Origin of the sequence: Bradyrhizobium sp. Rc3b (assembly GCF_900114915.1) — a bacterium.
GTDB lineage: Bacteria > Pseudomonadota > Alphaproteobacteria > Rhizobiales > Xanthobacteraceae > Bradyrhizobium.
In genome coordinates, this window is sequence record NZ_FOUS01000005.1 from 305,079 (window position 1) to 345,722 (window position 40,644).

The following is a 40,644-nucleotide window of genomic DNA, read 5'->3' on the forward strand; positions in this document are numbered from 1 at the left end:
GCGGAAAAATAGCCGAAGGCGTCATGGGTCGAGATCACCTTGCGCCGCTCTGGCGGGATTTTCGCCACGGCCTCGCGGACCTCGCGGTCGAGCGTTTCGAGCTTTTCCAGATAGGCTTTTGCCTGGACCCGGAAGAACTCCGCATCATCCGGGGCGGCCGCCGCCAGCGCATTGGCGATATCGGTCACGTAGACCTTGGCGTTGGGGACCGACTGCCAGGCGTGGGGGTCGGCGGCCGAACCGAGCTTCAGCGGCACGATGCCGGCGCTCGCGGTGACCACCACGGCCTTGCTCCCTGCGGACTGCACGAGACGCGGCAGCCAGCCCTCCAGCCCGAGCCCATTGACGATGACGAGCTTCGCCTCCGCGACCCGCTTCGCATCGGCTGGCGCCGGCGTGTAGACGTGGACGTCGCTGTCGGGGCCGACCAGCGTCGTAACGTTGGCCCGATCTCCCCCGACGTTACGGACGAAGTCGCCGAGGATCGAGAAGCTCGCAATGACGTTGAGCCGTTCCGCGGCCTGCAACGGCGAGGCGATGGTCAGCAAGGCAAGGAACAGAAGGAAGCGCATCGCCCGTCACGCTTCCAGATGCCGGCCGGGAAACATCTGCCGGACTATGCCGCCGACGCGGCCGAACAGCACGGAGACGATGTAGAGCACCGTCGCCACGAGAATGACCGCAGGGCCTGACGGCACACGGGTCTGGAACGACAGCACGAGGCCGGCATAGCCGGAAGCCGCGGCAGCGACCACCGCGATGCAGATCATGACGGTGAGATCGCGTGACCAGAACCGCGCGATACCCGCCGGCAGGATCATCAGGCCGACCGCAAGCAGCGTGCCAAGGGCCTGAAAGCCATTGACGAGGTTGATCACGACCAGCGCCAGGAAGGCGAGATGCGCGGGACCACCGGCGCGGCTGACTGTCCGCAAGAACAAGGGATCGACGCTCTCGATCACCAGCGGGCGGTAGATCACGGCGAGCACCAGCAGCGTCACGGTGGCGTTGAAGGCCACCACCAGCAGGGTCTGGTCGTCCATCGCGAGGATGTTGCCGAACAGCACGTGGAGCAGGTCGATATTGGTGCCCTTGATCGAGACGATGGTGACGCCGAGCGCCAGCGAGGCCAGATAGAAGGTCGCGAGCGAAGCGTCCTCCTTCAGCCCGGTCGAGCGCGCGACGACGCCGGCGAGGATCGCGACGGCAAAGCCTGCGATCAGCCCGCCGGCCGTCATCGCGAACAGATTGAGCCCGGAGAGCAGGAAGCCGACCGCCGCGCCGGGCAGGATCGCATGCGCCATGGCATCGCCGACGAGGCTCATCCGCCGCAGCATCAGGAAGACGCCGATCGGCGCACCGGCCAGCGACAATGCGATCACGGCGGCCAGCGCCCGCCGCATGAACTCGAATTCGATGAAGGGACCGACCAGCGTGTCGTAGAGCATCGGTGATCACGCCGCCCGCGAGCGGGTATCGTCGGCGGCGCAGGCCGCGGCGCTGTCGTCGAACGCCTCGCACATCCGCATCGCCACCAGCAGGTTTTCCGGCGTCAGCACCTCCACCGTCGGTCCCCACGCCACGGGGCCGCGCGCCAGCACCAGCGTCTCGGTGAAATGGTTGCGCACCATCTCCATGTCGTGCAGCGCGGCGAGCACGGTGCGGCCCTCACCGTGCCAGTGCTTGACCAGCGCGAGCAGGTCGGTCGTGGTCTTGCTGTCGATGGCGTTGAAGGGCTCGTCCAGCACTATGAGCGAAGCGTCCTGCAGCAGCACGCGCGCGAACAGCACGCGCTGCATCTGGCCACCCGAGAGCGTGCCGATCGGGCGGTTCTCGAAACCATTGAGGCCGACGGAGGCGATCGCGCGCAAGATCTTCCCGCGCGCGGCCTTGCCGATGCCGCCGAACAGGCCAGTCCCGCGCCACAGCCCGGTGCCGACGAAGTCGAACACCGAGATCGGGAAGCTGCGGTCGATCTCCGCGCTCTGCGGCAGATAGGCGATATCGCGAGAGTCGAGCCCGCCGAGATGGATGCTGCCGTCGAGCGGCCGGAGGATGCCGACGATGCCGCGCAGCAGGGTCGACTTGCCGGCGCCATTCGGGCCGATCACGGCGACCAGCGCGCCCCGCGCAACCTCACCGTTGAGATGGTGCACGGCCGGATGCCGGTCATAGCCGAGCGTCACATTGTGAAAGTGGAGCGCCGCCATCGTCACCTCATCGCCAGGAAGACCACGCCCCAGAGCACGGCACAGACGGCGAGCGCGGCCCCAAGGCGCGCCGCCATGGTCATGCGCAGGATCGACCAGGGCGCCGCCTGGGCCGGATGCGGCGAGGCCGCGTCGTGGACATGGGCGTGGGTGTGGTCGTGCCCATGCGAATGCGCGTGGTCATGAGAATGGCCATGGGCATGGTCGTGATGGTGGGCGTGGGACGCGGCGGGAACCATTTCGGAACGTTATATTATAACATAACCCCTGTCCACGCCGGGCTCACGGCTTGCCGATCACCATCGCGATGGCAGCTGCCACGAAAGGAAACGGCACCGACACGGCGCAGCGGAACCAGACGAAACGGGCCGGCATGAACGGGATTTCCCACAAGATCACCCGCTGGAAGGCGAACAGGGCCCAGGCAACGACATAGGCCACCACCTGCGGCACCCCGCCGCCCGACTTCAGCGCCACTGTGCCGATGGAGAAGCCGATCACGGGCCCGCCCGGCGTTGCGGCGCCGGCGACCACGGCGGTCGCAACCCCGAGCCAGCCGCTGTCCGGCCCGAGCCAGCCGGTGATCACCTCCTGCGGGATGATCGCGGCGATGTAGCCGGAGCCGATCACACCCAGCGCGATGCGCGGCACGATGTTGATGAAATCCATCGCGCCTTCGCGCAGCGAGGCCTTGAACACAGGCGGGCCGCGGCGAAAGGCGATCAGGCCGACGCCGAACACCGAGCCCCACAACAGGATGTCGATGAAAAGCGCGGCGCTCATGCCGCGTCCTCGTCGCTTTCGCGCTTCGGATAGAGCCGGACATAGACGAAGCGGCCGAGCGCACCGGCGAGTACCGGCAGCGGCAGCGAAATCAGAATCCGCCACAGCGTGAAGTCGGTGCCCATGATCGGGATTTCCCAGGCCACCGCCCGGCCATAGCCGATCAGGGTCCAGCTCACGACCATGGCGATGGTGGCGCCGAAATCGGCGCCGACTGCGAGCAGCGCACTCGCCACGGGATAGGCAGTGAAGGGACCGCCCGGCAGGATCGCGCCGAAGGCGGTGCCGATCAGCAGCCCCATCAGGCCGGATTTCGGTCCGAGCGAGCGCGAGACCTTTTCGTGCGGCAGGATCTCCGAGATGAAGGCCCCGAGCAGGCAGCCGGCGAGCACGCGCGGCAGGATGCCTGAGAATAGCGACAGATCGTGGGTCAGAATGTCGAGAACACCGTCGGTGCCGTCACGCCGCCAGACCAAGGTCGCACTCACCGCGACCAGCGCGGCGATGATGATCGTCGACCAGCCGATCGGCTTGCGGACCCGCCCCGGCCGCGGTTCGGACTCCGCGTCCTCGGCAGGCGCCGGGTTCTTCGGGGAAGGTTCTGACAACGGGCTCGGTCGCTCGAGGGTGATGCCGTTCCTGATTAAGGGCGGCGTCCATTCGATGCAAACAGTACGATGACAGACCGGTGCGCGCGCCACGCAGGGCAATTCCGCACAGCAAAAAGGCGGCCGCGCGAGCGACCGCCTTTTGTTTTCTGTCATTCCGGGGCGCACGAAGTGCGAGCCCGGAATCTCGCGCCACAACTTCTGGATTCCGGGTTCGCCCTGCGGGCGCCCCGGAATGACAACGAGGCCTTACGCCTTCTCGAGCAGGGACTCGACGTATTCCCAGTTCACGAGGTTCTCGACGAACGCCTTGAGATAATCGGGGCGGCGGTTGCGGTAGTCGATGTAATAGGAGTGCTCCCAGACGTCGCAGCCGAGGATCGGGGTGGCGCCATGCACCAGCGGATTCTCGCCGTTCGGGGTCTTGGAGATCTCGAGCTTGCCGTTCTTGACCTGGAGCCAGCACCAGCCGGAGCCGAACTGGCCGACGCCGGCCGCCTGGAAGTCGGTCTTGAACTTCTCGAAGCCGCCGAGGTCCTCGTTGATCTTCTTCTCGATCTTGCCCGGCAGCTTGGTGCCGCCGCCATTGGGCTTCATCCAGCTCCAGAAGTGGATGTGGTTGTAGTGCTGGCCGGCATTGTTGAACACCGCGGGGTTCTTGCCGAACGAGCCCTTGACGATCTCTTCAAGGGACTTGCCTTCCCATTCGGTCCCCTTGAGCGCGTTGTTGCCGTTGGTGACGTAGGCCTGATGATGCTTGTCGTGGTGGAATTCCAGCGTCTCCTTCGACATGAACTGGCCGAGGGCGTCATAGGCGTAAGGGAGGGGGGGCAGCGTAAAGGTCATGGGATGTTGTCCGCGACTGATGGGGAACTGGCTTAACGGGGACTCTTATAGAAGGTTCCACCGCCGTTAAATACCTCAGAATTTGCGAAAAGACGTGATGCCACGGCTTGGCCGGATTGCATAACTTCGCAGCACCGAGGGACATTCAACCCGGGCCGATCGCCGGCCGAAGAATATCGTTGCCTTTGAACCGGTTATGACAGAACGAATGAACCGCGCAGCCGCGTTGCGAGAGACAAATCCATGAGCATCGAGATCGACATTTTGAACGGCGACGCCTCGTGGCCGATCGCGGAGCCGTTGCTCAGCGCGGTCTGGGCTCAAGACGCAGCGGAGAAGCCGGCCTGGGCTCACGTCAAATGGGCCAATGCCGACCTGCGCGTGCTGATCGAGACGCCCGAGGACGGTCTCGTCTGCCATGTCGGCATCTACTTCCGCACCGTTATCTGGAACGGGCAGAAGGTCCATATCGGCGGCATCGGCGGGGTCTGCACCCGCGAGGACCGGCGCGGTCGCGGCTATGCGACCGTAGCGATCGACGCGGCGGTTCACACCATTCGCGCCAATGAGGCCGTTCGCTTCGCGCTGCTGTTCTGCGAACCACACAATTTTTCGTTCTACGAGACCCGGAGCTGGCTGCCCTTCAAGGGCGAGGTCTATTGCGAGCAGCCGGAGGGGCGGATCCGCTTCACCGCCATGGCGCCCTACGTCTTCAACATCGTCCGCGCGCCGACGCTGGGCACCATCGACCTATGCGGCCTGCCGTGGTGACCCCTGCGTGGAGTGAGGGCTGCCGCAGGGGCTCGGCCGACCTATAATATGTCGAGCATCATCTAAAATTCCGCCCGGTGAACATGACGATCGACGCCCCTGCAGACGCCGTCCCGCCGATTGCGCCGGTCGCCTCCCCGATCGCCAGCCTGCTGACGGCCCCGATCCTGCCCACGCTGCTGCGGCTCGCGATCCCCAACATGATCGCGATGGTCGGCAGCACTTTAGTTGCGATCGCCGAGACCTCCTATATCGGCCGGCTCGGCACCATTCCGCTCGCCGCGATCGCGCTGGTGTTTCCGTTCGCGATGCTGACGCAGATGATGAGCGCGGGCGCGATGGGCGGCGGCGTTTCGTCCGCGATCAGCCGCGCGCTCGGCGCAGGGGATCGTGACCGCGCCGCGACGCTGGCGCTGCATGCCGCCATCATCGGCCTCTGCGGCGGGCTGTTCTTCACGGTGATGATGCTCGTCTTCGGCCGCTCCTTCTTCACCCTGCTCGGCGGGCGCGATCGCGTGCTCGAGGAGGCCAGCGGCTATTCGCAGGTGCTGTTCTCCGGCGCGGTCGCGATCTGGCTCGTCAACACGCTCGCCTCGGTGATCCGCGGCACCGGCGACATGCGCCTGCCCTCGATGACGCTGATCGGCGCCAGCGTGCTCCAGATCGCGCTCGGCGGCACGTTGGGGCTCGGCCTGTTCGGCGTGAAGCCCTTCGGCATGCCGGGGGTCGCCAGCGGCCAGTTGATCGCGTTCACCTGCGCCGCGATCTTTTTCCTCTGGTATCTCGCGTCCGGCCGCAGCCGGCTGCCGCTGAATATTCGCGCGTTTCATTTCGAGCGCGCGATGTTCCTGGACATCCTCAAGGTTGGTGCGGTGGCCTGCCTGTCGCCGCTCCAGACCGTGCTCACCATTTTGATCTTCACCAAGATCCTGGCCACGTTCGGCACCGAGATGCTGGCCGGCTACGGCATCGGCTCGCGGCTGGAATTCTTGCTGATCCCAATCACCTTCGCCTTCGGCATCGCATCGGTACCGATGGTCGGCATGGCGATGGGCGCCGGACAGGTGAAGCGCGCGCGGCGTGTGGCCTGGACCGCCGCTGCAGCTTCCGGATTGACGGTCGGCCTGATTGGCCTCGCCGTCGCGCTCGCTCCATCGCTATGGGTCGCACTCTTCACGCGCGATCCCGGCGTCACCGCCGCCGCGCACAGCTATTTCCACTGGGCCGGCCCGACCTTCGTGTTCTTCGGCATCGGCGTGTCGCTCTACTTCTCCTCGCAAGGCGCGGCGCGCGTCGGCGGCCCCGTGCTCGCTTCCACCGCGCGGCTTCTGATCGTCGCGATCGGCGGCGTCGTCCTCATGATGACGCAGGCGCCGGCCTGGACCTTGTTCGCGCTGGTCGGCGGCGCCATGGCGGTGTTCGGCCTGTCGACTGCGGCCTCGGTCGCCTTCGCGCGCTGGGACAAATGATCGCAGGTCCCAACGCAGGCAAATGAACGCAGGAATGTGATTCCAGCCAGCGTTGCACTATCCCGCCGGGCTGCTATGGAGGCTCTCCATTTTCGGGGCCTCTTCCATGACTTCCAGATTCGCTGCTCTCATCGTCCTTCTCGCTGCGCTGCTCGGCGCGCCGGCCGCGCATGCGCAGAGCGCCGATGGGACATGGCTGACCCAGGCGGGTGATGCGCGCGTCAAGATCAGCAAGTGCGGCGGCGGCATCTGCGGCGTCGTCGCCTGGCTGCGCGAGCCCTATGACACCGCGACCGGCCAGCCCGCCACCGACAGCAAGAACCCCAATCGCGAGCTCGCCAGGCGCCCGATGATCGGCCTGCCATTGTTCAGCGGCATGCAGCCGTCAGGTCCGAACAAATGGTCCGGCCAGATCTACAATGCCGACGACGGCAGTACCTATGCCAGCAGCATCTCCGTGACGGGAGCGGATTCGCTGCGGGTCGAAGGCTGCGTCGGCGCGCTCTGCGGCGGCGAGACCTGGACGCGGGCGGGACGCTGACGCTTCACGCCACCATCGCCTTCAGCGCCGTCGCCGCCGAGGCGTAGCCGCCCCGTGCGCCATCGATGAAATGGACGTGATCACTGCGCAACGCCGACGGCGTGAAGCAGGTCATCATGGCGGCGTCCTGCTGGTAGAGACCGTAGCGCACGATACCCTCGCGCGCAGCCGCCGCCAGACGGTCGCTCAGCGCGCGCTCGAGCTGCGGCGTGCAGTCGAGGATCATGCGCAGGCCGTCGTCAAATTTCCTGAAGTCCGAGTTCTCGACCACCTGACGCCTGTAGACGTTGGGCACGAAGCCGCCGACGTTGAGGTCGAAGCGCATGATCAGATAGACGAACAGCGTATAGGCCAGCACGCTGGCGCGGCGCGCGAGCAGCGGACCACCGCGCCTGGTGCGGGCTTCGTATTCCAGCCCCTGCGGCGGCCATTTCAGCGGCGGTCCCTGCGGCGGCACCGGGCGGGCGCCGTCCGGGCTGCGCTCGACGAGATGGATAATGTCCTCGATCACCTTGCGGAAGGCATGCGGGTCGGCGCCGCGCGCCGGCATCACCAGAACCGAGAGGATCAGCCCACGTGAGGCCGGTATCACCTCGAAGCGGCAGGACAGGCCCGAGAGATCGGGCTGCGTGCCCGCCGGCGCTGCCGGCACGGCAAATTCCCCGCGCTTCATTGCGGCATCGGCGAAGGCGAGCCCGCCGCCCGAGAACATCGCATAGGACAGGTTAGCCGACGGCCCGAAGCGCGCGACGCGCACGTCGAGGCCCTGCGCGCGGATGGCGCTGACCGGCACCAGCGCGACCCGCATCGTCAGATCGAGATCTTCCCGCACCCAGGTCGCGGTTGCCGCCAGCGCCTCTCGGGCAGGTTCGAGGTCGCCTGGCGCAACCGCAAAGCTCGCGCCGTCGCCGCCGAACACGAAGGGGAATTCGCGTCCCTCCAATGCGTTCGTCACCGCCGCGATCACGGCGGCGCCGGCCATGTTCACCGCCTTGTAGCGCTGCGCCGCGATCGCCTTGGTGGAATCGACGATATCGGCAACGCCGATGCTCCAATCGTCCGGCAGCGGCACATAGAGCGCAGGGTCCATCAGGCTGGTGAAGCCGCGGAAGACGGGAATGCCGCCATAGAAGGATTCGCCTGAGGTCATCGGGGATGCCGGATGGTTGGAATGCAAAACAAATACGTGGCAGGATCGATCCGGGTTCGCCGGCCGGCGGCCCTTTCAATCATTGGCCGAAACGGGCCAGGACAACAAGATACGGCAACAACAAGGTGAGGCCGCGTTGCAATACCGCAGCGGGTCATTGATCGGAATCAAGCGGCCGGCCGGGGAGAACGGCTATCGTTGGCCAGCTCCAACGGTTGCATGGGATGATCCAGGTGTCAGACTTCGGCAGCAAGGATTCCACCTCTCCCGTCCGCCGGCGCACGGGCATCGACCCGATCAGCGCGGTGAAGATGCCCGAAAGACTGACGGCAGCCGTCGATGCTTGGGCTGAAGCCCATCAACTGACCCGCTCGGATGCGATCTGCAAGCTGATCGAGCTGGGCCTGAAGATCGCGCCCCCGGTCCACTCCTCGGCGCATCCGATCGCATCGGACGCCACCAGGATCGAAGAGATCGCGGTCCACGAGATCGAGACGCTGCTCGATCCGGCATTGCCCGTGGACGAACGCGACCGCCGCATCCGCCGCCTCACCGAAGGGCCGCCGGAATTTTCACATGAGCGGATTGACCTGCCGAAAGACCCGCCGAAGCACCGGACGTGAGCTGCTAATGCAGCTTCTCGTCCTGACGCTTGCGCAAGCTATCGAGAGACGCATCATGGCAGCCGACCAGGCGCACGAATTGCTGCGGGTACATTTCGTGACCATGACCGCCGGAATTCTGGTGCGTCATCGGCGGGCAACGGGCATCGTCCTGCTTCGCGCGGGATTGCTCGGTCCGGCCCTGATTTGAAGCGGTCATGCTGGGCATGGTCATGGACTGCTCCTTGTCGATTAGGGCAGATCGATTGACGTAACCCAATCGATTGCGGGGCATCTTACGACCAAATCCGGCTGGATGTCATTGTGCCGGATCAACGCAATCATGACGGCGGAGTTCCGCCTAGGCCGTATTCCCCGCGTCGACAGTAAACACCGTCCCGGTGACGTTGCGGCCGCCTTCGCCCAAGAGATATTCTACCATGCGCGCGACGTCGTCCGTCTCCGGCAGGCGGCGCAGCGCGCTGCGGCCGGCGATGCGCTTGCGCGCCTCGTCGGACAGATTGTGCGTGAGCTCGGTATCGATGAAGCCCGGCGCGATCGCGTTCACGGTGATGCCGAGCTTGCCGACCTCGCGCGCCAGCGAGCGGGTGAAGCCGGTGGCAGCCGCCTTGGTCGCGCCATAGACGGACAGGCCGTTATAGCCGGTGGTCGCGATGATCGAGGAGATGTTGACGATGCGGCCCGCGCCGTCGGCCATCATCTGCCGCGCGACATATTTGGTGAGGATGATCGGCGACAGCACGTTGAGCTGCACCAGTGCCTCGATCTCGGAATTATGCATGGTGGCGAGCAGGCCTTCGGTGCCGAGGCCGGCATTGTTGACGAGGCCGTAGGTCGGGCCGAACTCGTCGCGCACGAGTTTTGCAAAAGCCGGAATGGCGTCGATCACGGCAAGGTCGCAGGCGCGGAAATGCAGGCGCCCTTCGGACTCCGCAATCGCGGCCTTGAGCTCTTCGCTCTCGCGCCGGGCGGCCGCGACCACGTTGTATCCGGCGCCGGAGAGGCGCTTGCCGATCGCAAGGCCGATGCCGCGGCTGCCGCCGGTGACGAGGACATTATGCATCGGTGCGCGCCAGTTTTCCGGCCGGGGTGACGTCGAGCGCCTCGACGAAGCGGATCACCGCCGGCACCTTGTGGGACGCGAGCTGCGCGCGGCACCGCTCCAGGATCTGGTCGCGGATCTCTTTCGCGCGGGCGGGATCGGTGCCCTCGGTGAGGATCACATCGGCGACCACGATGCCGCCGGTGATCGGGCTCTTGCGCGATTTGGCCCGCGACATCCGCGCGTCGGGATGGCGGTTGATGACCGCCTCGATTTCTTCGGGGTGGACCTTCAGTCCGCCGATATTGATGATGCCGCCGCGGCGGCCGACGAAATAGTAGCGCTCGCCGCGCAGCTCGACGATGTCGCCGCTGTCGACAAATCCGTCGTCATCGGTGAGCGCGGCAGCATTGCGGCCGACATAGGCATGCGCGGTGCGCGTCGAACGGATACGCAGCGACCCCTCGACCACTTTCATCTCGACGCCGTTGCGATTGCCGAGATAGTCGGCCGGAAAGCCTTCCAACCCGTCATTGACGGCAAAGCCGACGCCGGCTTCGGTCGAGGCATAGGCGTGACCGACGGAGGAATTGGGGAATGCCGCCTTCAGCCCGTCGAGCACCGCCTGGTCGGCGATCTCACCGGAGAGGCGGACGTAAGCGGGGGCGAACTGCGCGGCCGAACCGCTCATCAGGAGCTTGCGCCAGTGCGAGGGCGTGCCGGAGATGTGCGAGACGCCGCGCGCCTTCAGCCGCGCGACGTGATCACCGAGCGTCTCATGGGGATCGGACAGCACCATCGAGCCGCCGGAAAGGACGGCGCGGAGGAAGATTTGCAGGCCGCCATAGCGGCGGATGTCATAGAAGGTCGCCCAGACCGGCGCCGGGCCGCGCGCGGTGCCTTCGGCAACGATCGCACCGGTCAGCGCCTCCAGCGTGTGGCCGGCGATCTTCGGCACGCCTGAAGTGCCCGAGGTGAGCATCAGCCATTCCGTCGCGCGTTCGGTCTTGGCCGGCGCGGTGGCTTCGAGCGGCAATTGCGCGGTGACGATGAGCGGGACGCCAGTCCCGGCCCAGCGATCGGATTCGTCGGTCACGACGGCGTCGATCTCGGCATCGGCGATCAATGCCTCGAGATGCGACGGATTGAGATCGGGCGGGCACAGCAGCATGCGACGGGCGATGCCGTCGAGCTCGATCATGGCAAGACCCGACCGGAGCTGGTCGGACAATTTGAGCAGCACGGAGCGGCCGGACAATTCGCGCAGGCGGCCGCCCAGGACCGACTGCGACAGGATATCGGTCAGCGACATGCAGGTTTGCGCGTCCGACAGCGTACGGCCGGTCAGCTCCGCGCCGAGATGGTCGCGAAGCGCAAAGATCTCACGCGGGGACATTTTCGTAGGCCCGCACGAAATCGCCCACCGTGGCGGGAAACGCTGCGTCCTCGGAGATGGTGAAGGGGTCGACGCCGGTCTCGTCCTCGAGGCGCGCGACCAGGATGGCGAAGGCGAGCGAGTCGAAACCCGTCTCGTGCAGCGACAGATCGTCCGAGAGCGCGGGAAGCGTGACGTGCTGCTCTTTGGCGATCTGCTGGATCGCGTCAATGACCTTAGACCTTACCGACATGGCTGGCTCGCTTTGTTATCGTTGGTGTTGCGGCGGCTCTTGCTGGCCGCCTCCCCATGGCCGTCTGTTTACCCGACAGAAGTAAATGGCTTCTTGGACAATTCAGATAAAATTGGACCTATCTGCGGATTTTGGCGGGATTTACAGCCTGATCGAGCCGTCCACGATTCGCGCATGGGCCTCGGTATCGAGCGCCACATAGGCCCCGGACTTCGGGTCTGTCATGAACAGTGGATCGGAGATCGCGGCGGGATCGAAGCCTTCCCGCGACAGATCGCCCTTCTTCTGCTTGAACGTCTCGGTCGCATCAATCTCGCTGGAGATGCGAATGAAGACGGGACGCGCATAGGCCGGTAGGCGTTGCGCCAGATGTGCGGGCAATGCCGCGATGTCGAAGCCTTCGTTGACGACGATCGCGCTCATGCCGGCGCGGCCGTCCGCGCCGGGGATGCTGACGCCGTAAGTTGTGGCATCGACCACGCCGGTGAAATCGCGCATCGCGTCATTCACCTCCGAGGTCGCGACATTCTCGCCCTTCCAGCGGAAAGTATCCCCGATCCGATCGACGAAATGGAAGAAGCCCTTGTCGTCGATCCGCATCAGGTCGCCGGTGCGGAACCAAGCGTCGCCCCTGGTAAAGACATCGCGAAGAATCTTCTTCTCGGTCTCGCCGGTGTCGGTGTAGCCCTCGAAGCGCCCGCCGCCTTCATCGGCGGTGCCGATGCGGCCGATGGCTTCGCCGGCCTCACCACGGGCGCAGGCGAGGCAAAACCCCTCTTCGTTGCGCAGCGGCACGCCGCTGTCGGGGTCGAGCTTGACGAGATTGGCAGGGAAGCGATGCGCCAGCAGCGGTGGGATGCGACCGATCGCGCCGGGCTGCCCCTCGACGTTGAACAGCGAGAAATTGCCTTCCGTCGCCGCATAGAATTCGAGGATGCGCGGAATGGCGAAACGCGCCTGAAAGTCTTCCCAGATGTCACCGCGCAGGCCGTTGCCGCAGACGAGGCGGAGACGATGCCGGTTCTCATATTCCGACGGCGCCGCCTTGAGCAGATAACGGCAGAGCTCGCCGATATATTGAAACAGCGTGCAGTCATGGCGCACGATGTCGGACCAGAAATGCGAGGCCGAGAATTTCTCCGCGATCACCACCGAGCCGCCCGCAGCGAGCATGCTACAGGGCGCGACGATGCCGCCGACCGAGTGGAACAGCGGCAGGCAATCGTAGAGCCGGTCTTGCGGGCTCGCGCCGGTGAGGCCGGCGAACCAAAAGCCCCAATTGAGAATGCGGCGGTGGCTGATGCTGGCAGCCTTCGGCAGGCCGGTGGTGCCCGAGGTGTAGATCAGCAGCGCACGGTCATCGATGGTGACCTCGCCGTGCTCCTCCGGCGACAAAGGAGCGTCGTCCAGCGCCGCGAGGGCGACGTCGATGGCGCGCTCGCTGCGGGCATCGCCATGCGTCCAGACCTTGGCCTGCGTCTTCAGGTGCGGCGTCGCGCTCTCCAGCATCTGCGTCAGCTCCTGCGCAACGATGATATGCGAGGGCTTTGCGACATCGAGGCAATGCGCGAGCGAGGGTCCCACCAGCCTGGTGTTGAGCAGCGCCGCCACACCGCCGATCCGGCTGATGCCGAGCCAGGCCGCGACATAATCGATGCCGTTCGGCATGATCAACGCGACCGTATCACCCTTGGCCACGCCGGCCGAGCGCGCCCAGCGCGCGTAGCGGTTGATGCGCTTCGACAAGCCTTCATAGTCGAGGCTTGCTTCGTCGGTGATCAGCGCGACGCGGTCGGGCTGGCGCTGCGCCCAATCGTCGATGACGTCGGCGAACAGACGCCCCGGCAGCGTCTCGATCCGCGCCGTGAGCTCGATGGCCTTCAGCCATATCTTTGAAGCCGAAGGCGCGCGCGCGACTTTTTGTCGTTCGATGACACCGGGGGTCATGCCGTTGATTCTTTCGGGCCGCCTGCTGACATCAGGCAATCTAGCCCCCGCGCCCTGCCCAGGTGTTAAGAGACAAGGTAAAACTCTGTTAGGGCGCGGTTAACTCTAGTGATCCTTACCGCCGCACGGCAACGCCGGTGAGTTCGGCGGCGTGGTGACGGTCGAGACCGATCGCGCTGGCGCAAGGTGGTCGAGCTGTGGGGGCAGGAAGGAGTAGCGCGCAGCACCTGCCGACGCTAGCCGCTACGCCTGTAGCGCAAGTACGGCGGCGGCGCGTGAACCGGATAATACGGATTGAGATCGCAGATCGCGGATCGGCCATAAGCCGTGGCGCGGCACTGCGGCAACGAGGTGAAGGAGCAGTCGTACCACTCCCCACCTCCCCCGTTTGCACCTGAATAAACGTGCATGCAGACGGGATAGCGCGGATCAAAAGTCTGCGCATGCGACGGCGCGGCTGCGAGCACCGCGCCGGCGGTCACGATCATTCCGAACGAGAAACGCATGAACTGTGTTCCGGTACGAGGCATCGCGGATTCGCTATTGCACCTTCTTGTGACGCCGGCGCGGCTGCGGCGGCTGGTCGAAGGCGTAGTACGGGTTGACGTCGCAGCTGGCCGCGCGGCCCGACGCGCTCGCGCGGCACTGCGGCAGCGAGGTGAAGGAGCAGTCGAAATAATCGCCGCCACCACCGGTAAAGCCGCCGGGCGTATAAACGTGCATGCACACCGGGTAGCGCGGATCGTAGGTCTGGGCGCTGGCATCTGCCGCGACGAACAGCGCGGCAATCGCGGTGAGGGTCAAAATCGACAGGCGCATGGACTTAATCCTCGAATCGACGGCCTCGGCGGATCTGATGCCGGCAGCCTCGTATGGCATAACACCAGGCCGGAGGCGACTGTTCCTAGGGACAGATGACGGCAAGGTGAGCGCTGCGGGCTGCGGCGCTAGGCGCCGAGCCCCTGCAGCACGAGCCGGTTCAGCCTTGCGGCAAACGCAGCCGGATCCTCCGGCAATTCGCCGTCCAGGATCTGCGCCTGCTCGAGCAGGAGCAGGCTGAGATCGTCGACCGCCTTCGAGCCGGCCTGCGCCTTGGTGATCGCGCCCACCATCGGATGGCGCAGATTGATCTCCAGGATCGGCTTGGTCTTCATGCCGCGGTTTTGCTGCGACAGGATGCGCTCGAGCTCGCGGCTCGGGCCCTGGCTGTCGGCGACGAGGCAGGAGGCCGAACTGGTGAGGCGCGTCGAGGCCTTGACGTCGCTGACCCGCTCGCCGAGCGCAGCCTTGATCACGGCAATGGTGGCCGCTTCATCCGCCTCGGGCTCGTCCTTCTTTGCCTCGTCCTTGTCGTCGACGCGCGGAATCAGGTCGAGATTGAGATCGCCCTGGCTCAGCGACTTCAGCGGCTTGCCGTCGAACTCCGACGGCATCGAGGTCCAGAACGCATCGACGGGATCGGACAGCAGCAGCACCTCGATGCCGCGCGCGGTCGCAGCCTCCAGCCGCGGATTGGATTTCAGCCGCTCGATACTGTCGCCGACGAGATAATAGACCTCGGTCTGGTTCGGCTTGAAATCGGCGATGACCTGCTTCAGCGACCGCTTCTCGCCCGATGTCGTGGTGAAGCGCGAAAGTGCCAGCAGCTTTTCGCGCCGCTCGAAATCCTCGTAAATGCCTTCCTTGAGCACCGCGCCGAACGCGTCCCAGATCCTGGCGAAGTTCTCCGGATCCTTCTCGGCCAGGCTTTCGAGCTCCGACACGACCCGGGTCGCCACGGCCTTGCGGATCTGCGCCAGCTGCGGATTGTTCTGCAGCATCTCGCGCGAGATGTTGAGCGGAAGATCCTCGCTGTCGACGACGCCGCGGATGAAGCGCAGATATCCCGGCAACAGATCGGCATCATCGGTGATGAAGACGCGGCGGACGTAAAGCTTCACCCGGCCCTTGCGGTTCGGCTCGAACAGGTCGAACGGCTTGGTCGAGGGCGCGAACAGCAGCACGGCGTAGGAATAGCGGCCCTCGGCGCGGTAATGCAGCGTCATCGCGGGATCGTCGAAGGCGGAGGCGATCTGCTGATAGGCCTTCTTGTAGTCCTCCGGCGTCAGCTCGGATTTCGAGCGTTGCCACAGCGCGCTGGCCGAATTGATCTGACGGGGATCGCCTTCTTCCGGCACCAGTTCGATCGGGAACAGGATGTTGTCGGAATAGGCACCGACGATGCGCTCAATCTCGAAGCTCTCGAGATATTTCTTGGCGTCCTCCTTCAGGTGCAGGACGATCTCGGTGCCGCGCGCCAGGCGCGCCGCCTCCTCGTCGCCGGCACGGGCGATTTCGAAGCCGGAGCCGCCGGAGGACGTCCAGGTCCAGACGTCGCTCTCGCCGGCACGGCGGCTGACCACGACGATCCTGTCGGCGACCATGAAGGCGGAATAGAAGCCGACGCCGAACTGGCCGATCAGGCCGAGGCCGTCCTTGGCCTCCTTCAGCTTCGACACGAATGCCTTGGTGCCGGAGCGGGCGATGGTGCCGAGATGGTCGATCAGCTCCTGCCGCTCCATGCCGATGCCGTTGTCGGCGATCGTGAGCGTCCCGGCCGCCTTGTTCGGGATGATGCGGATCTTGAGCGCGTCACCCTCGCCGAGCAGCGAAGGACTTGCGATTGCCTCATAGCGCAGCTTGTCGCAGGCGTCCGACGCGTTGGAGATGAGCTCGCGCAGAAAGATGTCGGTCTCGGAATAGACGGAGTGCACCATGAGGTGCAAAAGCTCGGAAACCTCGGCCTGGAAGGGCTGCGTATGCACAGCCGTGTCTGACGTCGTCATGCGTTTACCCGGTCAAAACGAAAGGGAAGAAACCCGGGATATAACGCGAGCGTAGAGGGGATCAAGTGGACGTGAAGAATCGTCCTCCAAACGGGAGAGCGATCTATCCGGCGCCCGGGCGGATCAGGTCACGCAGCGGCCGGGCTGGAGCAGCTTTGCGACCTCGGTCAGGGAGCTGACCATCGGCTCGCAGGCGATCGTCGGCCTGTTGCGCACCTTCTTCTGGTTCTGGAGCAGCCCCGGCGGCTTGGCATTACCGGTCTCGATCACCGCGGGGACCCGCAGCAGCACCGAGGTGTCGGCGAGGTCATTCAGCCGCATCGAGACGGTGCGGGTCGGAACAGCTGCCTGTTTGATCTCGGCGAGCCGGTCGGCCTTGCCGGTCCGATTGACATTGTGGCCGGGCTTGTCGGCCTTGTCGGCGACCGCCTGCCAGCGGTCTGCCAGATCATGACCCGAGGCCAGTTGCACGGCACCGAGCGTCGCAGCAGCGGCAACGACGCTCAAAAATACCTTATGAATCTGTGACATGGCTGTCGATCCCTCGCCCCATGGCGATCGCGGGAACAACGCCGGTGAAGGATCAGGGGTTCTTAGCGGTTACGATCACTTAACCGTGTGCGACAAATACGACAGCGTGCGCAAAATATTTCGCGAGGGGTGGAACGACTTTCGCAGACTGGAGTCGTCTCAACAGCCGGCTATTCCCCCCTGCCCCATAAGCCGGTGACGTAGGGCGCGACTGTGGTGATGCCAGTCGCGCCTTACTTTTGTCTGGGGTTCACTTCCCCGCCAGCCAGTCGCGCCCTTCGCCATAGAGCTTCTCGACCTCGGGTCCGATCAGGCCCGGCATGTCGCGCTTGACCTTGTAGCCGATCAGCTCCTGCATGTAGGCGAGGTGGCGATAGCCTTCGGGCAATGCGGCCAGCGCGGTCTGGTCGAGGCGGAGCTCTGCTGCGGGATCGACCGGGTCGATCCGGTCCTTCTCGTAGATCGGCTGGCGGCGGACGATGCCCCACTTCCCCTGCCGCTTCTCCAGGAAATCGTAGAAGCGCCCGGTGCAGACGACGTCGCAGACCACGTCATGCACCGGGGCACGCTGCGAGATCGTCATCTTTGTCTGCGCGATGGCCCGCTCGCCTGCGAGATCGATGCTGGTGCCGCCAAGGAAATGCAGGATGCGCACGCCCCTGGCAAAGCCCTCCTGGCTGACGCGCATGAAATCCCGCGCCGGCCCTTGAAACCAGGTGGCGGACATCCAGCCCTCTTCATGCCAGACCGTGGCAAAGCGCTCCCAGTCACCGGCATCCCGCCAGACCGCCCAGTTCTCGACGAGGTCGCGAATGGCGAGGCGATCGAGGAGTTGCTGGTCCATGGGCACATCTCCGGCTGGGATCAATGCAGCGGTATGAGGGGCGAAGCCGACCCACGTCAAGCACGGCAGGCGACACGAAAAATCCGGCGTGCCTTGCAGCACGCCGGATCGGATCGTTTGGCCAAATGGCCAGCTTTATCCAGCTCTATTAAGCCGCCGGCGCCTTCGGCGTGCGGTTGCGCGAGTTGCGCTGGAAGAACAGCGCCTGGCTCGCCACCGCCGACACCATCGCGGGCTGGAACGGTTTTGAGATCAGGAATGCCGGCTCGGGCCGCTCGCCGGTGAGGAAGCGCTCCGGGTATGCGGTGATGAACACCACGGGCACCTCGAAGGTGCGGAGCAGCTCGTTGACGGCGTCCAGACCCGACGAGCCGTCGGCGAGTTGGATGTCGGCGAGGATCAGGCCGGGCCGCCTGTTCTTGGCCAGCGCCACCGCATCGGCATGGGTGCGCGCGACGCCGACGACGTTGTGGCCGAGATTCTTCACCAGGCTCTCGAGGTCCATGGCGATGAAGGTCTCGTCCTCGATGATCAGCACGTCGGTGGCGATCTCGGCGGCCATCTCGCGTCCGGCGGCATCCGCAAGCCGCCGCGTCTCGGCGACGTCGGTGCCGAGGATGTAGCCGACTTCCTCTTCCGAGAATCCCTCCAGCGAAAGCAGCAGGAAGGCCTGGCGCGGCAGCGGCGTGATGTTCGACAGCCGCCGCTCGGGCGGCATCGGCAAGGTCGTCACCTCGGAATCATCGTTGACGGAGACCGAATTCCAGATCTGGGTGAACAGCCTGAACAGGCCGGCCCGCGGTCCATGGCTCTCGTCGAGCACCGACGGATCCCCCAGCATGGCTTCCAACATGGCTGCGACATAGGCGTCACCGGAGGCCTGGCTGCCCGTCAGGGCGCGTGCGTACCGGCGCAACAACGGCAAGTGTTCAGCAACAAGCTGTGAACGGGACATCCCCACTCCATTCATCTTCGGGGCCAACCTTGACGTCCAGGCAATCCGAGGGGGGCCCGGGTTCCCCTGCTGGGCTGATTACGCCTCAGGCCAAGAAAAGTTCCGTCTGAGCGGGAACTTTTTATCGAACCTGGAATTGAGCCTATCCAGGGAACGGCTCCCGGTTGAGAAAACCTCTCGATTTTACAGTCACTTAACTCGGGGAAACGTGGAACAGGTCATGAAAGATCTCAAGTCTCAAGCCAGCAGAAGCACGACCCCCGGCAAGGGAGGCCTCACTCCGGAGATTCAATCCCGGATCGGGCACCAGTTGCGCGCCATGTATGATGATGTGGTGCGACAAGGGGTTCCAGATCGGTTCGCAGAACTGATCAAGAAGCTTGATGCGCCGGGAGCGACACCCCACGTGGGACATGAAGGCGGATCCAACGACAACAATGGGAGGGATTAATGCCTCTCACGGACTCCCTGCGTAACGACATCCTGGCGGCCGTGCCCAGTCTGCGCGCGTTCGCCATTTCGCTCAGCGGCAATGCGGACCGCGCCGATGATTTGGTCCAGGAGACGCTGCTCCGCGCGCTCGCCAACATCGACTCGTTCCAGCCTGGCTCCAATCTGCCGGCATGGCTGTTCACGATCCTGCGCAACCTTTTCCGCTCCGACTATCGCAAGCGGCGGCGCGAGGTCGAGGATGCCGAAGGCAACTACGCCAAGACGCTGAAGACACAGCCGTCGCAGAACGCGCATCTCGAGTTCGAGGAGTTTCGCACGGCGCTCGATAAGCTTCCGCAGGACCAGCGCGAAGCGCTGATTCTGGTCGGCGCCTCCGGCTTCTCCTACGAAGACGCGGCCTCGATCTGCGGCTGCGCAGTCGGCACGATCAAGAGCCGCGTCAACCGCGCGCGCTCGAAGCTCGCCGCGCTGCTCTATGTCGATGGCGCCGAGGATTTTGGCCCGGACGAGACCGTTCGGGCCGTGATCGGCGGCAGCGGCGGCTGACGGCCGGCGTCCTCAAGGACTTAGATGAAGATGAAGGCGGCCGTTCTCACGGCCGTCTTCGCGCGCGTCCGACAGCGATAGCGGAAGCTACGCCGCTTGATCACTCGTCCGCGAAGGTCACGGTCTCGGCCACGCTGGCGCGCGAGGTGCGGTAGCTGTTGACCTTGTGAGCGTCGTCGGCATAGCCGAACGAAATGCCGCAGACGACGCGGCGATCGTCGGGCAGATTGAAATGGCGGCGGATCAGTCCGGAATGCCGCGCGAGTGCCGCCTGCGGAATCGTGCCGAGCCCGAGCGCCTGCGCAGCCAGCATGAAATTGGAGACATAGGCGCCACAATCGATCGCACCGTAAATGCCGAGCGGCTCGTTGGTGTGAATGATGGCGACATGCGGCGCGCCGAAGAAATTGTAGTTCTCCAGCGCCTGCCTGGCGTAGGCGCTTCTGTCGCCGCGAGCGATGCCGAGCGTGTTGTAGAGCTGAAAGCCGCTTTCGCGGCGGCGTTCGAGATAGACACCGACATATTCGCGCGGCGGGGTGAAATCGTAATCGTCGCCGAGCCCGCCTGACGCCTCCGTGTAGATCAGCTTCCGGAAGCGCTCCTTGGCCTCGCCGCTGGCGATGATCACCTGCCAGGGTTGGCTGTTGCACCAGGACGCGGTGCGCTGCGCGGTGGTCAGCACATGCTCGATGGTCGCGCGGTCGACCTCTTTGGGAAGGAAGGCGCGGACGGAGTAGCGCTCGTTGAGGAGCTCTTCGAGCACGCCGATGCGATCGTTCTGTTTGACTGTAGCGTCCATGGTTCAGCTCGCGCTCTTCTCGTAGGGTGGGCAAAGGCTCATCGCGCCGTGCCCACCGACAGGCTTGCTCCGGAGCATCTGCATATGGTGGGCACGCTTTGCTTTGCCCACCCTACGAGATGCAGCGAGAGGTGAGATCATCGCCCCTTGGTCGGGATCTTGTTATACGGCACGTCCTTGTCGACGCGGATGTCGCCGGGCAGGCCCAGCACGCGCTCGGCGATGATGTTGCGCAGGATCTCGTCGGTGCCGCCGGCGATGCGCATCGAGGGCGAGGACAGCAGCATCTGCTGGAACTGGCCCTGCACCGTCTCCTCGTCATTGCCGGTGAGAACACCGGCCGCCCCCTGCAGGTCCATGGCGTAGGTCGCGATGTCCTGCAGCATCATGCCCGACACCAGCTTGCCGATCGAGTTCTCCGGACCCGGCCGCTCGCCCTTCGACAGCGCCGAGATCGTGCGATAGCTGGTGTATTTCAGCCCGCTCGACTTCGCCGCCCAGCTCGCCAGCTTCGAGCGCACCGCGGGATCGTCGATCGCGAGGCCATCTTCCAGCATCAGGTTGGAGCAGAACTCGAACATTTCAGGCACGCCGGTCGCAAGGCGCGAGCCGATCGACATGCGCTCGTTCATCAGCGTGGTCAGCGAGACGCTCCAGCCCTCGCCGACGGCCCCTAACCGCTGGCTGTCGGGGATGACGACGTCGGTGAAATAGACCTCGTTGAACTCCTGCATGCCATTGGCCTGCCTGATCGGACGCACCTCGACGCCGGGGCTCTTCATGTCCAGGAAGAACATGGTGAGGCCCTTGTGCTTGGGCACGTTCGGATCGGTCCGCGCGATCAACAGACCATAGTCGGAGTAATGCGCGCCAGAGGTCCAGATCTTCTGGCCGTTGACGACCCAATTGTCGCCCTTCTTCTCCGCGCGGGTGCGCAAGCCGGCGACGTCCGAGCCGGCAGACGGCTCGGAGAACAGCTGGCACCAGATCTCCTCGCCCGAAGCCAGCTTCGGCAGATAGCGGCGCTTGGCATCCTCGCTGCCGAAGGCCATCACGGTCGGGCCGCACATGCCTTCGCCGATCTGGAACGGCTGCGTCAGCTTGCCGTAGACACCCTCCTCCTGCTGCCAGATCACCTTCTCGATCGGCGTCGCGCCACGGCCGCCATATTCCTTCGGCCAGTGCAGGCAGGCCCAATTGCCCTCGAACTTCTTCTTCTGCCAGGCTTTGCCGACCTCGACGATATCTTGCTTGGCAAGCCGAATGCGGCCGAGCGAGGATTTTGACAGCTCGGCGTGCAGCTCCTTCGGCGCATTGGCCTCGACCCATTGGCGCGCGGTCTGGCGGAATGCGGCTTCCTGCGGGGTGTCGTCGAAATTCATAACGGCCCTCTCGATCCTTGATCAGTGCGTAGGGTGGGCAAAGCGAAGCGTGCCCACCACCTTCTCTCGATAGACTTCTTGGGCACGGCGCGTGCCGCGCCTTTGCCCACCCTACGATTCTAGCCTCTTCCCTTCGTCGGGATCTTGTTGAACGGCACGTCCTTGTCGACACGGATATCACCGGGCAGGCCCAGCACCCGCTCGGCGATGATGTTGCGCATGATCTCGTCGGTGCCGCCTTCGACACGGGTGCCGGGCGCACGCAGCAGCATCGCCTGGAAACGGCCGGCCAGCTCGCCATCCTCGCCGCTGACGACGCCGCTCGCACCCTGCAAATCCAGCGCGTAGGTCGCAACGTCCTGGATCATCGAGCCCGCCACCAGCTTGCCGATCGAATTCTCCGGCCCCGGCCGCTCGCCTTTCGACAGCGCCGAGATCGCGCGCATGCTGGTGTATTTCAGCCCGCTCGCCTTCACCGCCCAGTTCGCCAATTTCGAGCGCACCGCGCGATCCTCGATCGCGGGGCCGTCGTCGAGCATCAGGCTGGAGCAATATTCGAACAATTCAGGAAATCCGGTCGAAACGGCCGCGCCGATCGCGCTGCGCTCATTCATCAGCGTGGTCAGCGAGACGTTCCAGCCGTCACCGACCTCGCCGAGGCGCTGATGATCGGGAATGCGGACATTGGTGAAATAGACCTCGTTGAAGTCGGAGGCGCCGCTGGCCTGCTTGATCGGCCGCACCTCGACGCCGGGGCTCTTCATGTCCAGGAAGAACATGGTGAGGCCCTTGTGCTTGGGCACGGTGGGATCGGTGCGCGTCAGCAGGATGCCGTAATCGGAATAATGCGCACCTGACGTCCAGATCTTCTGGCCGTTGATGATCCAGTCGTCGCCGTCCTTCTCGGCGCGCGTGCGCAGGCCCGCGACGTCGGAGCCGCCGGCGGGCTCGGAGAACAGCTGACACCAGACCTTCTCGCCGGAAGCGAGCGGCGGCAGATAGGTGCGCTTATGCTCCTCGCGCGCGAACGCCATCATGGTCGGCCCGCACATGCCGTGGCCGATGATGAACATGCGGGAGAGTTGGCCAAAGGGCCCTTCCTCCTGCTGCCAGATCACCCGCTCGATCGGCGAGGCGCCGCGCCCGCCATACTCCTTTGGCCAGTGCAGGCAGGCCCAACCGGCATCGGCCTTCTTCTTCTGCCAGGCTTTTGCGACCTCAAGAATATTGGCGTTCTTGAGCACGGTGCGGCCGAGAGAGGATTTGCGCAGCTCTTCCTCGTATTGCGTGGGCGCATTCGCACCGATCCAGGCGCGGGCGGTGGCGCGAAAGTCGGCTTCCTGAGGGGTGTCGTCGAAGTTCATGGTCGTCTTCTTACCTTCGTAGGGTGGGTTAGCCGAAGGCGTAACTCACCTCTTTGGTTTCCTCGTCGACGGAAGTGGTGGGTTACGCCCAGCGGATCGCGCTTCGCGCATCCGCGGGACTAGCCCACCTACGAACCTAATTACGCCGCGTTCTTCTTCCGCATGCGGTCGATCAACTGGTCTTCCCAATAGGACAGGCTCCCCAGCCCCAGCGCCATCGCGTTGGCGCGGCGGTAGTACATGTGGCAGTCGAACTCCCAGGTGAAGCCCATGCCGCCGTGAACCTGGATGTTGTTCTTGGCGCAGTGCTGGAACGCCTGCGTCGCGCTGATGCGCGCGGCAGCAGCGGCTTCCGGCAATTCAGCCGCGTTGGTCGAGAGCGCCCAGGCGCCGTAATAGCTGTTCGAGCGCGCCAGCGTGGCCGAGACATACATGTCGGCGAGCATGTGCTTCACCGCCTGGAACGAGCCGATCTGGCGGCCGAAGGCGATGCGATCGAGTGCGTAGTCGCGGCCCATCTCCAGCGCGCGGTCGGAACCGCCGACCTGCTCGAACGCGCACAATACCGCGGCGCGGTCGAGCATTTGGGTGAGGATGCTCCAGCCTTCGCCGGCGGCACCCAGCGGCTCGGCCTTGCAGGCTTTGAACGAAATCTCGGCCTGCCCGCGGGTCGGATCGAGATTGGTGAGGCTTTTCACCTCGACGCCGCCGGCTTTGAGATCAACCAAGAACAACGAGATATCACCGTCGCGTCCGCTCGACCCAGTGCGCGCGGCAACCACGGCGAAGTCGGCAATCGCACCATCGGCGACCGGTTTCTTGACGCCGTTGAGCACGCCGTTCGCAGCCGTCAGCTTGACGTTCTTCGGCGCGGGATTGCCCTTGCCCTCGAACAGCGCCAGCGTGCCGATCGCCTCGCCCGAGGCAATCGCCGGCAGCCATTTCTTCTTTTGCGCGTCGCTGCCGGCGATCAACAGCGCTTCGGCGGCGAGATACACGGTCGAGGAGAACGGCACCGGCGCGTTCGCGCGGCCCATCTCCTCGGCGATAACGCAGAGCTCGAGATGACCGGCGCCCGCGCCGCCGAACTCCTCGGGGATCGCGACGCCGAGGAAACCCATCTCGGCGAGGCCCTTCCAGAGCTCCTTATCGTAAGGCGCCTTGCCGTCGAGCACCACACGCACCGCCTTCGGCGAGCATTTTTCGGTGAGGAATTTGCGCGCCTGATCGCGGAGCTGCTTCTGGTCGTCGGAGAAGTCGAAGTTCATGGCGCGTACCCGTGTTGATGATGTCGATTACTTGAGAACGATGACGTCTTGATCCGGCTTGTCGGCATACAGCCGCTCCACCAGTGCGGCGCGGCGTTCGAGGCCGGCACGCTGATTGATGTAGCCCTTGTCGGTAAGCTCGTTGCCGTCGATCGAGGGCGGCTCGACCATCAGCATGGCGCGCGCGATGATGCGGCTGCTGGCGCCTTCGCACTCCCTGTTGTGAGTTTCCAGTCCCCGCCTGAAGCAGGCGACGACCTCGGGGTGCTTCACTGCATCCTCGAAGTTCAGCTCGGGATTGCCGACAAGTTGCCGGCAGGCGTGCAAATTGGGCCAGGCGAGCAGGCCGATGAACGGGCGGTCCTGCCCCGCGACCAGCGCATCGTGCACGACAGGCGTCGCAGCTGCGATCGTATCGGTGCGGAGCGACCCGACATGCACGAAGGTGCCGGTGGTGAGCTTGAAGTCTTCGACCACGCGACCTGCAAAGATGATGCCCTTCACCGGATCGGAATCGTCGACGAAAATGCCGGCATCACCGATGCAGTAAAAGCCTTCCTCGTCGAACATCTGCTTCGTCAGCTCCGGCTGGCCGAAATAACCGGGCGTGACGTTGACGCCGCGCAGCCGCAGTTCGTATTTCGAGCCGCACGGCACCATCTTCAACTCGACGCCGGGGAACGGCAGGCCGATCAGGCCGACGCGCTCGGTATCCCAATAAGTTCCGGTCGAGGTCGGCGCGGTCTCGGTCGAGCCCCAGCCGGTGTAGAACACGATGCGCTCGCCGGTGGTCTTCACCGCGAGGGCCTGCATGCGGTCGTAGAGATCGTCAGGCAGGCGCGCGCCGCCATAGGCCATGATCGAGAGGTTCTTGAAGAACGAGCGGCAGAGCGCGTCGTCCTTCTCCATGGCGGCCGCGAGCGCCGCATAGCCGGCCGGCACGTTGGCGTAATAGGTCGGCGAGATCTCGCGCAGGTTTCGCAGCGTCTCCTCGAACTGGCCCGGCATCGGCCGGCCGTCGTCGATATAGAGCGTGCCGCCATCGACCAGGATCGGATGGAATGCCGCGTTGCCGCCCATGGTGTGATTCCAGGGCATCCAGTCCAGCATGGTCGCAACAGGGCCATCAGGCGAACGTGGCCGCACCTGCATCATCATCGCTGCATTGGCGCACATCATCTTCTGCGTGTTGATGACCGCCTTGGGCATGCCGGTCGAGCCTGACGTGAACAGCAGCTTGCCGACGGTGTCGGGCGTGATCTTCGCGATCGACTCCTCGACGTCCTCGGTCACCGGAGTTGCCGCGAGCTCAGCAAAGCTGACGCTCTTCATGCCCTCACATGGCCGCGCGACGTGAACCACGGTGACGCCGGCGAGGTCGATCGCCTTCAGTGCCTTCTCGAAGGTCGGGCCGTCCTGCACCATCACCACGGCCGGCTTGATCAGGTCGAACAGGTATTTCAGCTTGACGTGATCGTGGCTCATCAATGAGTAAGCCGGCGAGACCGGCGCTGCCGGGACGCGCGCCTGCATCGCGGCCTGCGTCATCAGCGCATGCTCGATCGAATTGCCGGAGAGGATCGCAACGGGGCGGCCGTCGAGTCCGAGGTTGAGCAGACCTTGCGTCAGCGCGTCCACAGTGCGCTTGGCTTCGCCATAGGACACCTTGCGCCATTCGCGATTGGGACCACCGCGCTGAGCGAGCCAGATGCGCTCGGGCGCTTCCTTCGCCCATTTCGCCAGCGAGGCCGGGATGTGCTTCTCGTAAGGCTGCAGCGGAATGCGCGACTTCAGCACCACCGTGCCGTCGCTGCGACGCTCGACGTCGATGTCGCGCGCGAGCCACTCGATCTTGCGAAAGGCGGGCTTCGTCATCACGGCCGCCGCGCTTCCACTCATTTTGCGTCTCCCGGAATTATTGTCCTTTGCGGATCGTTCTCGTTCAGCGCTTGATATAGACAGGCTTTCGTTTCTCAAGGAAGGCCCTGATGCCTTCCGAAAATTCCTCGGAACGGCTGCACAGGACCTGGTTGCGATCTTCCATGGCGATAACGGCCTCCAGCGATCCCGCGTCGACGCTCATGTTGAGACATTCCTTGGATAGCCGCAGGCCCACGGGCGAGGCCGTCATCATCGCCTCGACATAAGGCTCGGCCGCGTCATCGAGCCTGTCCTCGTCCACGACTTCCGAGACGAGGCCGACCGCGAGCGCGCGCTCGGCGCCGATGAAGCGCCCCGTGAGGATCAGCTCCGACGCCACGGACACGCCGACCAGCCGCGGCAGGAAATAGCTGGTGCCGATGTCACAGCCACCGAGGCCGAGCTTGATGAAGGCGCAATTCATTCGCGCCGATCTCGTCGCGATGCGGATGTCGGAAGCCAGCGCCAGCGCGAATCCGCCGCCGGCGGCCGCACCCTGCACCAGCGCCAGGATCGGCTGCGGACAACGTCGCATCAGCATCACGATGTCAGCGATGCGACGCTGCGAATCCAGCGACTCCGTGACGCCGGGCGGCTCCTGTTGTCCGGCACGGCGGGCCATCGCCGCCTTGAGGTCGAGGCCTGCGCAGAAATTCCGGCCGGCGCCCTTCAGCACCACGACACGCGTATCACGGTTGCGTTGAAGGCCCTGGAAGTAGTCGTTGAGCGCGTCGATCAGCGCCGGATCGAGCGCGTTGAGCTGTTCCGGCCGATTGAGCGTCACCCGGTCGACGCCGTCGTCATGCTCGATCAGCAGCGGTTGGGACATGGGGCGCTCCTGCATCCGCTCTTTGGGTGGCGGTTATTGCGCCCTCTCCCCTTGTGGGAGAGGGCAAGATCGCTGTCAGCCTAGAGTTCACTTGGGTGAGGGGTCTGTCTCCGCAGACGAGATCGGGGAGAGAGACCCCTCATCCGGCGCTTCGCGCCACCTTCTCCCACAGGGGGAGAAGGAAGAAGAGCGCCGCTTACCTCGGCGCCATGCGGATGGCGCCGTCGAGGCGGATGGTCTCGCCGTTCAGCATCGCGTTCTCGACGATGTGCACCGCGAGCGAGCCGTATTCCTTGGCATCGCCGAGGCGCGAGGGATGCGGCACCTGCGCGCCCAGGCTCTTGCGGGCTTCCTCGTTCAGCCCCATCAGCAGCGGCGTGAAGAACAGGCCGGGCGCGATGGTGTTGACGCGGATCTTCTGGCTGGCGAGGTCGCGCGCGGCCGGCAGGGTCAGGCCGACGACGCCGCCCTTCGAGGCCGAATAGGCGATCTGGCCGATCTGGCCTTCATAGGCCGCGACCGACGCCGTATTGATGATAACGCCGCGCTCTTCACCGACGGGCTCGATCGTGACGAGGCGCTCGGCGAACAGCCGCAGGCAGTTGAAGGTGCCGATCAGGTTGACGTTGATGATGCGCGCGAACTTTTCGAGCGGGTAGACGCCGTCGCGGCCGACGATGCGCTGCGAGCCGCCGATGCCGGCGCAGTTCATCAGCACCCGCGCAACGCCATGCGCGGCTTCGGCCTTGGCGATCGCGGCCTTGATCTGCTCTTCGCTGGTGACGTCGGCATGGAGCGCCACGCCCTTCACCTCGGCCGCGACCTTCTCGGCATTCTCTTTGTTTTGGTCGATCACGCCGATCCTGGCGCCCTTGGCCGCCATGGCGCGGGCGGTCGCCTCGCCGAGGCCCGAACCACCGCCGGTGATGAGAACGGCTACGTCTTTCAATTCCATGACAGGCTACCTTTCCTTGGACGTTTCTTCTCTAGACTTGAGAGTTGCGGCCGGATCATCCGGCCGCGGCAGCTTCCCCGGCTTGCGTGAGGATGCCGCCGCAGATCAGCGTTTCCATGTGCTTGATATATTGCCGGCAGACGTCGTCGGTGACCGGGCCGACGCCGGTCGCGCGAGACATCGCGTGCCGGCCGAAGAACAGATGATCGCAAGCGCCGATCAGGCTGGTGTAGAACAGCACCGGATCGGTCTGGCGGAACTCGCCGCGGCTGACGCCCTCGGCGAGCAGGCGACGGTGAAAGTCCAGCAGCGGGGCGACGAAGAATTTTGAAACTTCGTCCGCGGAGCCGGCGACGCTCTCATGCAGGAGATAGTGGATCAGCCGGTTCATATAGGGGAACCGATGATAGGCGCGGATGATGCCGCCGATATGCAGCTTGAGCTTCGCCGTCGCCGTGATCGGCTGCGCCAGCAGATATTCGAGATTGGACATCTCGGTCGCGGCATCCCGCGCGAGCAGTGCCAGCAGCAGGCCGTCCTTGTTGCCGAAGTGATATTTGACCAACGCGGCATTGGCGCCCGACTTCTGCGCGATGTCGCTGAGCGAAATCTCGATCGAGGAGCGTTCGATCATCAACTCGCTCGCGGCCACGAGCAATTTCTCTGCCGTGGAATTTTTTCCGCTGGGGAGCCTGTTCGGTACGCTGGTAGCCACGGAGATCCCTGAATGCACCTCGAGAGGCGCGCAGATAAGCCCAAGCAGCGCCTCATCACAAGAATTAATTGATCGATTGACTAAATGATCTTGCGTCCCTTAAATCCGCCCCGACAACCGACCCAATCAAGAATCCAGGGAGAGACCGACATGGCCGAGGCTTACATCGTCGCCGCTGCGCGTACCGCGGGCGGGCGCAAGGGGGGCCGTCTCGCCGGCTGGCATCCGGCCGATCTCGCCGCAAAAGTGCTGGACGAGTTGGTCGACCGCACCAAGGTCGATCCTGCGCTGGTCGAGGACGTGATCATGGGCTGCGTGATGCAGGTCGGCGAGCAATCCAACAATGTCGCGCGCAACGCGATCATGGCCTCGAAGCTGCCGGAGAGCGTGCCGGGCACCTCGATCGATCGCCAGTGTGGCTCCTCGCAGCAGGCGCTGCACTTCGCCGCGCAAGCCGTGATGTCCGGCACCATGGACGTCGTGATCGCCGCCGGCGTGGAATCGATGACGCGGGTGCCGATGGGCCTGTCCTCGCAGCTCGCCGCCAAGAACGGCTTCGGCCATTACAAGAGCCCGGGCATCGAGGCGAGATATCCCAACATTGTGTTCAGCCAGTTCACCGGCGCGGAGATGATGGCGGAGAAGTACGGCCTGTCGAAGGATGATCTGGACGAATATTCCTATAACAGCCATCAGCGCGCGATCGCGGCGACCCAAGCCGGCCACTTCAAGAAGGAGATCGTACCGCTCGAGATCACCCGCGCCGACGGCTCCAAGGACACCCACCACATCGACGAGGGCATCCGCTTCGATGCCACGCTCGAGGGCATCAAGGGCGTCAAGCTGATCGCCGAGAACGGCAAGCTGACCGCGGCCAGCGCCAGCCAGATTTGCGACGGCGCCTCGGGCGTCATGGTGGTCAACGAGCGCGGTCTCAAGCAGCTCGGCGTCACACCGCTGGCGCGCATCCATCACATGACTATGACCGGCGGCGATCCCGTGATCATGCTGGATGCGCCCCTGCACGCCACCAAGAAGGCGCTGGAGAAGGCCGGCATGAAGATCGGCGACATCGACCTGTTCGAGGTCAACGAGGCCTTCGCCTCGGTGCCGACCGGCTGGCTCAAGACCACCGGTGCAGATCCGGCCCACCTCAACGTCAATGGCGGCGCCATCGCGCTCGGCCATCCGCTCGGCGGCTCCGGCACCAAGCTGATGACGACGCTGGTTCACGCCCTGCACCAGCGCGGCAAGCGCTATGGCCTGCAGACCATGTGCGAAGGCGGTGGCATGGCGAACGTGACGATTGTCGAGCGACTGTAAAAAAAACAAAAGCGAGTAGTGAGTGGCGAGTAGCGAATGGTGAGTAGGCGAAGAGCGGTTGCCCTTCTTCCTATTTGCCATTCGCTACTCGCCATTCGCGTTTTGAGGAAACGCCATGACCCACCCCTCCATCCATGCCCGCACCACGCCCGACAAGATCGCTTACCAGATGGCCGGCACCGGCAAGGCGATCACCTATCGCGAGCTCGACGAGCTTTCGAACCAGGGCGCGCATCTGTTCCGCTCGCTCGGCCTCAAGGCCGGCGACCACATCGCGCTGCTGATGGAGAACCGCCTCGCCTTCATGGAGCTGTGCTGGGCCGCCCAGCGGAGCGGGCTCTACTACACCGCGATCAGCCGCTATTTGAAGCAGGACGAGATCGACTACATCATCGCCGATTGCGGCGCCAAGGTCGTGATCACGACGCCGAAATGCGCCGACCAGATCAAGGGCCTGATCAAGGGCGCCGCCGGCGAGCCGATCTTCTACATGATGGACGAGCCGCTGCCCGGCTTCCGCTCCTACGACGAGGAAGCAGCAAGCCAGCCGATCACACCGATTGCCGACGAGATCGCCGGCTACGACATGCTGTATTCGTCCGGCACCACCGGCCGGCCGAAAGGCGTCAAGAAGGCGTTCGAGGGCAAGCCGATCGACGAGCCGAACGCATTCCTGCGCGTGCTCTGCGCCAACATGTGCGGCATGAACGCCGACACAATCTATCTTTCTCCGGCGCCGCTCTATCACGCAGCTCCCTTGCGCTTCAACATGATGGCGATCGTGCTCGGCGGCACCTCCATCATCATGGAGCATTTCGACGCCGAGGAATTCCTGACGCTGGTCGAGAAATACAAGGTGACGCAGTCGCAGCTGGTGCCGACCATGTTCGTGCGCATGCTGAAGCTGCCGGACGAGATCCGCGCGAAGTACAAAGTCTCCACGCTCAAGGGCGCCATCCACGCCGCGGCGCCCTGCCCGGTCGACGTCAAGGCCAGGATGATCGAATGGTGGGGGCCGATCCTGATCGAGTACTACGCCGGCTCGGAAGGCAACGGCGTCACCGTCTGCAGCTCCAAGGAATGGCTGGCGCATCGCGGCAGCGTCGGTCGCGCCGTGGTCGGCAAGATCAAGATTCTCGACGAGAACGACGAAGAGCAGCCGGTCGGCGAGATCGGCACGGTCTATTTCGCCGACGCTCCGGCGTTCACCTATCACAACGACGCCGAGAAGACGAAGAAGGCCTACAACGCCAAGGGCTGGTCGACGCTCGGCGACGTCGGCTATCTCGACAAGGATGGCTTCCTCTATCTCACCGACCGCAAGTCCTACATGATCATCTCGGGCGGCGTGAACATCTACCCGCAGGAGACCGAGGATGTGCTGATCACCCACCCCGAGGTCGCCGACGTTGCGGTGTTCGGCGTCCCGAACGAGGAGATGGGCGAAGAGGTGAAGGCGGTGGTGCAGCCGCACGACATGAAGCGTGCCGGCAAGGCGCTCGAGGCCGATTTGATCGCCTACTGCAAGGGCCGCCTCTCTGCCATCAAGTGCCCGCGCTCGATCGATTTCGAAGCCGAGCTGCCGCGCACGCCCACAGGCAAGCTGGTGAAGCGGCATTTGCGCGACAAATATTGGCCGAAGACGGCGGCGAAGATCTAGCGGAGGTCTCGTAGGGTGGGCAAAGGCACGAAGCGCCGTGCCCACGACCTCTCCATGTTACGACGAGACGGTGGGCACGCTCCGCTTTGCCCACCCTACGGCAGGGGTGCAAGCCGCCTCAATCAAATAAACTCGGCGTGTGGTTCACCAGCGCGCCTTCGATCTCGAGCATCTTCAGCTTCGTCACCACGCCGCCATTCGCCGAGAAGCCGCCGGGCTTGTTGCCGGCAGCCAGCACGCGATGGCAGGGCACCACGATCGGGCACGGATTGTGGCCGAGCGCCTGGCCGACGTCGCGCGAGAGCTGGACGCCGCCGAGCTGCTTGGCGATGTCGCCATAGGTGATGGTCTTGCCGGGCGGGATGGCGCGGGCGATCGCGTAGACGCCGCGGTTGAACTCGGGCACACCGTCGAGATCGAGCTCGATATCGGTGAGGTCATCCGGCTCGCCTGCGAGCAGTTTTGTCATGCGGTCGATCGCCTGCTGCACCTCGGCGGTCGGCTCGGTCTCAACGGCATCACCGTGGCGCTGGCTGATGCGGGTGCGGATCTTCTGCTCACCGCCCATCGGCAATTGCGTGCCGTTGATGCCGCGCGGGCCCCAGGCGATGGCGCAGAGGCCGATCCTGGTGTCGAACAGAGCGAAATGCTGGTCGGTCATGGTTTGGTTCCTGAGCTTGCGTCCCTCGTCGCATGCCCCCAATGTGATCTCGGACCAAATCTAGGCTTGGAAATAGTTGCGATCCACCCGGTTTCCGGGAATCTTGCACAGGAGTTCCAATCCTTCGCGAGCCCCGGAATGCAAAGCCTCCACGTCAACGGATACGATATGCCCTATCTCGACGTGGGCGAGGACAAAGGACGTGCGCCGCTGGTCTGCGTGCACGGCTCGCTCAACGACTTCCGGGTCTGGGGCTGCGTCCTCGGCCCGCTGTCGCAACGGCACCGGGTGATCGCGGTCAGCCTGCGGCACTTCTTCCCGGCGCGATGGGACGGCATCGGCGACACCTACTCGATCGCCCAGCATGTCGACGACGTCATTGCCTTCATCGAGGAGCTCGACCTCGGGCCCGTCGACCTGATGGGCCATTCCCGCGGCGGGCACATCTGCTTCCGCGTGGCGCAGCGGCGGCCGGATCTGTTGCGGCGGCTGATCCTCGCTGAACCCGGCGGCGAACTCGATGCGAGCCTCGATCCCGACTATGTCGGCGGGCCCTCGCCGCTCCTGGCGCGGTTCACGGCCTCGGCCGAGAAGATCGCGGCCGGCGACGTCGACGGCGGCCTTGCCGTGTTCGTCGACACGCTGGAAGGCGCCGGCACCTGGCCGCGGCTGCCGGCCCTGGTGAAACAGAACCTTCGCGACAACGCCACCACCCTGATCGGCCAGGTCCGCGACAACCGTCCGCCGTTCTCCAAGGCGGATGCGGAGGCGATCAAGATGCCGACGCTATTCGTCCTGGGGGCGCGAACCAAAGGCCTGCTGCCAAAAGTGCTGCATGCGCTCGCTGCGCATGTGCCCTATTCGAAGACGGCGATCATCCCGAATGCGACGCATCCGATGTTCGAGCAGGCGCCGCAGAAATACTCCGAAGTGGTTCTCGACTTCCTGGCGAGCTGATCATGCAGACATTCCGCGTCAACGGTTACGACATGGCCTATCTCGAAGTCGGAGAGGGCCATCCGCTGGTCTGCGTGCACGGCACATTAGGTGATTTCCGCACCTGGTATTCGGTGCTCGGCCCGCTCTCGAAATCCCATCGCGTGATCTCGGTCAGTCTGCGGCATTTCTTCCCCGAACATTGGGATGCCGTCGGCGACGACTACAAGATGGCGCAGCACGTTGCCGACACGATCGCTTTCATCGAGCAGGTGACGCCCGCACCGATCGACCTGATGGGCCATTCGCGCGGCGGCCACATTGCCTTCCGCGTGGCGCAGGCCCGGCCTGATCTGCTGCGAAAACTGGTGCTGGCCGAGCCGGGCGGCGATCTCGATGCATCCCTGCCGGTGCCGGAAGGCACGCCCGCGCACCCGCCGCTGGCGGCGCGCACCGCGCGCTCGGTCGAGATGATCCGCGCCGGCGATATCGAGGGCGCGCTGCAGAATTTCTACGAGGGCATCGAGGGTGACGGCTCGTGGCGGCGCGTGCCCGCGGCGGCCAAGCAGCAGCTGCGCGACAACGCGCTCACCTTCCTTGGCCAGATCAACGAGCAGCGCCGGCCCTACACGCTCAGCGACGCACAGGCGATCCGCACGCCGACGCTGCTGATCGGCGGCGGCGCGACGACGGGAAGCCTGTCAGTGATGTGGCGCGTGCTGGCCGCGCACATCGCGGGCGCGCAAACGGCAGTCATTCCGAACGCCGGCCACTGGATGTTCGAGCAAGCGCCACTGGAGTTCGGCGAGGTGGTGAACCGGTTCTTGGCGGAGTAGGTGCTCTCGTCGCCTCTCCCCGCAAGCGGGGAGAGGCGAGGGAAAGAGACCTCACACCTTCCACACGCCGACCGGCATCTTGATCGTTGCATTCAGCCGGTTCCAGACATTGATGGTCGCGATCGACAGGATCAACGTTGCGAGCTCGCGTTCGTCGAAATGCTTGGCGGCCTCGTTCCAGGTTGCGTCGGGCACCGGATCCTCGCGGTCGGCGAGGCGCGTGACGGCCTCGGTCAGCGCCAGCGCGGCGCGCTCGGCGTCGGTGAAATAGGGCGCATCGCGCCAGGCGGACACGGCGAACAGGCGCTCGTCGGTCTCACCAAGCTTGCGGGCGACCTTGGGGTGCATGTCGACGCAGACACTGCAACCGTTGATCTGGCTGGCGCGGAGGTGCACCAGTTCCAGGAGCTTTTCCGGCAGCCCCTGCTTGGTCAGATTGCCGAGGGATTGCAGGACATTCATGGCCTCGGGGAGGACCATGACAGGGTGATTCATGCGGGCGTGCATCTTTTTCGTCTCCATCGCTCGAATGTCGAAGGTTCCGGTCACATCGGCCGGATTGGCTTCGTCATGGGCATGACGGATCGCGACGAGGGAATGTGACCGATGACCGAAAAAAACTTCGAAGACGATTTTCTCAGCCACCAGTTCGAAGCCAGCAGGGACCATCTGCGCGCGGTCGCCTACCGCATGCTGGGCTCCGGCGCCGAGGTCGACGATGCCGTGCAGGAGGCCTGGCTGCGGGTCAGCCGCTACGACATGTCCGATGTTGCGAATTTGCGCGGCTGGTTGACGACCGTGGTCGCGCGCATCTGCCTCGACATGCTGCGCGCACGGAAGTCGCGCAAGGAAGAGCCGATGGGCCCGCATGTGCCCGAGCCGCTCGACGAGACGCGGGAGCGCGAGGCGGAGATGGCCGATTCCGTCGGCGCGGCGCTGCTCGTCGTGCTCGAGACCTTGCAGCCGGCGGAGCGGCTCGCCTTCGTGCTGCACGACATGTTCGCAGTGCCCTTCGAGGAGATCGCGCCGATCGTCGGCCGCTCGGTCGACGCATCGCGGCAACTCGCGAGCCGGGCGCGGCGGCGCGTGCAGGGGGCGCCGGTGCCCGAGACCGACCTGTCGCGCCAGCGCGGAATCGTTGATGCCTTCCTCAAAGCGTCGCGCGAAGGCAATTTCGAGGGGCTGCTCGCCGTGCTCGACCCCGACGTCGTCTTCCGCGCCGATCAGGCCGCGGTGCGGCTCGGCACGCTACCGGAGATCCGGGGCGCGGATGCGGTCGCACAGCTTTACAAGGGCCGCGCCCAGGCCGCGCGGACGGCACTGGTCGACGGCGAGATCGGCGTTGCCGTCATCCTCGGTGGCCAGCTGCGCATCGCGCTGCGCGTGACGTTCAAGGGCGAACGCATTGCCGGAATCGAGGCGCTGGCCGATGCGGAAGGGATCGCCGCGCTGGAGGTGGAGGTGCTGGAGGGTTGAGGCGGAGGTTTTTCCGCGAAAACAACCCCATGCACAGTAGACGATCATAGCGATATCAATGACTTAGCGAAGCCGCGCGGGCGCCTTGGGCGCGGGCGCGCAGCTCGTCTTGACGCCCTCCCCCTCCCGCGATACCTTCGAATACGGAATTCCGTATTCCCTCGCAGGAGCTGCCGGCGTGATCCCTCTCGACCCGCTCCCAAACCTGATCGACCAGGTCTATGCCCGCATCCTGGAGGCGATCTCCGACCGCACGCTTGAGCCCGGCCAGCGCATCCGGCAGAACGAGCTCGCCGACAAGCTTGGCGTGTCGCGCCAGCCTGTCTCGCATGCGCTGCACCTGCTGCACCGCCAGGGCCTCGTCGCCGAGAGCGGCAAGCGCGGCTTCGAGGTCACCCAGCTCGATCCCGCGCGCATCCGCCAGCTCTACGAGGTGCGCGGCGCGATCGACGCGCTGGCCGCGCGGCTTGCGGCGAAGCGCGCCGCCAGCGACGCGGCAGGACGCGCGCGGCTGGAGGCTGCGTTCACCGCGGGGCGCGGCATTGACCGCAACACGACACTCACTGAACTGATCGTGCTCGACGTGAATTTTCACCGCGCGATCTATCAGCTCGCCGGCAATCCCGTGATCGAGGAGACGATCGCGCCGCAATGGCCGCATATGCGGCGTTCGATGGCGACAGTGCTGTCGGAGCTCGACTATCGCGGCAGCGCCTGGGCCGAGCACGCCGATATCGCCGGACACATTCTCGCGGGCGACGCGAAGGCCGCCGAAGCCGCCGCGCTGGCGCATGCGCAAACGGCGGGACGGATGACCGAGGAGAGATTGAGGGCGACGGAGGAAGCGGCGGCGTAGCGATTTGCGCTGTCATTCCGGACGCGCGACGCGCGACTACGGTGCGCAAGTGCGCACCGGAGCTCGGTCCTGCGGACCGCCCCGGAGCGACGAAACGACAAATAAACAAAACAGGAGGAAACGACCCATGAAACTGTCTCAGGAGCAATTGGAGTTCTTCCACCGCGAGGGCTGGCTGTTCCTGCCCGAGCTGTTCAATCAGGAGGAGGTCGATCTGCTGGCGCGCGAGGCGGTCGGCATCTACGACGCCAACCGTCCCGAAGTCTGGCGCGAGAAGAGCGGCGCGCCGCGCACGGCGTTTGCCGCGCATCTTTACAATGAGGCGTTCGGCCTCCTCGGCGCGCATCCACGCATGATCGACCCGGTCGAGCAGCTGTTCGGCGAGCCCGTCTACATGCACCAGTTCAAGATCAACGCGAAATCGGCCTTCACCGGCGACGTCTGGCAATGGCACCAGGATTACGGCACCTGGAAGCGCGACGACGGCATGCCGGAGCCGCGGGCCATGAATATCGCGATCTTCCTCGACGAGGTGATGCCGATCAACGGGCCTCTGATGCTGGTGCCGCGCAGCCAGAACGCCGGCGATCTCGAAGCCTCGCACGACCTCGCCACCACATCCTATCCGCTGTGGACGCTGGACGAGGCGACGGTGACGCGGCTGGTCGCGCAGGGCGGCATCGTGGCGCCGACCGGCAAGCCAGGCGGCATGCTGATGTTCCACGGCAATCTCGTCCACGGCTCGGCCGGCAACATCACGCCCTTCCCGCGCAAGATCGTGTACCTGACGCTGAACGCGGTCTCGAACTACATCCGCAGCCCGACGCGGCCGGACTACATCGCACATCGCGACTTCGCCCCGATCAAGACGGTGGACGACGACGCGCTGCTGCGGCTTGCCCGTGCGCCGCGGCAGGCGGCGGAGTAAGTAGGTCTCGCGCCCCGGACGCAGCGCAGCGCTTCTTCAGCGGTGCGCTGCTGAGCCGGGGCCCATGCCGCGCTGATAGTTTCCTTTTTGGATCCCGGCTCTGCGCAGCAGCACTACGTGCTGCACCGCGTCCGGGACACGACCATTACCAGGACAATCCCCCATGAACCTCTTCCGCCTACTCCAGGCCCGCGCGTCCGCCGGCAAGCCGGTCCGGGTCGCGCTGGTCGGCGCGGGCAAGTTCGGCTCGATGTTTCTGGCGCAGGTGCCGCATACGCCGGGGTTGGAGGTGCCCATCATCGTCGACATCGACCGCGACCGCGCGCGCGAGGCCTGCCGCACCGTCGGCTGGAGCGCCGAGCGGATCGCCGCAACCGTCTTCACCGATGACGGCGCCCGCGCCATTGCCGGCGGCGCCATGGACGTGGTTGTGGAGGCGACCGGGAATCCCGCCGTCGGGATCAGGCATGCGCGCGCCGCGATCGCGGCGGGCAAGCATATCGTGATGGTGAATGTCGAGGCCGACGTGCTGGCAGGTCCGCTGCTCGCCGAGGAAGCGCGCAAAGCGGGCGTGGTCTATTCGCTCGCCTATGGCGACCAGCCGGCACTGACCGCCGAGATGGTCGACTGGGCCCGCGCCACCGGCTTCCGCGTCGTCGCCGCCGGTAAAGGCACAAAATATCTGCCGGCCTATCACGACGTGACGCCTGACGGCGTCTGGCAGCATTACGGCCTGACCGCGGGCGAAGCGCAGTCGGCCGGCATGAATCCGCAGATGTTCAACTCGTTTCTCGACGGCACCAAATCAGCGATCGAGATGGCCGCGATCGCCAATGCCTGTGCCCTCGACGTGCCCACGGACGGCCTGCTGTTTCCGCCCTGCGGCGTCGACGATCTGCCGCACATTATGCGGCCGCGCTCGCATGGCGGCGTGCTGGAGCGGCCGGGCGTGGTCGAGGTCGTCTCCTCGCTCGAACGGGACGGGCGGCCGGTGTTTCGCGACCTCCGCTGGGGCGTCTATGTCGTGCTGGAGGCGCCGAACGACTATGCCGCCGACTGCTTCCGGCAATACGGTCTCAAGACCGACGGCAGCGGACGTTATGCGGCGATGTACAAGCCGTATCATCTGATCGGGCTCGAGCTGAACATCTCGGTGCTGTCGGCGGCGCTGCGGGGCGAGCCGACCGGCCAGGCCAGCGGCTTCCGCGGCGACGTTGCGGCAGTGGCCAAGCGCAATCTGCGCGCGGGCGAGATGCTGGACGGCGAAGGCGGCTATACGGTGTGGGGCAAGCTGGTACCGGCGGCCGCGAGCCTCAAGGCCGGCGCGCTGCCGATTGGCCTCGCCCACCGCCTGAAGCTGAAGCACGACGTCACGCACGGCGCGGTGGTGCGCTGGAGCGACGTCGAGTTCGACGCCGGCAACGAGACGGTGAAGACGCGCAAGGCGATGGAGGCCGCGTTCGCAGCGCAGCATTGAGCGGCGCCACCGCAAGCTCAACCAAAGTGCGCTTGATTTGCGATCCCCCTTTGGTCATCCTGCACCTCGATCCGGGAACATAGAATTTCGGACGCAATAAAACGTCGGCCACCGGCGAAGACAAAGCGACGACAAGATCGCGATCCCTCGTCGAGGACTCGACAGGACAGGGAGGGACTACATGGAACGTCGTAAATTCCTGACGGCGGGCGGGCTGGGCCTGGCCGCGAGTGCCGTTGCCGCGCCGGCCGTTGCGCAGTCGATGCCCGAGGTGAAATGGCGGTTAGCTGCGAGCTGGCCGAAATCACTCGATACGCTCTATGGCGGCTGCGAATATTTCTGCAAGCGCGTTGCCGAGATCACCGACAATCGTTTCCAGATCCAGCCCTTTGCCGCCGGCGAAATCGTGCCGGGCCTGCAAGTGCTCGACGCCGTCTCCAACGGCACCGTCGAGATGGGCAACACCGCTCTCTATTATTATTGGGGCAAGAACCCTGCATTTACCTTCGGCACATCGCTGCCGTTCGGTCTCAACACGCGCCAGCACATCTCCTGGCTGATCTGGAACGGCGGTCAGGAGATGCTCAACGATCTCCTGAAGGAGCACAATGCCATCGGTGTCCCCACGGGTTCGACCGGCGCCCAGATGGGCGGTTGGTTCCGCAAGGAGATCAAGACCGTCGATGATCTGAAGGGCCTGAAATTCCGCGTCGGCGGTTTCGCCGGCACCATCATCGCGAAGCTCGGCGGTGTGCCGCAGCAGATCGCGGCCGGCGATATCTATCCCGCCCTGGAGAAGGGCACGATCGACGCGGCGGAGTGGGTCGGGCCGTATGACGACGAGAAGCTCGGCTTCGTGAAGGTGGCAAAGTATTATTACTATCCGGGCTGGTGGGAAGGCACCGGCCAAGGCCATAACCTCATGAACCTCGAGAAGTGGAACGCGTTGCCGAAACATTATCAGGCGGCGATCTCGACGGCCTCGCTCGACACCTTCACCTGGGTGACCGGCAAGTACGATTCGGTAAATCCGCCCGCGCTCAAGCGGCTGCTCGCCGCCGGCGCGATCCTCAAGCCCTTCCCGCAGGAGGTGCTCGAGGCCTGCTACGGCGCGGCCAATGAGATCTACGCGGATCTCGCCAAGAGCAATCCGCATTTCGGCAAGATGTACTCGAGTCTCACCGCTTATCGGGCCGACTCGCTTGCCTGGATGCAGGTGGCAGAACTCAGCTTCGACAGCTTCATGATGCGGATGCGGACGCGAACGTAACTGCCTCGCGCTGCGAGGCGCGAAACGACAAAAGCCCCGGAGATGTCTCCGGGGCTTTTTTTCGCGGATGAAGGTCTCGTAGGGCGGGCAAAGCGGAGCGTGCCCACGCGTCTGTCTGAACCAGGAGGACGTGGGCACAGCGCGCCTCGCGCGCTTTTGCCCACCCTACGGCTGCGAATGCGCGGCGCGAGCAACGGGGCCACAAACGTCTTCAGTT

Annotated in this window: 45 protein-coding genes (2 of these 45 running past the window's edge); 15 read left to right on the forward strand and 30 right to left on the reverse strand. The window is 64.9% G+C overall.

Features of this window, described 5'->3' with window-relative positions; genetic code table 11:
• From BM190_RS14080 to BM190_RS14110, 7 genes are all read right to left on the reverse strand, one after another.
• Positions 1 to 572, reverse strand: partial view of a metal ABC transporter solute-binding protein, Zn/Mn family gene (locus tag BM190_RS14080; protein ID WP_018316193.1) — the 5' portion only. The gene continues 292 nt to the left of window position 1, outside the view; 572 of the gene's 864 nt are visible here — the first part of the coding sequence; the start codon lies at positions 570 to 572; its stop codon lies beyond the left edge, outside the window.
• Between the two features lie 6 nt (positions 573 to 578).
• A complete protein-coding gene (locus BM190_RS14085) occupies positions 579 to 1,448 on the reverse strand; it encodes a metal ABC transporter permease (protein WP_092255552.1) in 870 nt (289 codons plus the stop codon).
• 6 nt (positions 1,449 to 1,454) lie between these two features.
• Positions 1,455 to 2,210, reverse strand: a complete 756-nt coding sequence (locus BM190_RS14090) for a metal ABC transporter ATP-binding protein (RefSeq protein WP_177237070.1) — start codon at positions 2,208 to 2,210, stop codon at positions 1,455 to 1,457.
• A 2-nt stretch (positions 2,211 to 2,212) separates the two neighbouring features.
• On the reverse strand, positions 2,213 to 2,449 hold the full coding sequence (locus BM190_RS14095; protein WP_092255557.1) for a hypothetical protein: 237 nt from the start codon (positions 2,447 to 2,449) through the stop codon (positions 2,213 to 2,215).
• A 43-nt stretch (positions 2,450 to 2,492) separates the two neighbouring features.
• Positions 2,493 to 2,993 (reverse strand): hypothetical protein, encoded by a 501-nt coding sequence (locus BM190_RS14100; RefSeq protein ID WP_092255560.1) that lies wholly within the window; start codon positions 2,991 to 2,993, stop codon positions 2,493 to 2,495.
• Positions 2,990 to 3,601, reverse strand: coding sequence for a permease (locus tag BM190_RS14105; RefSeq protein WP_026201624.1), 612 nt, complete (start codon positions 3,599 to 3,601; stop codon positions 2,990 to 2,992). The genes BM190_RS14100 and BM190_RS14105 overlap by 4 nt, the downstream gene beginning before the upstream one ends.
• Positions 3,602 to 3,850: 249 nt before the next feature.
• Positions 3,851 to 4,447 (reverse strand): superoxide dismutase, encoded by a 597-nt coding sequence (locus BM190_RS14110; protein WP_018316199.1) that lies wholly within the window; start codon positions 4,445 to 4,447, stop codon positions 3,851 to 3,853.
• A gap of 243 nt (positions 4,448 to 4,690) precedes the next feature.
• Between BM190_RS14110 and BM190_RS14115 the strand changes: the two genes are divergently transcribed.
• From BM190_RS14115 to BM190_RS14125, 3 genes are all read left to right on the forward strand, one after another.
• Entirely contained in the window at positions 4,691 to 5,218 is a 528-nt protein-coding gene (locus BM190_RS14115) for a GNAT family N-acetyltransferase (RefSeq protein ID WP_092255562.1), read from the forward strand.
• A gap of 83 nt (positions 5,219 to 5,301) precedes the next feature.
• On the forward strand, positions 5,302 to 6,687 hold the full coding sequence (locus tag BM190_RS14120; RefSeq protein WP_177237071.1) for an MATE family efflux transporter: 1,386 nt from the start codon (positions 5,302 to 5,304) through the stop codon (positions 6,685 to 6,687).
• 106 nt (positions 6,688 to 6,793) lie between these two features.
• Complete coding sequence (locus BM190_RS14125) at positions 6,794 to 7,228, forward strand: DUF2147 domain-containing protein (RefSeq protein ID WP_092255570.1); 435 nt, start codon at positions 6,794 to 6,796, stop codon at positions 7,226 to 7,228.
• Positions 7,229 to 7,232: 4 nt separating this feature from the next.
• On the opposite strand, the gene BM190_RS14130 is transcribed toward BM190_RS14125, so the two are convergent.
• Positions 7,233 to 8,378, reverse strand: a complete 1,146-nt coding sequence (locus BM190_RS14130) for a DUF3095 domain-containing protein (RefSeq protein ID WP_092255572.1) — start codon at positions 8,376 to 8,378, stop codon at positions 7,233 to 7,235.
• Positions 8,379 to 8,602: 224 nt separating this feature from the next.
• Here BM190_RS14130 and BM190_RS14135 point away from each other — a divergent pair, with 224 nt between their 5' ends.
• The gene (locus BM190_RS14135) at positions 8,603 to 9,001 is read left to right on the forward strand and encodes a hypothetical protein (RefSeq protein WP_092255575.1); all 399 of its coding nucleotides are present in this window, start codon (positions 8,603 to 8,605) and stop codon (positions 8,999 to 9,001) included.
• Positions 9,002 to 9,005: 4 nt separating this feature from the next.
• Here the strand turns inward: BM190_RS14135 and BM190_RS14140 are convergent, their stop codons facing one another.
• From BM190_RS14140 to BM190_RS14190, 11 genes are all read right to left on the reverse strand, one after another.
• A complete protein-coding gene (locus BM190_RS14140; RefSeq protein ID WP_092255578.1) occupies positions 9,006 to 9,215 on the reverse strand; it encodes a hypothetical protein in 210 nt (69 codons plus the stop codon).
• Between the two features lie 126 nt (positions 9,216 to 9,341).
• Positions 9,342 to 10,064 (reverse strand): SDR family NAD(P)-dependent oxidoreductase, encoded by a 723-nt coding sequence (locus BM190_RS14145; RefSeq protein ID WP_092255581.1) that lies wholly within the window; start codon positions 10,062 to 10,064, stop codon positions 9,342 to 9,344.
• Positions 10,057 to 11,439, reverse strand: coding sequence for a class I adenylate-forming enzyme family protein (locus BM190_RS14150; protein WP_177237072.1), 1,383 nt, complete (start codon positions 11,437 to 11,439; stop codon positions 10,057 to 10,059). The genes BM190_RS14145 and BM190_RS14150 overlap by 8 nt, the downstream gene beginning before the upstream one ends.
• Entirely contained in the window at positions 11,426 to 11,671 is a 246-nt protein-coding gene (locus tag BM190_RS14155; protein WP_008543699.1) for an acyl carrier protein, read from the reverse strand. The genes BM190_RS14150 and BM190_RS14155 overlap by 14 nt, the downstream gene beginning before the upstream one ends.
• Positions 11,672 to 11,812: 141 nt before the next feature.
• Complete coding sequence (locus BM190_RS14160; RefSeq protein WP_092255946.1) at positions 11,813 to 13,627, reverse strand: long-chain-acyl-CoA synthetase; 1,815 nt, start codon at positions 13,625 to 13,627, stop codon at positions 11,813 to 11,815.
• Positions 13,628 to 13,854: 227 nt separating this feature from the next.
• The gene (locus BM190_RS14165; RefSeq protein ID WP_092255584.1) at positions 13,855 to 14,124 is read right to left on the reverse strand and encodes a DUF3551 domain-containing protein; all 270 of its coding nucleotides are present in this window, start codon (positions 14,122 to 14,124) and stop codon (positions 13,855 to 13,857) included.
• Positions 14,125 to 14,158: 34 nt separating this feature from the next.
• Positions 14,159 to 14,437: a DUF3551 domain-containing protein gene (locus tag BM190_RS14170; RefSeq protein ID WP_026201626.1), complete on the reverse strand. Its 279-nt coding sequence runs from the start codon at positions 14,435 to 14,437 to the stop codon at positions 14,159 to 14,161.
• A 128-nt stretch (positions 14,438 to 14,565) separates the two neighbouring features.
• A complete protein-coding gene (htpG, locus tag BM190_RS14175; protein ID WP_092255587.1) occupies positions 14,566 to 16,443 on the reverse strand; it encodes a molecular chaperone HtpG in 1,878 nt (625 codons plus the stop codon).
• A gap of 123 nt (positions 16,444 to 16,566) precedes the next feature.
• Positions 16,567 to 16,974, reverse strand: a complete 408-nt coding sequence (locus BM190_RS14180) for a hypothetical protein (protein WP_092255590.1) — start codon at positions 16,972 to 16,974, stop codon at positions 16,567 to 16,569.
• 250 nt (positions 16,975 to 17,224) lie between these two features.
• Complete coding sequence (locus BM190_RS14185; protein ID WP_092255593.1) at positions 17,225 to 17,818, reverse strand: nuclear transport factor 2 family protein; 594 nt, start codon at positions 17,816 to 17,818, stop codon at positions 17,225 to 17,227.
• A gap of 148 nt (positions 17,819 to 17,966) precedes the next feature.
• Complete coding sequence (locus tag BM190_RS14190; RefSeq protein ID WP_177237073.1) at positions 17,967 to 18,773, reverse strand: response regulator; 807 nt, start codon at positions 18,771 to 18,773, stop codon at positions 17,967 to 17,969.
• A gap of 220 nt (positions 18,774 to 18,993) precedes the next feature.
• On the opposite strand from BM190_RS14190, the gene BM190_RS14195 reads away from it, so the two are divergent.
• On the forward strand, positions 18,994 to 19,224 hold the full coding sequence (locus tag BM190_RS14195; RefSeq protein ID WP_026201628.1) for a NepR family anti-sigma factor: 231 nt from the start codon (positions 18,994 to 18,996) through the stop codon (positions 19,222 to 19,224).
• Positions 19,224 to 19,772 carry a sigma-70 family RNA polymerase sigma factor gene (locus BM190_RS14200; RefSeq protein WP_018316216.1) on the forward strand — a complete coding sequence of 183 codons (549 nt, stop codon included), beginning with the start codon at positions 19,224 to 19,226 and terminating at the stop codon, positions 19,770 to 19,772. Before BM190_RS14195 ends, BM190_RS14200 begins: the two co-directional genes overlap by 1 nt.
• 100 nt (positions 19,773 to 19,872) lie before the next feature.
• On the opposite strand, the gene BM190_RS14205 is transcribed toward BM190_RS14200, so the two are convergent.
• From BM190_RS14205 to BM190_RS14240, 8 genes are all read right to left on the reverse strand, one after another.
• The gene (locus tag BM190_RS14205; protein ID WP_092255599.1) at positions 19,873 to 20,571 is read right to left on the reverse strand and encodes a nitroreductase; all 699 of its coding nucleotides are present in this window, start codon (positions 20,569 to 20,571) and stop codon (positions 19,873 to 19,875) included.
• A 137-nt stretch (positions 20,572 to 20,708) separates the two neighbouring features.
• Positions 20,709 to 21,953: an acyl-CoA dehydrogenase gene (locus BM190_RS14210; protein ID WP_092255604.1), complete on the reverse strand. Its 1,245-nt coding sequence runs from the start codon at positions 21,951 to 21,953 to the stop codon at positions 20,709 to 20,711.
• 119 nt (positions 21,954 to 22,072) lie between these two features.
• Positions 22,073 to 23,317, reverse strand: coding sequence for an acyl-CoA dehydrogenase (locus BM190_RS14215; protein ID WP_092255606.1), 1,245 nt, complete (start codon positions 23,315 to 23,317; stop codon positions 22,073 to 22,075).
• Between the two features lie 140 nt (positions 23,318 to 23,457).
• Entirely contained in the window at positions 23,458 to 24,585 is a 1,128-nt protein-coding gene (locus BM190_RS14220; RefSeq protein ID WP_092255609.1) for an acyl-CoA dehydrogenase family protein, read from the reverse strand.
• A gap of 27 nt (positions 24,586 to 24,612) precedes the next feature.
• Complete coding sequence (locus BM190_RS14225; protein WP_092255612.1) at positions 24,613 to 26,484, reverse strand: AMP-binding protein; 1,872 nt, start codon at positions 26,482 to 26,484, stop codon at positions 24,613 to 24,615.
• Between the two features lie 43 nt (positions 26,485 to 26,527).
• Positions 26,528 to 27,334, reverse strand: a complete 807-nt coding sequence (locus tag BM190_RS14230) for an enoyl-CoA hydratase/isomerase family protein (protein ID WP_092255615.1) — start codon at positions 27,332 to 27,334, stop codon at positions 26,528 to 26,530.
• Between the two features lie 196 nt (positions 27,335 to 27,530).
• The gene (locus BM190_RS14235) at positions 27,531 to 28,289 is read right to left on the reverse strand and encodes an SDR family NAD(P)-dependent oxidoreductase (RefSeq protein WP_018316223.1); all 759 of its coding nucleotides are present in this window, start codon (positions 28,287 to 28,289) and stop codon (positions 27,531 to 27,533) included.
• Between the two features lie 55 nt (positions 28,290 to 28,344).
• Positions 28,345 to 29,004 (reverse strand): TetR family transcriptional regulator, encoded by a 660-nt coding sequence (locus BM190_RS14240; RefSeq protein WP_177237074.1) that lies wholly within the window; start codon positions 29,002 to 29,004, stop codon positions 28,345 to 28,347.
• A 150-nt stretch (positions 29,005 to 29,154) separates the two neighbouring features.
• On the opposite strand from BM190_RS14240, the gene BM190_RS14245 reads away from it, so the two are divergent.
• Positions 29,155 to 30,327 carry an acetyl-CoA C-acetyltransferase gene (locus BM190_RS14245; RefSeq protein WP_092255620.1) on the forward strand — a complete coding sequence of 391 codons (1,173 nt, stop codon included), beginning with the start codon at positions 29,155 to 29,157 and terminating at the stop codon, positions 30,325 to 30,327.
• A gap of 115 nt (positions 30,328 to 30,442) precedes the next feature.
• Positions 30,443 to 31,987 carry an acyl-CoA synthetase gene (locus BM190_RS14250; RefSeq protein WP_092255623.1) on the forward strand — a complete coding sequence of 515 codons (1,545 nt, stop codon included), beginning with the start codon at positions 30,443 to 30,445 and terminating at the stop codon, positions 31,985 to 31,987.
• 118 nt (positions 31,988 to 32,105) lie between these two features.
• Here BM190_RS14250 and BM190_RS14255 read toward each other — a convergent pair whose 3' ends face one another.
• Positions 32,106 to 32,648: a methylated-DNA--[protein]-cysteine S-methyltransferase gene (locus tag BM190_RS14255; RefSeq protein WP_092255949.1), complete on the reverse strand. Its 543-nt coding sequence runs from the start codon at positions 32,646 to 32,648 to the stop codon at positions 32,106 to 32,108.
• 138 nt (positions 32,649 to 32,786) lie between these two features.
• On the opposite strand from BM190_RS14255, the gene BM190_RS14260 reads away from it, so the two are divergent.
• Both BM190_RS14260 and BM190_RS14265 read left to right on the forward strand, forming a co-directional pair.
• Positions 32,787 to 33,605 (forward strand): alpha/beta fold hydrolase, encoded by an 819-nt coding sequence (locus tag BM190_RS14260; RefSeq protein ID WP_092255626.1) that lies wholly within the window; start codon positions 32,787 to 32,789, stop codon positions 33,603 to 33,605.
• 2 nt (positions 33,606 to 33,607) lie between these two features.
• The gene (locus BM190_RS14265; protein WP_092255629.1) at positions 33,608 to 34,420 is read left to right on the forward strand and encodes an alpha/beta fold hydrolase; all 813 of its coding nucleotides are present in this window, start codon (positions 33,608 to 33,610) and stop codon (positions 34,418 to 34,420) included.
• A 51-nt stretch (positions 34,421 to 34,471) separates the two neighbouring features.
• Here the strand turns inward: BM190_RS14265 and BM190_RS14270 are convergent, their stop codons facing one another.
• The gene (locus BM190_RS14270; protein ID WP_092255952.1) at positions 34,472 to 34,927 is read right to left on the reverse strand and encodes a carboxymuconolactone decarboxylase family protein; all 456 of its coding nucleotides are present in this window, start codon (positions 34,925 to 34,927) and stop codon (positions 34,472 to 34,474) included.
• A gap of 99 nt (positions 34,928 to 35,026) precedes the next feature.
• Here BM190_RS14270 and BM190_RS14275 point away from each other — a divergent pair, with 99 nt between their 5' ends.
• The 5 genes from BM190_RS14275 (at position 35,027) to BM190_RS14295 (ending at position 40,427) form a co-directional block, all read left to right on the forward strand.
• A complete protein-coding gene (locus tag BM190_RS14275; protein WP_092255632.1) occupies positions 35,027 to 35,896 on the forward strand; it encodes a sigma-70 family RNA polymerase sigma factor in 870 nt (289 codons plus the stop codon).
• A 178-nt stretch (positions 35,897 to 36,074) separates the two neighbouring features.
• Entirely contained in the window at positions 36,075 to 36,752 is a 678-nt protein-coding gene (locus BM190_RS14280; protein ID WP_092255955.1) for a GntR family transcriptional regulator, read from the forward strand.
• A gap of 127 nt (positions 36,753 to 36,879) precedes the next feature.
• Entirely contained in the window at positions 36,880 to 37,680 is an 801-nt protein-coding gene (locus tag BM190_RS14285) for a phytanoyl-CoA dioxygenase family protein (RefSeq protein ID WP_018316233.1), read from the forward strand.
• Positions 37,681 to 37,843: 163 nt separating this feature from the next.
• Positions 37,844 to 39,157, forward strand: coding sequence for an NAD(P)H-dependent oxidoreductase (locus BM190_RS14290; protein WP_092255635.1), 1,314 nt, complete (start codon positions 37,844 to 37,846; stop codon positions 39,155 to 39,157).
• 181 nt (positions 39,158 to 39,338) lie between these two features.
• Positions 39,339 to 40,427, forward strand: a complete 1,089-nt coding sequence (locus tag BM190_RS14295) for a TRAP transporter substrate-binding protein (protein WP_092255638.1) — start codon at positions 39,339 to 39,341, stop codon at positions 40,425 to 40,427.
• 211 nt (positions 40,428 to 40,638) lie between these two features.
• Here BM190_RS14295 and BM190_RS14300 read toward each other — a convergent pair whose 3' ends face one another.
• Positions 40,639 to 40,644: the final stretch of a hypothetical protein gene (locus tag BM190_RS14300; protein ID WP_018316236.1), read on the reverse strand. The gene runs 603 nt beyond the window's last position; 6 of the gene's 609 nt are visible here — the last part of the coding sequence; the start codon falls outside the window, past its right edge; it ends in the stop codon at positions 40,639 to 40,641.

Bases quoted from the DNA above. Each gene is read 5' to 3' on its own strand.
- BM190_RS14290 (WP_092255635.1), top strand. From the start codon at position 37,844: ATGAACCTCTTCCGCCTACTCCAGGCCCGCGCGTCCGCCGGCAAGCCG.
- BM190_RS14135 (WP_092255575.1), top strand. From the start codon at position 8,603: ATGATCCAGGTGTCAGACTTCGGCAGCAAGGATTCCACCTCTCCCGTC.
- BM190_RS14285 (WP_018316233.1), top strand. From the start codon at position 36,880: ATGAAACTGTCTCAGGAGCAATTGGAGTTCTTCCACCGCGAGGGCTGG.
- BM190_RS14125 (WP_092255570.1), top strand. From the start codon at position 6,794: ATGACTTCCAGATTCGCTGCTCTCATCGTCCTTCTCGCTGCGCTGCTC.
- BM190_RS14095 (WP_092255557.1), bottom strand. From the start codon at position 2,449: ATGGTTCCCGCCGCGTCCCACGCCCACCATCACGACCATGCCCATGGC.
- BM190_RS14295 (WP_092255638.1), top strand. From the start codon at position 39,339: ATGGAACGTCGTAAATTCCTGACGGCGGGCGGGCTGGGCCTGGCCGCG.
- BM190_RS14110 (WP_018316199.1), bottom strand. From the start codon at position 4,447: ATGACCTTTACGCTGCCCCCCCTCCCTTACGCCTATGACGCCCTCGGC.
- BM190_RS14225 (WP_092255612.1), bottom strand. From the start codon at position 26,484: ATGAGTGGAAGCGCGGCGGCCGTGATGACGAAGCCCGCCTTTCGCAAG.
- BM190_RS14165 (WP_092255584.1), bottom strand. From the start codon at position 14,124: ATGCGTTTCTCGTTCGGAATGATCGTGACCGCCGGCGCGGTGCTCGCA.
- BM190_RS14145 (WP_092255581.1), bottom strand. From the start codon at position 10,064: ATGCATAATGTCCTCGTCACCGGCGGCAGCCGCGGCATCGGCCTTGCG.
- BM190_RS14115 (WP_092255562.1), top strand. From the start codon at position 4,691: ATGAGCATCGAGATCGACATTTTGAACGGCGACGCCTCGTGGCCGATC.
- BM190_RS14190 (WP_177237073.1), bottom strand. From the start codon at position 18,773: ATGTCCCGTTCACAGCTTGTTGCTGAACACTTGCCGTTGTTGCGCCGG.
- BM190_RS14215 (WP_092255606.1), bottom strand. From the start codon at position 23,317: ATGAACTTCGACGACACCCCTCAGGAAGCCGACTTTCGCGCCACCGCC.
- BM190_RS14090 (WP_177237070.1), bottom strand. From the start codon at position 2,210: ATGGCGGCGCTCCACTTTCACAATGTGACGCTCGGCTATGACCGGCAT.
- BM190_RS14130 (WP_092255572.1), bottom strand. From the start codon at position 8,378: ATGACCTCAGGCGAATCCTTCTATGGCGGCATTCCCGTCTTCCGCGGC.
- BM190_RS14205 (WP_092255599.1), bottom strand. From the start codon at position 20,571: ATGGACGCTACAGTCAAACAGAACGATCGCATCGGCGTGCTCGAAGAG.
- BM190_RS14100 (WP_092255560.1), bottom strand. From the start codon at position 2,993: ATGAGCGCCGCGCTTTTCATCGACATCCTGTTGTGGGGCTCGGTGTTC.
- BM190_RS14195 (WP_026201628.1), top strand. From the start codon at position 18,994: ATGAAAGATCTCAAGTCTCAAGCCAGCAGAAGCACGACCCCCGGCAAG.
- BM190_RS14120 (WP_177237071.1), top strand. From the start codon at position 5,302: ATGACGATCGACGCCCCTGCAGACGCCGTCCCGCCGATTGCGCCGGTC.
- BM190_RS14155 (WP_008543699.1), bottom strand. From the start codon at position 11,671: ATGTCGGTAAGGTCTAAGGTCATTGACGCGATCCAGCAGATCGCCAAA.
- BM190_RS14170 (WP_026201626.1), bottom strand. From the start codon at position 14,437: ATGCGCCTGTCGATTTTGACCCTCACCGCGATTGCCGCGCTGTTCGTC.
- BM190_RS14150 (WP_177237072.1), bottom strand. From the start codon at position 11,439: ATGTCCCCGCGTGAGATCTTTGCGCTTCGCGACCATCTCGGCGCGGAG.
- BM190_RS14230 (WP_092255615.1), bottom strand. From the start codon at position 27,334: ATGTCCCAACCGCTGCTGATCGAGCATGACGACGGCGTCGACCGGGTG.
- BM190_RS14235 (WP_018316223.1), bottom strand. From the start codon at position 28,289: ATGGAATTGAAAGACGTAGCCGTTCTCATCACCGGCGGTGGTTCGGGC.
- BM190_RS14275 (WP_092255632.1), top strand. From the start codon at position 35,027: ATGACCGAAAAAAACTTCGAAGACGATTTTCTCAGCCACCAGTTCGAA.
- htpG (WP_092255587.1), bottom strand. From the start codon at position 16,443: ATGACGACGTCAGACACGGCTGTGCATACGCAGCCCTTCCAGGCCGAG.
- BM190_RS14250 (WP_092255623.1), top strand. From the start codon at position 30,443: ATGACCCACCCCTCCATCCATGCCCGCACCACGCCCGACAAGATCGCT.
- BM190_RS14220 (WP_092255609.1), bottom strand. From the start codon at position 24,585: ATGAACTTCGACTTCTCCGACGACCAGAAGCAGCTCCGCGATCAGGCG.
- BM190_RS14200 (WP_018316216.1), top strand. From the start codon at position 19,224: ATGCCTCTCACGGACTCCCTGCGTAACGACATCCTGGCGGCCGTGCCC.
- BM190_RS14260 (WP_092255626.1), top strand. From the start codon at position 32,787: ATGCAAAGCCTCCACGTCAACGGATACGATATGCCCTATCTCGACGTG.
- BM190_RS14210 (WP_092255604.1), bottom strand. From the start codon at position 21,953: ATGAATTTCGACGACACCCCGCAGGAAGCCGCATTCCGCCAGACCGCG.
- BM190_RS14265 (WP_092255629.1), top strand. From the start codon at position 33,608: ATGCAGACATTCCGCGTCAACGGTTACGACATGGCCTATCTCGAAGTC.
- BM190_RS14270 (WP_092255952.1), bottom strand. From the start codon at position 34,927: ATGCACGCCCGCATGAATCACCCTGTCATGGTCCTCCCCGAGGCCATG.
- BM190_RS14245 (WP_092255620.1), top strand. From the start codon at position 29,155: ATGGCCGAGGCTTACATCGTCGCCGCTGCGCGTACCGCGGGCGGGCGC.
- BM190_RS14140 (WP_092255578.1), bottom strand. From the start codon at position 9,215: ATGACCATGCCCAGCATGACCGCTTCAAATCAGGGCCGGACCGAGCAA.
- BM190_RS14185 (WP_092255593.1), bottom strand. From the start codon at position 17,818: ATGGACCAGCAACTCCTCGATCGCCTCGCCATTCGCGACCTCGTCGAG.
- BM190_RS14255 (WP_092255949.1), bottom strand. From the start codon at position 32,648: ATGACCGACCAGCATTTCGCTCTGTTCGACACCAGGATCGGCCTCTGC.
- BM190_RS14085 (WP_092255552.1), bottom strand. From the start codon at position 1,448: ATGCTCTACGACACGCTGGTCGGTCCCTTCATCGAATTCGAGTTCATG.
- BM190_RS14180 (WP_092255590.1), bottom strand. From the start codon at position 16,974: ATGTCACAGATTCATAAGGTATTTTTGAGCGTCGTTGCCGCTGCTGCG.